Below are 54,322 nucleotides of genomic sequence, written 5' to 3'. Positions count from 1 at the left end.
TTGCGGCAGAAGGTTTCGCAGCGTTCCAGCACTTCCAGGGAGATCTGGTGGCCGGAGTACGCGGTGTACGGGCCTGCCGGGTCGAACTTCACGGCGGTGAAGCCCTTGTTCATGTTCTCGATCGCGCATTCGGCGGCCAGGTCCGGGTCGTCGTAGTCGTACTCGCCCTTGCTGTTGACCGGGTACAGGTAGGTGTAGGAACGCAGGCGTTCGTTGACCTTGCCCCCCAGCAACTCATAGACCGGTTTGTTGGCGGCCTTGCCGATGATGTCCCAGCAGGCCATTTCCAGGCCGCTGACCACGCCCATCATGGTCAGGTCGGGACGCTGGGTGAAGCCGCTGGAGTACGCCTGGCGGAAGAAGCGCTCGATGTGGTGCGGGTCGTGGTTGAGCAGGTAGCGCTCGAACACGTCCTCGATGATCGGCAGCATGGCCTTGGGGCCGAAGGTGGCGGCGTAGATCTCGCCCACGCCTTCGATGCCGCAGTCGGTTTTCAGTTTGACGAACAGCCAATACATGCCGCCGATGTGCGGCGGCGGTACGGCGACAATATGGGTTTCAAGGGCGACGATTTTCATCTCAGGCACCTGTCTGGTTGAATTTTTTACGATTGATCCGGGCGCGCAAGGTCAGGGCCGCGAGGGTCCCGAGCACGCCGATGAAGGCGATGTAGCCGAAGTACAGGTTGTAGCCGACCTGCCCCGGGTATGTGTCGGTGAGGTAGCCATTGATCAGCGGGATAAAGGTGTCCGGCAGGTAACCCACCACCGAGACGATGCCGATGGCCAGGCCGGTGATGCGCAGCGGGATGTCGCAGCTGTCGAGGATCGCCCAGTACAGGCCGCGAATCGCGTAGGTCATCAGGCCGATAAAGATCACCGTGCCGATCAGCAAGCCGAGGCTGCCAATGGCCGGGAACACGATCAGGCCGACCATCGCCAGGGTCACCAGCATCAGCGCGACGATCAGCACCGAGATGTTCGAAAACTTGTCCCCCAGCCAGCCGCCGCCGATCCCGCCGATGGGTCGCATCCACAACTTGATGGTGGTGATGGTGCCGGCCATCACGGCGGTCATGCCGCTGCCTTGCAGGTAATCGGAGAAGCTGTAGGTGGCCCAGAACATGTGGTAACCGCAGAACACGATGGCGGTCACCAGCCACAGCTCGGGGATTTTCACCAGGGTGGTGAGGTCGGCGATCAGGTTGAACTTGCCCTTCTCCACCGCCGCAGTTTCGGCCATGGACTTGGGGTCCTTGAGCAGCACCAGCACACAACCAATGGCGATACACACGAACGAATACAGGTACACCACGTGCTTGAAGCCTTCGGCCGCAGTTTGGCTGCGGGTCTCGGTGGCGTAGGCGAACAGCCCCAGGGCCACGGTCGCCAGCAAGGCTTCCACCAGGCCACGGCCGCCGTCGAGGATGCCGAAGAAACGGCCCTGCTCACTGTGATGGGCGATCATCTTCACCCGCTTGAGCACCGAAGCCCAGAAGGTCAGGCCGGTGGTCAGGCCCCAGCAGCCGAAGATGATCATCAGGCCGGTCATCGACGGCACAGTGGAGTACCAGATACCCAGGGCCCCGGTGGCCACCAACGAAAAGAAGATCAGGAAGCGTGGCGGCAGGCGATCGGCCAACCAGCCGCTCGGCAGGTAGCTGAGCAGGAAGATCGTACCGAGCATCGAGTACAGATAACCCAGCTGGCTGTGGTTGATCTGAAACACCTCGAGCATGGTGGTCTGGTAGACCTGGCGCAGGTAGAGGATCGGGTAGATCGCCCCGGCAGCCAATACCAGCAACATCAATTGGAAGTAGCGACTGGCTTTGTCGCTTTTAGCCGCGGACACGGCATCGAAACCCTGGGCAACGGGTGCAGGCTTGGACATCTTGTAGACCTCGAGCACCCACTGTGCAGGTGCCCCGATAATTGTTTTTATTGAGGTGAAGCCGGTGGTCGGTGAATCAGTACTTCATGACCACCAAACGGGTCTGGGTGAATTCAAGCATCCCGTGCTTGCCGTCATCGCCGCCCAGCCCTGAGCGTTTCCAGCCGGCGTGGAAACCCTGGTAAGGGTCGGCCGGGGTGCGATTGACGTACAACTCGCCGGCCTCGATGGCGTTGGCGACTTTCATGGCCGTGCGGTAGTTCTCGGTATAGAGCACCGACGACAGGCCGAACTGGTGATCGTTGGCCATGGCCAGCGCTTCGTCGATATCGCGGTACTTGAGCACCGGCAGCACCGGGCCGAAGATTTCTTCCTGGATGATTTCCATGTCCTGGCGGCAGGCGCTGAGCAGCGTCGGCGGGTAGAAATGGCCCGGACCTTCGGGGAGTACGCCGCCTGTTTCCAGTACAGCACCGTCGGCGATGGCGCGCTCGACCATGGCGTGAATATTCTGCCGGGAGCTGGCGTTGACCAGTGGGCCCATCAGGCCCGCATCCGTGGCACGGTCACCGAATTTGACGGCGCCGATCTTGGCCTTGAGCAGGGCCAGGAATCGGTCATAGACGCTTTCCTGCACATACACCCGCTCGACGGCCGTGCACAGTTGGCCGCAGTGGGTGGTCTTGGAAGCGATGATGTCGCTGGCGGCTTTTTCCAGGTCGGCGTCGGCCTCGATGATCGCCGGGGTCTTGCCGCCCAGCTCCAGGGACGGCTTGGCGATGTTGGCCTTGCAGTAGTCGAGCACGATGCGCCCGGCGTTGACGCTGCCGGTCAGGGTGATCAGGCCCACGGCCTTGTGGGTGCACAGGGCGGCGGCGGTGGCGTGGTCCATGGTCAGGATGTTGATCACGCCGGCCGGCATGCCCGACTGCTCGACGGCGCGGGCGATTTCAAAGGCGGACAACGGCGTGTTGTTGCTCGGGCGCACCACCACGGTGTTGCCGGCAATCAGCGCCGGGGCGATTTTGCGCAGCAGGGTATAGACCGGGTAGTTGAACGGAATCAGGCAAGCCACGACGCCAATGGGCTCGCGTTGCAGGAACAGGTTTTCGTCCGGGGTGTCGCTGGGGATGATTTCGCCTTCGATGCGGCGTGCCCATTCGGCGTGGTAGCGGGTGATCTGGGCGGCGTAGCGCGCTTCGTTGCTGGCGTCGTCGAGGCTTTTGCCGGATTCGCTGGCCAGCGCCCGGCCTATGCTTTCAGCGCAGGTTTCGAGGGCGGCGGCGAAAGCCCGCAGGTGTTCGGCGCGCTGGATGCTGGTGAGCTTGCCCCAGGTTTTCTGTGCGCTGGCGGCGGCATCGACGGCCGCACTGGCTTCATCAGGGGTGGCGGCGGACACCCGGCCTACCTGGGCCTCGGTCGCGGGGTTGTAGACCGCGATTTGGGCGGTGCTGGCAGGTTCGGCGAAGTGGCCGTTGTAAAAGTTGCGCTCGATTTGCATATGGTTTTTTGCCCAATCGTTGTTGTTTTGCGAGTGACTTGCAGTTTTGTCATTGGGCGGGGGTTGGACAAACGATTTATTGACGGGGGTAACGTGCGAAAAATGCAGGTTAGTGGCTGATCCGTATTAATGACCCGGGTCTGAGTCTGTATTGTTCTACCCATACTTCCTACAGTGCCGCCCACTTGGAACCGTGGGAGGACTAAGCATGCAACCACCATCAACCGCACAGGCCTACAACTACAAGGTCGTGCGTCAATTCGTCATTGCAACCATCGTCTGGGGCGTGGTCGGCATGGCCATGGGCGTGTGGATCGCCTCGCAACTGGTGTGGCCCGAGATGAACCTCGACCTGCCGTGGACCACCTTCGGCCGCCTGCGCCCGCTGCACACCAGCCTGGTGATTTTCGGCTTTGCCGGCAGCGCGCAATTCGCCGCCAGCTACTACGCAGTACAGCGCACCTGCCAGGTACGGCTGTACTCGGACAAGCTCGCTGCCTTTACCTTTTGGGGCTGGCAGTCGGTGATCGTGATCATGCTGGTCAGCCTGCCACTGGGTTACACCACCACCAAGGAATACGCCGAGATCGAGTTCAGCGGCGCGGTGTGGATGACCGTGGTGTGGGTGGCCTATGCGATCGTGTTTTTCACCACTGTGGTGCAGCGCAAGACCCAGCACATCTACGTCGGCAACTGGTTCTTCGGTGCGTTCATCGTGGTGATCGCCATGCTGCACGTGGTCAATCACCTGTCGATCCCGGTGGACTGGTTCAAGTCCTACCCGGTGTATTCCGGGGCCACCGACGCGATGGTGCAGTGGTGGTACGGGCATAACGCCGTGGGGTTCTTCCTGACCACCGGTTTCCTGGGGATGATGTACTACTTCGTGCCGAAGCAGGTCGGGCGGCCGGTGTATTCCTATCGCCTGTCCATCGTGCACTTCTGGGCGCTGATCACCCTGTACATCTGGGCCGGTCCGCACCACCTGCACTACACCGCGCTGCCGGACTGGGCGCAGTCGCTGGGGATGGCGATGTCGCTGATCCTGCTGGCGCCGAGCTGGGGCGGGATGATCAACGGCATGATGACGCTTTCCGGGGCTTGGCATAAATTGCGCACCGACCCGATCCTGCGCTTCCTGGTGCTGTCGCTGGCGTTCTACGGGATGTCGACCTTTGAAGGGCCGATGATGGCGATCAAGACCGTCAACGCCCTCTCCCATTACACCGACTGGACCATCGGCCACGTCCACGCCGGCGCCCTGGGCTGGGTAGCGATGATCACGTTTGGCTCGCTGTACCACATGATCCCGAAAATCTTCGGGCGCGCGCAGATGCACAGTGTGGGGCTGATCAATATGCACTTCTGGCTGGCGACCATTGGCACGGTGCTGTACATCGCGTCGATGTGGGTCAACGGCATCACCCAGGGCCTGATGTGGCGGGCGGTGAACGATGACGGCACCCTCACCTACTCGTTTGTGGAAGCGTTACAGGCCAGCCATCCGGGATTTGTGGTGCGATTCGTCGGCGGGGTGTTCTTCCTCAGCGGCATGTTGCTGATGGCGTACAACACCTGGCGCACCGTGCGTGTGGCGGATTTGAAGGTGGCGCAGCTTGACGCGCAGATCGCCTGATGTGGGAGATAGCGCTGAACCTGGCGGCGGTGATCAGTCTGTATGGCGCGGTGGAGTATTGCCTGCGGGGCCAGTCGAAGGAGAGCCTGGATGAGGCCAGCCTGATGCCGTTCGCCGATGACCCGGAAGTGGCGCGGCGGGTGGAGCGGGCCACGGGCAAGCGGGTCAACGCGGTGGCGCCTGAGGAAACAAAGCAGGACTGGGGCAATATAGAGATCTAATTGTGGGAGCGGGCTTGCTCGCGAGTGCGGTGGTTCAGTCAACATATACAGCGACTGACACACCGCTTTCGCGAGCAAGCCTGCTCCCACACAAGCACCACATTGAGCGACTAGCCGCGTTCGCGGGGAATCAGGCTCTGCAACTGCAACGCCAGGAAGTTGGCATCGAAGCCGAACGTATCCGGGTCTTTCAAACCGTTGGTTTTCTTCCACAGCCAGTCGTTTTTCCCCGGCAGCAATACCAGGGAAATGCTGCCGTAGCGGGCGGCGGTCAAGCCCATCACCGACAGCGAAATCAAACCGCCGGCGCCCATCACATCCGGCACGAACTCCACCGGTTTGCCGGCGATATGGATGGTCAGTTTCTCGGTCTTGAAGGTGGAGGTCTCCACCGGCACGCTGGGGCCGGAAGCCACGTACGCCTCGCGCTGCACTTCCAGCAAACCGACCGTCTTCACAGGCGCAAGCCACTGCTCGATCTGGCCGAACAACTCGCCGATCTTCTGCGCCCAATGGGCCGACTGCACTTCGAACTGCTGTTTCTTGTGGGCTTCGCTGTCGGCGTAATGACGCAGCATCTCGCCCAGTTGTTGTACATCGTCCATTGCCGTGTTCCTTGGGTGACCCATGTTGCGAGCCTTGATCATGGCAGATGCCGCACACCGGCGTATGACTAAAGCGCAGCGCGCGGGTAATGTGGTGCCCTCGCCCGTCCAATTCAGGAGCATCGCATGCGCACCATCGGCCTTATCGGCGGCATGAGCTGGGAGTCCAGCGCCGAGTATTACCGCATCATCAACCAGAACGTGCGCGACCAGCTCGGGCCGCTGCGCTCGGCACAACTGTTGATGTACAGCGTCGACTTCGGCCCGGTGGAGCAGGCCCAGCACGCCGGGCGCTGGGACGACGCGGCGCTGATCCTCGAAGACGCCGCCCGCCGCCTGCAAGCCGGGGGCGCCGAGTGCATCGTGCTGTGTACCAACACCATGCACCTGGTAGCGCCGCAGATTGAAGCGGCGGTGTCGATACCGTTTCTGCATATTGCAGACGCTGCCGGCGCGGCGGCCGTGGAAGCTGGCACCCTGAGCGTTGGCCTGCTGGGTACCGCATTTACCATGGAGCAGGAGTTTCTCAAGTCACGCCTGGCGGCGCAGGGGCTGACCGTGCTGGTGCCGGACGCTGAAGAGCGCCAGGCCGTGCACCGGATCATTTACGAAGAGTTGTGCGTCGGGGTGATCAGCGACGCATCGCGCGAGGTGTACCAGCGGGTGATCGAGTCTTTGGCCGCCCGTGGCGCCCAGGCCATCATCCTCGGCTGTACGGAAATCAGCCTGTTGATCAAGCCGCAGCACAGCGACCTGCCCTTGCTGGACACCACCGAGCTGCATGCGCAGGCTGCGGTGGCGTTTGCGTTGCAGGACGACTAGGCCGGCTTGCGGATGCGCGCCATGGTCAGCGTGTCGACGAATGCGCCGTCACGCACGGCGTAGTCGCGCAGCAGGCCTTCGGTCTCGAAGCCGAACTTGTGGTACAGCCGGTGGGCGGCTTCGTTGTCGGCGTACACCGTGAGTTCCACCCGGTGCAGGTTCATCCAGTTATCCGCCACCTCCAGCGCCGCGCCCAGCAGCCGGGAGCCCACGCCCTTGCCCTGCCAGGCGGTGGCGACGCCCATGCCGAATGAACCGACGTGGCTTTGGCGCACGCGCAAATACTGTTCCAAACCCAGCTGGCCGATCACTTCACCGGCATGCAGCGCCACCAGCTGTAGCCGCCGCTCGTTGTCCTGCACCAGGCGTTTGCGCCAGGCCTCGACTGACTGGAAAGGCATTTGCAGCACCTGACGGCAGACAGCCGGGTCGTTGTAGAGCGCAGCGACGCCTTCAAGGTGGGCCTCGGTGAAGCGCGTGATAACGATCTTGGGTTCAGGTGTGTGCATGGTGTTTCGTCCTTTGAAAAACACGTGGCCGACCAGTGTAGGCGGCAAAGCCTCAGAATGGCGAGCCCTGCACTGCACTCATCGGGAACGCGAAGCCACCAATTTCCAGACCCGCGCGATGTCCGAGGCGCGCTCGCGCAACAGGCGCGGTGCGTCGCTGCAGGCCTGTTCCAGGGTAGTCGGGCCGGACGGCAAGGCGAACGCGGCATCCACACCGTGGGCGTACATTTGCTCGTAGCCATCCCCCAGGGTGCCGGCGATCACGATCACCGGCACGTTGTGCTGCCTGGCGATCCGCGCCACGCCAAACGGGGTCTTGCCGCGCAGGGTCTGGGCATCAAACCTGCCTTCGCCGGTGATCACCAGGTCGGCGCCACGCACGGCTTGCTCAAGCCCAACAAGCTCTGCGACCACTTCAACACCCGCGCGAAACTGCGCGCCAAGGAACGCCTTGGCGGCGAAACCCAAGCCACCGGCGGCGCCGCTGCCGGGTTCGTCGCGTACGTCTTTGGGCAATACCCTGGCGCAGTGATCGGCAAAATGGCCGAGGGCCGCATCCAGTTGCTCGACTTGCTGGGGAGTGGCGCCCTTTTGCGGGCCGAAAATCGCCGAGGCCCCGTGAGGACCGCATAGAGGGTTGTTCACGTCGGCGGCGATTTCGAAGCGCACTTCGTTCAGGCGGGGATCCAGTTGTTCAAGGCTGATGCGCGACAGCTTGCCCAGCGCCAGGCCGCCAAGGGGCAGCGCTGCTCCCTCGGCATCAAACAACTGCACACCCAGGGCTAGCATCGCCCCGGCGCCGCCGTCGTTGGTGGCGCTGCCGCCAATGGCCAGGATGATGCGCTGGGCGCCGGCATCCAGGGCGGCGCGGATCAGTTCGCCAGTGCCGAAGGTGCTGCTGGAACACGCATTTCGCTGACCCGGTGGCACGAGTTGCAGGCCGCTGGCTTCGGCCATTTCGATGATTGCGGTGTGGCTCTCGGCCAACCAGCCCCAATGCGCGTCGACACTGCCGCCCAATGGCCCTTGCACACGGCTGGTGCGCAGCTCGCCCTGGCAGGCGGCGAGTACCGATTCCACCGTGCCCTCACCACCGTCCGCCATTGGGCACTTGATCAGCTCGGCGTCGGGCCACACGCTGGCCAACCCCTCGGCAATGGCATTCGCCACGCCTTCAGCACTCAGGCTGTCCTTGAACGAGTCGGGGGCGATGATGATTTTCATGGGCTTTCTCCGGTTTTTATAACGCCCATGCTGCCAGTTGGCACCGGCAATAACGCCGGTCCATTGCACAAGAGTGGCTGGGGTTTGTTGTTCATTTGGACAAAGCTTGCGGCAATAGCTGCACGCCGAGGTACAACGCGAGCATGCCGTCGAGGGTCAGCGGGTCGACGCCGCTCAGCTCGGCGATGCGTTCCATGCGGTAGCGCAGGCTGTTGCGGTGGATCCCCAGGGCATCGGCGCAGGCCTGGCTTTGGCCGTCGTGGTCGCACCAGCTGCGCAGGGTCGCCAGCAACTGGCCGTTGCTGTCCTTGGCCAGTACCTTGCGCAGCGGGTTGAGCAGTTCGTCGAGGGCGTCGTCGTTGCGGTGGCGCCAGAGCATGACCGGCAGGCGGTAGCGATTGAGGGTCAGCAACCGCGATTCGGGCAGCACATCACGGCCATAGGCGAGCAGGTCGCCGACCCGCCGGTAACAACGGCGCAGGCCGGCCAGCCCGTCCGCTTGCCCGCCGACGGCGACCCGCAGGATGTTCCAGCCCAGGCCGTCGAGCTTTTCCAGCAGGCGCGGGTTATCGACTTGCACCGACGCAGGCCGGCACCACAGCAGGGAAAACTGCGCGGAGCTGACGCACCAGCTGTCGGGGTAGCGCGAGGTCAGCCAGGCGCTCAAGGCCTCGGCCGACTGGCCGCTGCCCAGCTCGAACAGGTACGGCGTGCGCGCCAGCTGCGGCTTGAGGCCCAGTTGCTGGGCTTCATCCACCAGGCGCGGCGAATCGCCGGTCTCGGCCAGCAGCAGTGCCAGCAGATCATCGCAGCGCTGGCGCCGCCATTGCTGCTCGGCTTGCTGGTGACGCTGGCTGACCAGCATTTCGGCGGTCATGCGCACCAGTTCGGCATAGGTGCGCAGCAATTCCGGCTCACCGGTAATGCCCAGCACGCCGATCAGGCGCTGGTCGTGCAGCAGCGGCAGGTTGATCCCGGGTTGCACGCCCTTGAGGTGCTTGGCGGTCTGGCCGTCGATTTCCACCACCCGCCCGTTGGCCAGCACCAACTGCGCGCCTTCGTGGCGGGTGTTGATCCGCTCGGGTTCGCCGCTGCCCAGGATCAGGCCCTGGCTGTCCATGACGTTGACGTTATAGGGCAGGATCGCCATGGTGCGATTGACGATATCCTGCGCCAGGTCATGATCCAGCTCGAACATGGGGCTAAATTCCTGAAAAAAACCGGTTGTTCATAGGCACAGCGCAAACCATGCTTCACTGTGCGCGAGCACAAAGACAGCACCCCTTGAGGTGGCCGAGACTCGTTGGGCGATCAACGTTACCCTCGCATCGCGAAAAATCATAATAAAGAGAGACTGCCATGTCACAGAGCGCCGCTGTTACCCAGGCCACCGATGACGATAAAAACGCCGTATACAAGCGCATCACCCTGCGCCTGATCCCCTTCATTTTCATCTGCTACCTGTTCAACTACCTCGACCGCGTCAACGTCGGCTTTGCCAAGTTGCAGATGCTCGACGACCTGAAATTCAGCGAGACCGTGTACGGCCTCGGTGCCGGGATCTTCTTTATCGGCTACGTGCTGTGCGGCGTGCCGAGCAACCTGGCGCTGACCAAATTCGGTCCACGGCGCTGGATTGCGCTGATGATGATCGTCTGGGGCGCCCTGTCCACCTGCCTGTTGTTCGTTACCACACCGACGCACTTCTACGGCTTGCGCCTGCTGACCGGCGCCGCTGAAGCCGGGTTCTTCCCGGGCGTGGTGCTGTACCTCTCGCAGTGGTTCCCGACCTTCCGCCGTGGGCGGATCATGGCGCTGTTCATGTCGGCGATTCCGGTATCCGGCCTGCTCGGCAGCCCGTTCTCCGGCTGGATCCTCAACCACTTCGCCGCCGGCCAGGGCGGGCTTGCGGGCTGGCAGTGGATGTTCCTGCTGCAAGGCGTGCCGACGGTGATCCTCGGCGCCCTCGCCTACTTCCTGCTCAGCGACAGCTTTGCCAACGCCAAGTGGCTCACGCCCCATGAGCGCGCGGTGCTGGAAGCCGACCAGGCGACCGACCTGGCCAACAAGCCGAAGACCACCAGCGACTCGCTGCTGGAAGTGTTCAAGAACCCGGCGATCTGGGCGTTCGGCCTGATCTACTTCTGCATCCAGAGCGGTGTGTACGCCATCAACTTCTGGCTGCCATCGATCATCAAGAACATGGGCTTCAGCGATAACCTGGTGATTGGCTGGCTGAGTGCGATCCCGTACCTGCTGGCGGCGGTGTTCATGCTGCTGGTGGGCCGCTCTGCCGACTTGCGCAAGGAGCGTCGCTGGCACCTGGTGGTGCCGATGCTGATGGGCGCGATCGGGCTGGTGATTGCGGTGAACTTTGCAACCACGCCGGCCATTGCGATCCTCGGCCTGACCATCGCCACCATGGGTGCCCTCACCGGCCTGCCGATGTTCTGGCCGGTGCCAACCGCGATGCTCAGCGCAGGTGCGGCAGCGGGCGGTCTGGCGTTGATCAACTCCATGGGCCAGATGGCGGGGTTCCTCAGCCCGTATATCGTCGGGTTTGTGAAAGATGCCACCGGGTCTACGGACCTGGCGCTGTACCTGCTGGCGGCGGTGATCGTCGCGGGCAGTGTGTTGGCGTTGCGCATGACGCGCACACTCAAGGCTTGAATCAGCGCTGACCGGTGCCGTGATATCGAGGGCGGCGCCGGTCATCTATCTGCTCATATAAAGGCGTGTTTTTATAGGCAAACAACTGCCTGACAGCCGTATTAACCTCTACGCCCATTCCAGGTAACAAATAGGCTACAACCTTTACCCAGCCTTTACTTTCGTACTCCATCATCCCGTCCGAAACCGCTGTCTGAAGCCTATGCCCGGGGATATTATCAAGACCGGTTCGGTGCATACGTAGAGGACTTATCATGATCAGTCGACTCTCAAAAATGAAAGTAGCCATGTTGCTCATTGCCACCCTCGCCATCGCAGGGCAAGCAGAAGCCCGTGGAGGATATGGCTATGGCTGGGGTCACGGTTATGGGTACGGGCATGGCGGTGGTTGGGGCTGGGGTGGCCCGGCTTTGCTGGGTGCGGTTGTCGGCGGTCTCGTAGTGGGTTCGGTGGTCGCCAACTCCCAGCCTCCGGTCTATGTGCAGCAGCAACCGGTTTACGTGCAGCCGCAGCCGGTGTACATCCAACAGCCGCCGCCGGTCTATTACCAGGCGCCGCCTCCAGGCTATTACTACCCGCCACAACCGGTTCCGGTGCCACGTTATTAAGCACGGCCCTACTACTGATAATGCAGGTCCCGCCTGAAAGCGGGACCTTTTTTATTCAGCTGCCTTTAGAGTAATCCGCCGCCGTCGACATCAATCACGCTACCGGTAATAAACCCGTTCTCCATCGCCAACACATACCCGGCAGCCACTTCTTCGGCCTGCCCCACGCGCCCCACCGGCAACGCCCCGCCCGCCTTGGCAAACATTGCCAGTCGCTGCTCATCGGACAACCCGGCATACGCCTCGGTGTCGATCACCCCCGGGCTGACCACATTGACCCGCCGTGGCGCCAGTTCCTTGGCCAGTTGCTTGCCCAGCGCTTCGGTCGCCGCATTGATGCCGGTCTTGATGAATTGCCCCGCAACCGTTTTGCGCCCCAACTGCCCCGACGTCAGGGTGATGCTGCCGCGCTCGGCGAGAAATGGCAGCGCCGACTGGATCGCCCGCAGCGAACCCCAGAGCTTCACGTTGAAGTTGTCTTGCGCCAGGTTCAGGTCGGTCTCGATCAGGGCCTTGGCCTGCACCGCAGGCCCTGCGGTGTAGACCAGATGGTCAAACGGCCCCACGGTTTCGAACAAGCGCTGTAATGAGGCTGCGTCGGTCACGTCCACCTGCTCGCTGCGCACCCCGTTCTCCACGGTTGAAGACAAGCGCCGCCCGGCCAGCACCACATGGGCACCGCGTGCCACGGCCTGCTTGGCCACCTCGGCACCGATGCCGCTGCTGCCGCCAATGACGATGATGGTTTTGCCGTTGAGGGGAGATGTCATGGGGAAATACCTGGCTGAGAAAATGAGCTTTCATCTTCCCAGCTTGGCAATCGTTGAAAAATCCCGGTAAAACGACAAGATCTTTAAAGGATTTTTACAAATGAGCTCAATCCTCGACCTTGAAGTGTTCGTACGCACTGCTGACACCGGCAGCCTGTCGGCAGCCGCCCGCAGCCTCAGCCTGACCCCGGCCGCAGCGAGCATTGCCCTCAAGCGCCTGGAAACCCGCCTGGGCATCCGGCTGCTGGCGCGTTCCACCCGCAGCATGCGCCTGACCGAAGAAGGCCGGCGCTACCTCGACAGTGTGCGCGTGGCCCTGGAGGCGCTGTCGGAAGGCGAACAGGCGGTCAAGCAGCAAGGCCAGAGCCTCAGCGGATTACTGCAATTGGCCGCGCCCTCGGATTTCGGGCGCAATGTGCTGCTGGGCTGGCTGGATGAGTTCAAGCTCGAACACCCGAACGTGCGCCTTCAGTTGCTGCTCAACGACAGCAATGCCGACCTGTTCCGCGAAACCGTCGACATCGCCCTGCGTTTCGGCGTACCACGGGACTCCAGCCTGGTCGCGTTGCCGGTGGTGCCCGACCACACGCGGGTGGCGTGCGCCAGCCCCGACTACCTCGCGCGCCACGGTACGCCACGCCTCCCCCAGGACCTGGCACAACACAGCACGCTGCGCTATATGCGCCAGGGTCGGGCGAACAACACCTGGTACTTTCGCCAGGGCGAGGTGCTGCAGGAAGTCGAGGTCGGCGGCGACTACCTGAGTGATGACGGCGAGATCGTGCGGCGCTGGGCGTTGGCCGGGCACGGCATCGCCTATAAAGCGCGGCTGGATGTAGCCCGCGATATCAAGGCCGGGCGCCTGGTGCCGTTGCTCACCGATTGGCAAGGCGAACCGACCCCGTTCAATCTGATGTGTCCCCATCGGTTGCAGGTGTCGGAGCGGGTCAAGGTACTGCACCGCTTCCTGCAACTGCGCTGCGCCGAACTATTGCCGCAATAACCGTCGCGGGGCTTGTTCCAGAGCCTTGCTCTCTGGTATTGGATAGGGCCTGTCTCCCCCTTTTGAGGTGTTCACGATGATTTACCGCACACTGGGCCAGTCCGGGTTGAAGGTCAGCGCACTGACCCTGGGCAGCATGATGTTTGGCGAGCAGACCAACACCGAGGACTCGCTGCGCATCATCGACAAGGCCTGGGATCAAGGCATCAACTTTATCGACACCGCCGACGTCTACACCGGCGGGCGCTCCGAGGAAATCGTCGGCGAAGCCATCGCCCGCCAGCGCCAGGATTGGGTGCTGGCCTCGAAGGTCGGCATCGGCCCGGCGGATGGCCTGCCGAACCGCAGCGGCCTGAGTCGCAAGCGGATTTTCAATGCGCTGGAAGCCAGCCTGACGCGCCTCGACACCGATTACCTGGACATCTATTACCTGCACCGCGAAGACCACAACACGCCACTGGAAGTCACGATTTCAGCGATTGGCGACTTGATCCGCGAGGGCAAGATCCGCCACTGGGGCTTGTCCAACTACCGCGGCTGGCGGATCGCCGAAGTGATCCGCGTGGCCGAGCGCCTGGGGGTGGACAAACCGATCATCAGCCAGCCGCTGTACAACATCGTCAACCGTCAGGCCGAGGTGGAGCAGATCACCGCCGCCGCCGCGTATGGCCTGGGCGTGGTGCCTTACAGCCCGCTGGCCCGTGGCGTGCTCAGCGGCAAATATGCGCCGGACGTAACGCCTGAAGCCGGCAGCCGTGCCGGACGCCAGGACAAGCGCATCCTGGAAACCGAATGGCGCGTTGAATCCCTGCGCATCGCCCAGCAGATCCAGCAATACACCCAGGGCCGTGGCGTGGGGATTGTCGAGTTCGCGATTGCCTGGGTCCTGAACAACTCGGCGGTCAGTTCGGCGATTGTCGGGCCGCGCACCGAGGCGCAGTGGGATGCCTACACCGGCGCGCTGGAGGTGAAGATCACGGCGGAGGACGAAGCATTCATCGACTCGCTGGTCACGCCAGGGCATGCGTCGACGCCAGGGTTCAATGATGTGAGCCACTTTGTGTCGGGGCGAGTTGCCCGGCCATAAGTCCCTTTTATGGGGGGACCTGAGAAATCCTCCCATAAACCGCTCCAAAACAGAGCAAACATCTCACCTCAAAAGCACTATATTCCCTCCCTGAAATCCCCCCTTCTTTTGTATCAATCGGCTTTCGTGAGGACAGTGTGTCTAAAGGTGTTGTGTTATCGGTCTTGGCCTCGGTGTTGTTTGCCGTAATGTATTACTTCACGTCGCTGCTTACGCCCTTGAGCGGCCTGGAGATCTTCGGCTGGCGCATGTTGTTGACGGTGCCCTGCATGACCGTGTTCATGATTGTCAGCGGCGAGTGGCGACGGGTGTGGGAACTGGTTCGGCTGGTTGCGGCCAAACCCGCGCTGATCGGCGGGGTCGTGGTGTCTTCGGCGCTGCTGGGGGTGCAGTTGTGGCTGTTCATGTGGGCGCCGCTCAACGGTCGCAGCCTGGATGTATCGCTGGGCTATTTCCTGCTGCCATTGACGATGGTGCTGACCGGTCGGCTGGTGTATGGCGAACGATTGTCACGCCTGCAAAAGATTGCGGTGTTCTTCGCCGGTGCTGGTGTGCTGAACGAGTTGTATCAGGTGGGCGGATTCTCCTGGGCAACCCTGGTAGTGATTATCGGCTACCCGGTTTACTTCGTACTGCGCAAACGCCTGAAGACCGACCACCTCGGCGGGCTGTGGCTCGATATGGCGCTGATGTTGCCGGTGGCACTGTGGTTCGTGCAAAGCGGCGAACAGGGTTTTGCCGTGCTCGACGCCCACAAGGGCTTGTACGCCTTGATCCCGATGCTGGGCTTGATCAGTGCGTCGGCGCTGGTGTGCTACGTCGTCGCCAGCCGCTTGTTGGCCTTCAGCCTGTTCGGGCTGCTCAGCTATGTAGAACCGGTGCTGCTGCTCGGCGTGGCCTTGTTGTTGGGCGAAAGCATCAAGGCGGGGGAATGGCTGACGTATCTTCCGATCTGGCTCGCGGTGATGGTGCTGGTGTTTGAAGGCTTCAAGCATTTGGTGCGTCAGCAGAAGGCCTGACAGCGCTTTTTTTTGCTGCCATTTCGAGCATTACAGCCGTTTGCGACAACCCCCCTCGGATGGCCCCGTAATACGGAATCCTGCCTTGGATTTCGTCGCCTATTTGCGTCAGTGCGGCGTCCATTTGCGCCTTTTCAACGCCAAACAGCTTACCGAGCCGGTTGCCATGGTTGAGTTCAAGCAAGGTGCCGGTGACGGGGTTTTTGACGATTTTTTCGATGGACTGCGCCACATCCTCAGGCACGCCCAGTGCGATCAAGGCCGTCCCAATGCCTGAACCCGGATTCTTCAGTTGGCGGATGAACTCGTCGAACAGCCCCCATAAATCGTTGGCACCCACATTATCCAGGCTGACACTGACGACCGTTTTCAAGTATTGCTCTCGCGAAACAGGCGACAGCGGCTGGTCATTGTTCAGGCCGTTTTTCACAAAGTAGAAGTTGCCCTTGTTACCTCCTCCATGGAAGTTGCCGTAGGCATCGTACTGATAGAGTACGGTTTCTCCGTCCGGACGTGTGCCTGCGAAAGTCACCCGGCCATCACGGGTCTCAACTTTCAGGTAGGTCCCCGTCAGCCCGTTGACCGGTACCGGCGGCACGCTTGGGTGCTTGTCCAGGCGATTGAAGATATCGCCCTTTTCGTAGCCAAAAGGCCCGACCACGGCATTGATATCGCCTGCTGCGAAGCGCGTCATCGTGTCTTTTACCCGCTTTGTCTGATCGGCAGGTGCATTGCGGGAAAAATGCCCGGCAAATACATCCAACTTGTCAGGGTCGGTGGCGACCTCTTTGAGCCAGGCGTTCATTTCTTCAAGGTTATTGAATTCGAAGAACGAATTGCCCTCCACGTCAGGAATGTACAACAGGATATTCGTTCCGGTTTCAGAGGCGGGTACGCGTTTGACCACCAGAATGTCGCTCGACTGGATCCCGTCCACCGCGAACGTGCAGACCTGCGCGCCGACGGTTGATGAGGTACCCGGGGCCAATACGGCATTGGCCAGTTCGACGCCTGCGGCGGTCAGCTCGCCCTGCGCACTGCTCCATTCCACGTTCGAGGAAAACGTCACGCGGGCGACAGTGGCAGGACTTAATGGGGAGGGAACAGTTGGGGCCAAGGGACTGATGGCCGGTTCGTCGTTGACGGCTGCTGCCTGATTCAAACCTGGAGGTGGACTACCGGTGTGCGCAATGACTGTCATACATGAACCTCAACTGGGCATATGACACTGAGTAACGCTGGCAGTGAATTCCGTTCCTGGCCGCTGGCAACCGCCTGTGTCCCGATGTTTCTGCCGGGCAACAAAAAGCCCGGCCAGGTGCAATCCCGGTCGGGCTTTTTTGTGTATCGCCCAGGCGATCAGTCAGCGGTCAACACACCACGACGCACTTGGTCGCGCTCGATGGATTCGAACAGCGCCTTGAAGTTGCCTTCACCAAAGCCGTCGTCACCCTTACGCTGGATGAACTCGAAGAACACCGGGCCCATCAGGGTTTCCGAGAAGATCTGCAGCAGCAGGCGCTTGTCCCCCGCCACTGACGAGCCGTCCAGCAGGATGCCCCGTGCCTGCAGTTGATCCACCGGCTCGCCGTGGTTCGGCAGGCGGCCTTCGAGCATCTCGTAGTAGGTGTCTGGCGGCGCGGTCATGAAGCGCATGCCGATCTTCTTCAAAGCATCCCAGGTCTTGACCAGGTCATCGGTGAGGAAGGCAACGTGCTGGATGCCCTCGCCGTTGAACTGCATCAGGAACTCTTCGATCTGCCCGGCACCCTTGGACGATTCTTCGTTCAGCGGGATGCGGATCATGCCGTCCGGGGCGCTCATGGCCTTGGAGGTCAGGCCGGTGTATTCGCCCTTGATGTCGAAATAGCGCGCCTCACGGAAATTGAACAGCTTCTCGTAGAAGTTCGCCCAGTAGGCCATGCGGCCGCGGTACACGTTGTGGGTCAAGTGGTCGATGACCTTGAGGCCCGCGCCCACCGGGTTGCGCTCGACACCTTCGAGGTACACGAAGTCGATGTCATAGATCGAGCTGCCTTCACCAAAGCGGTCGATCAGGTACAGCGGCGCGCCGCCAATGCCCTTGATCGCCGGCAGGTTCAGCTCCATCGGGCCGGTTTCGATATGGATAGGCTGGGCGCCCAGTTCCAGGGCCCGGTTGTAGGCCTGTTGCGAGTCCTTGACGCGAAACGCCATGCCGCACACCGACGGGCCGTGCTCGGCCGCAAAGTAGGAGGCGATGCTGTTGGGTTCGTTGTTGAGGATCAGGTTGATCTCGCCCTGCCGGTACAGGTGTACGTTCTTGGAACGGTGGGTCGCGACCTTGGTGAAGCCCATGATCTCGAAGATCGGCTCCAGGGTGCCCGGGGTTGACGATGCGAATTCGATGAACTCAAAGCCCATCAGGCCCATTGGGTTTTCGTACAGGTCTGCCATTTTCGGTGCCTCATCATCATTCTTGTAATTAACAAATGTTTATTTGCGAGCAAGGATGAGGTCAGCGGGTGGCGCACAGGAGATACCCCGCACGCTGCGGGCGAGGAAGTCACCAAAGATGAGGGGGGACCCGAGTAGCTTCATGGTTACATCAGTCTCTGACGGGCGAGGCTTGCGTTAGCGCAAGTCCTTATTCTTGTATGCGTAAATCGATTCTACACAGCGTAAACAGATTTGTCCGTACTCTTATCAAATCCCCATTGCCCTGGCCCGCGCAAGGGGTTTGTTGCACAGATAAATGCCCAGCAGGATGACCGCCCCACCCAGCAGCATCGGCACGGTCAGTTGCTCGCCAAGCAGCAATGCGCCGCAGATCACTGCCGTCAGCGGATTGAGGGCGATAAATACACCCGCACGGGTGGCGCCAATGCGGCGCAGGCCATCGTAGTAGCCGATGTAGGCCAGTGCCGAGCCCAGCACGCCCAGGTACAGCAAACTCATCAGTTGGGGCAGATCAATCCGGCCCAATGCGGCCATCGTTAGCCGACCCGTCACCAGCGTGGTGATCGTCAGCATCAGCGTGCCCAGCAGGATCGACCAGGTCACGGTTTGCAACGGCCCCAGGCGCTGGTTGAGACTCCGGGAAAACAGCGAGTACACGCCCCACCCCACCACGCAGCCGAAAATCAGCAGGTCACCGACCCACGCATCTGCCGTGCCCTGCAGCAACTGCGGGTTGCGACTGACGATCACCAGCCCTGCGCCACCCAGGCACAGCGCGATCCCCACCAGCTTGAAACAGCCCAGGCGTTCCTTGAACAGCAGCCACGAGGCCAGGCCAATCACTGCCGGGTTCAGCGCCACGATCAACGACGCCCGGGACGCATTGATGTAATGCAGGCCGTAGAAAAAACACAGGTTGTAGAAAAAGATCCCGAAAAAGCCCAGCACCATCAATTGCACCCATTGCGCGGTGGTCGGACGCACCAGGCGAATACGCGCGACGCCCAGGAAGGCCAGCAGCGCCAGGCTGGCCAGTGCAAAGCGCACGGTCGCCGCCAACAGTGGGTCCAGGCCTGCCGCCAGATAGCGCCCGGCAACGAAGGTGCCGCCCCAGATCATGGTCACGGCCGCCAGCTTCAGATACGTCAGACGGTCAGGGCTCGGGTTCATCAGATTTCTACTCACAAGACACGGGATTGGCTTATTGTTTGGCTAATCCCCGATCATCGTAAAATGAGTAAATACTCATGACCCTTACCCAACTGGAAATCTTTTCCCTGGTGGCCGAACTGCAAGGTTTCACCAGCGCCGCCAATCGCCTGGGCATCAGCCAATCGGCGGTGTCCCATGCGATCAAATCCCTGGAGCAGGAACTGGGTGTGGAGTTGATCCGACGTCATCAGTCCCAGGTCGAACTCAGCGATATCGGCCAACAACTGCTGTTGCGCGCCCGGGCCATGCTCGGGTTGGCCAACACGCTGCAACAGGAAGCCGCCGATGCCCGCGGGATGAAGCGCGGCACGCTGCGCATCGGCTCGTTCGGGCCGACCTCATCGATTCGCTTGTTGCCCGCGATCCTGCAGCATTTTCGCGAGCAGCATCCGGGCATCGAGGTGCATGTCGACGAAGGCCCCGATCGCCAGGTGACGCAGTGGCTGGAAGAGCGGCGCGTCGACGTTGGGTTTGTGGTGCTGCCTGAAGAGCGCTTCGATACGTTCCCGTTGATTGAGGACCAACTGGTCGCGCTGCTGCCCTTGGGGCATCACTTGGGCGCGCAGCCAAGTGTCAGCCTGAAAGCGCTGTGTGGTGAACCTTTTATCCTGACCCAGGCCGGTTCGGCCGAACTGGTCTCAAGGCTGTTCGTCGGTGCAGGGTTGCAGCCGGATGTGCGTTACCGCTGCTCACAGCTGCTCAGCACCCTGGACACCGTGCGCCGGGGCGACGGCGTGACCATTGTCGCCGAGTTGTCGCTGCCTGAATCCACGCAGGCGGATTACCTGATCAAACCGCTCAAGCCTGCCGTCAAACGCCAGGTGGGGCTGGCGGTACTGGACCGTCGGCAGTCCTCACCGGCAACCCTGGCATTTATTCAACTGGCCACACGGTTGAAGCTTTATTGAACATGCACAGACGCCTGCCGCCATCTATCATGGCCATTACCGATACGCTTTGTTGGAAGGCCACCGAGGTTGTCCCGACCGCATTTGAGCGTCCTATTGCCCTCTCCCGCTACAGGCTGCGCAAATGCCACTGACCGTCAAAGGCCCCCGAAAGGCCTCCACTCGCCACCTGATCACCCTGCTCAGTGGCGCGCTGCCCATTTTGCTGGGTGTGCTTATCCTGTATTGGCAAGCCGGGCGCACCCTCGAGCACAGCACCGCGCAAACCGCCCAGGAGGCCGTGCGCCAGTTTGACCTGATGCTCGACAACACCGCCCTCGCCGCCCAGGACCTGCTGCCACTGGCCGGCCATGAATGTGATAACCCGACTCAACTGAAGCTGCGGGAACAGGTCACCCGCCGGCCGTTCGTGCGCGCCACCACCTTGTCCTGGCAGCGCAACATCTATTGCAGCTCGTTGTTTGGTGGCAACTACCAGTCCCCGGTCAACCCTGAGGACTACGTCGGCGGCCGTCTCTGGCTGATGAAAGGCAACCCGGTGACACCCGACACCGCATTGCTGGTGTATCGCCTCACCGAGGGAGACCGGGGGGCCTTCGCCTCCATTGATGGCTACCACTTGACCAACGCGTTGCGCCTGATCAGCCGATATACCGACCTGGTGTTGCAGGTGGGGCCTAACTGGCTGGCGGCGGATGGCAAGGTGCACAGCACAGCGCTGCCGACATTTTCCGTCGCGCATCATCATCTCGACTCCACACGGTATACCTACAGCGTGGAAGCCGGGATGCCGGAGGGTGAAACCTGGCGCTACATGCAGGCGCGGTATCCTGCACTGTTCGTTCTGGTGGTGTTTTTCGGCGTGCTGGCAGGCATCCTCGCCCACTGGCTGCAAAAGCGCTCATCGGCACCGACCCTGGAACTGCAACGGGCCCTGGGCGCCAATGAATTTGTGCCCTATTACCAGCCAGTGGTGCGTGGCGACAACATCCGGCAGTGGGCCGGCTGTGAAGTGCTGATGCGCTGGAATCATCCCAGGGAAGGCCTGGTGCGCCCGGACCTGTTCATTCCCCTGGCCGAACATTCGGGCCTGATCGTACCGATGACCCGCGCCCTGATGCGCCAGACCGCCGCACAGTTGGCGCCCCACACCGCGCAGTTTGCCGACAATTTTCACGTGGGCATCAACATTACCGCTCGCCATTGTCACGACCTGGGGCTGGTGGAGGACTGCCGGGAGTTCCTCGCTGCCTTCCCGCCGGGCAAGGTGATCCTGGTCCTGGAGTTGACCGAGCGCGAGTTGATCGAACCCACGGATATCACCCGCCAGCTGTTCCTGGCGCTGCATGAAATGGGGGTAATGATCGCGATCGACGACTTTGGCACCGGCCACTCCAGCCTGGGTTATTTGCGCAACTTCAATGTCGATTACTTGAAGATAGATCAAAGCTTCGTGGCAATGATCGGTGTTGATGCACTCTCGCGGCATATACTCGACAGCATCATTGAACTGTCTGCCAAGCTGGACCTGGGCATCGTTGCCGAAGGCGTCGAAACACAAGAACAATGTGACTATCTGGCGGCCCAAGGCGTTGATTTCTTGCAAGGCTACCTGTTTGGCAAGCCTGTACCTTGCGACGAGTTCATTAGATTCCTGAACAGCCATTGAATAGCCAGCCACTTCAACGGAAATATTGTTATTTATACAAAAGACATGATTTACTCATGACTGATTAACTACTACAATTTTTCCTGCCTGTGCTGAATTGGCAGGAAGGCCACTTTCATTGAGTCGCCTTAAGGCTCTTGGCTTATCGCTTTGTTTGCAGTAGATATCAGCCAAATACACTATTGGAGTATAGATTTTGTCCAGACTCGCCGAATTTCGCGCAGCAGAAAAAGCCCTTCAAGAGCAGCTTGCCCAGCTGGAATCCCTGAAGAACGATGCTGGTTTGAAGAAAGAAATCGAATTCGAAGAAAAGCTGCAAGGGCTGATGAAGACCTACGGCAAAAGCCTGCGCGACATCATCTCCATCCTGGATCCTAACCCGGGCAAGTCCGGCGCTTCCGTCGCTGCCGCACCCAAACAGCGCCGTGCCCGCGTCGTCAAGGTTTACCACAACCCGCACACGGGTGAACTGATCGAAACCAAGGGCGGCAACCATCGCGGCCTGAAGGCGTGGAAAGAACAGTACGGCGCAGCCACAGTAGACTCCTGGCTTCGCGGCTAATGCTTTGCGGCTAGTACAAACGCACTAAGAAAAGCCCTGCACATGCAGGGCTTTTTTGTTTACGGGCATCGATAGTGAAACAAATCAGGACGCTGGCACTTTCAAAAACGAACTTTAAAAAACATTTCACTTTGTTCAAATCGACTTATTTGTCGCGATGCCTACAACGCTCAAAGTTTAAGGCTGTCACGCACCGAACTGACTTCATCCTTGCTTGATTCGTAAGCGTCGGCCTGGCCTGCGTATGAAAAAACATAGGCCTTATCGGTATCGACAGCCCCCACCAACGTTTGCGACAGCACATGCCGACCGTTCTCGGTGATTACACAGGTAGTTTCCAATGCCTCAAGCCGGCTCAATGTTGTGGGGTGCATCTTGGTGCACACACTTTGATAACCACCCTGGGCAAAGTCCTTCTGGATGGATTTGCGCATTTCGAGCAGCACACCTTGCAGGTTGACCGTATGCCCCGCTTCGATTGGCGTGCCCGTCAACTCCATGACCATCAAGGTCGCGCCATTCTCATCATTCTTTATGGCCCGCTGGCGGGACACCGCCGACGGTTGCGCCGGGGCCTGGTCGTCGGGCGCCACTTCCTCTACCTGCCAGCCGCTGGGCCAATGAATTTCCGGGTCAGCCGCCCATGCAGCGGTGCTGCCCAGCAACAGGCCCAGGGTACTCAACAACGGTGCGCGAAATCCGGTCATTACGAAAAACACTCAAGGTTCAAGCGACAAAGTTTGGGCCCCTGCACCCGCTGGCCGCAAGGGTTGCGTGACCTTTTTCATTTGGCGCAACCGGCAGGGCTGCGTATCATGGACCGGCTGCACGGATGCCAGCCGCAAGCCAAGGGATGCTCCAACCGGAGCCACGTTTGCCCCATTTTTCTCTGGAGGGCCCATGAGCCTGCACGAACTGAACACTTTCCCGGGCGTCACCGCCCAGCCTGACGCCGCCACCACGAACTTCGTATTCAACCACACCATGCTGCGAGTCAAGGACATCACCAAGTCGCTGGATTTCTACACCCGCGTACTGGGTTTTTCCCTGGTTGAAAAACGTGACTTCCCGGAAGCCGAATTCAGCCTGTACTTCCTGGCCCTGGTCGACAAGGCCCAGATCCCGGCCGACGCTGCCGCCCGCACCCAGTGGATGAAGTCGATCCCGGGCATCCTGGAACTGACCCACAACCACGGCACCGAAAACGACGCGGACTTTGCCTACCACAACGGCAACACCGACCCGCGTGGCTTTGGCCATATCTGCATCTCGGTGCCGGACATCGTTGCTGCCTGCGCGCGCTTTGAAGAACTGGGCTGCGACTTCCAGAAGCGCCTGAGTGACGGCCGCATGAAAAGCCTGGCCTTCGTGAAAGACCCGGATGCGTACTGGGTTGAAATCATTCAGCCAACGCCGCTGTAAGGTTCCGCCGGCAATAAAAAACCCCATGATCACTCATGGGGTTTTTCATTTCCGGGCCGGAATTTACGCCGGGGCGGAAGTGCGGATCAGGTGATCGAAAGCACTCAGGGAAGCCTTGGCGCCCTCGCCTACTGCAATCACGATCTGCTTGTACGGCACAGTCGTTACGTCGCCGGCGGCAAAAACGCCTGGCAGCGAAGTCTCACCACGTGCATCGACGATGATCTCGCCACGTGGAGTCAACTCCACAGTGCCTTTGAGCCAGTCGGTGTTGGGCAGCAAACCGATCTGTACAAAGATGCCTTCCAGGTCGATAGTCTTGAATTCGCCACTGTCGCGATCCTTGTAGGCCAGGCCGGTAACTTTCTGGCCATCACCCTTGACCTCACTGGTCAGCGCGCTGGTAATCACGTCAACGTTCGGCAGGCTGTACAGCTTGCGCTGCAACACGGCGTCGGCGCGCAACTTGCTGTCAAACTCAAGCAAGGTCACGTGGCTGACGATACCGGCCAGGTCGATGGCTGCTTCAACGCCGGAGTTACCGCCGCCGATCACCGCCACGCGCTTGCCCTTGAACAGCGGGCCGTCGCAGTGCGGGCAGAAGCACACGCCTTTGGCCTTGTATTCCTGCTCGCCCGGTACACCCATTTCACGCCAGCGGGCACCGGTGGCCAGGATCACGGTCTTGGACTTGAGGGTCGCACCGCTTTCGAAACGGATTTCGTGCAGCTCACCGTTGTTTTTCGCCGGGATCAGCGCAGTAGCACGCTGCAGGTTCATGATGTCCACGTCGTACTGACGCACGTGGGCCTCCAGGGCGCTGGCGAGTTTCGGCCCTTCGGTTTCCTGTACCGAGATAAAGTTCTCGATCGACATGGTGTCCAGCACCTGCCCGCCGAAGCGCTCGGCTGCAACACCGGTACGGATGCCTTTACGTGCAGCGTAGATAGCCGCTGCCGAACCCGCTGGGCCACCGCCGACGACAAGTACGTCGAACGCATCTTTGGCGCTGATTTTCTCGGCGGCTTTTTCGATACCGCTGGTGTCGAGCTTGGCGAGGATTTCTTCCAGGCCCATGCGGCCCTGGCCGAAGTTCACACCATTCAAGTAAACGCTGGGCACGGCCATGATCTGACGATCATCGACTTCTGCCTGGAACAGCGCACCGTCGATGGAGACGTGGCGGATGTTCGGGTTCAATACTGCCATCAGGTTCAGCGCCTGGACCACGTCCGGGCAGTTCTGGCACGACAGCGAGAAGTAAGTCTCGAAGCTGAACTCGCCTTTAAGGGCGCGAATCTGTTCAATCACTTCGACACTGGCCTTCGAGGGGTGGCCGCCGACTTGCAGCAGCGCCAACACCAGCGAAGTGAATTCATGGCCCATTGGGATGCCGGCAAAACGCAGGCTGATATCGGCACCCGGGCGGTTGATGGAGAACGATGGCTTGCGCGCATCATTGCCATCGCTTTTCAGGGTAATCAGCGTCGAAAGGCTGGCTACATCCTGCAAGAGGGCAAGCATTTCCTGGGATTTCGCACCGTCATCGAGGGAGGCGACGATCTCGATCGGCTGGGTGACCCGTTCCAGGTATGACTTCAACTGAGCTTTAAGATTGGCGTCCAACATACGGGCGATTTCCTATTAATTCGGTTTATTGCAGACAAAAAAACGCCCGAGCGAATCTCGCCCGGGCGTTTCTAGGGCGGATGCAGCTTACTTAGGTGCGGTAACCCGCCCTTGGCATTTCACAGACTTAGATCTTGCCGACCAGGTCCAGGGACGGAGCCAGGGTGGCCTCGCCTTCTTTCCACTTGGCTGGGCAGACTTCGCCCGGGTGAGCAGCAACGTACTGGGCCGCCTTGATTTTGCGCAGCAGCTCGGAAGCGTCACGGCCAACGCCGCCATCGTTCAGTTCAACGATTTTGATCTGGCCTTCAGGGTTGATCACGAAGGTGCCACGGTCTGCCAGGCCAGCTTCTTCGATCAGCACGTCGAAGTTGCGGGAGATGGTCAGGGTCGGGTCGCCGATCATGGTGTACTGGATTTTGCCGATGGCTGGCGAGGTGTTGTGCCAGGCAGCGTGGGCAAAGTGGGTGTCGGTGGAAACGCTGTAGATTTCGACGCCCAGTTTCTGGAATTCGGCGTAGTTGTCAGCCAGGTCTTCCAGTTCGGTTGGGCAAACGAAGGTGAAGTCGGCTGGGTAGAAGAACACGACAGACCATTTGCCTTTCAGGTCAGCATCAGTCACGTCTACGAAGTTGCCGTTTTTGTAGGCGGTAGCTTTGAACGGTTTTACTTGGCTGTTGATGATAGGCATCGTTGACTCTCCGTCAGGTTTGTAGAAGGGCTTAGTAAGTTGATGAGGTGAATCCTACCCACTCTCCCGGCCGATGGCTCATTGGCAAACCTGATGCTGACGATTGGTTTTCACTATCAAGAGACTGTATTAATAGAAGAAACCTTGAATCACTCGAGGGATGCCCGGGTCATGCCGAGAAAGGGCGTCGCTTCAACATAGCGCATGGCCGATTTCATGTCTTTCCAGCCGACGTAAGTCATCAACGACTTCAAGTCCCAGCCACTGCGATGAGCCCAGGTAGCGAAGCCCCGGCGCAGGGAGTGGCTGGTGTACTGATCGGCCGCAATCCCGGCGCGCTCCAGCGCCTGGCGCAATAGCGGGATCACGCTGTTGGCGTGCAAGCCCTCCTCGCCCAGGTTGCCCCAACGATCAATGCCGCGAAACACCGGGCCGCGCACCAGCGCTGAAGCGCTGAGCCATTCGCTATAGGCCTGCACCGGGCACAGCCGCAACAGCGCCGGCGTCTGGTAGGTGCGGCCGATATTTTCCCGATCACTTTTGCTGCGCGGTAGATACAGGGTGATGCCCGAACCGGGCACCGCCTGCACGTGCTCGATATTCAACCGGCATAACTCATCGCTGCGAAAGCCACGCCAGAAACCCAGCAGGATCAACGCCGCGTCACGCTTGGCCCGCAGCCATCGAGGATGGTCTTCTGCGCGCCGGGCGTCGTGGCCTTCCTGTTCGAGGAACTGGATGACCTGCTCCAGGTGCTGCAGTTGCAATGGCTCCGCCTGTTTTTCCTGAGCCGGGTGCAGGGCGCGAATGCCTTTCAGGACTTTGCGCACCACTGGCGCCTTGGTCGGATCAGGAAACCCCTGGCTGGTGTGCCACTGGGCCAGCGCCGATAAACGCAGCTTCAACGTGTTGACCGACAGCACGCCCGCATGCGCCACCAGATAGCGCGCCACGCTGTCGCTGGTCGCCGGCAGGAATCCACCCCAATTCACCTCGAAATGCTCGATTGCCGCTCGATAGCTGCGGCGGGTGTTATCGCGGGTGGCCGCATTCAGATAACGGTCCAGCTCACTCATGCCTGTACTGCCATTGGCTGTTGTCCATTTCAAAACCTGTATCACACGGGATAATACGCCAATATCCCATCTGATAAATCATAAATTTTGGCTTTAAAACAATCGTGATATAGTACGTATATACATACTACGTACCACAGTACCAAATCGACGGAGACTCCATGGCTCGCGGCGGCATCAATAAAGCAGTAGTTCAAACGGCACGCCTGGCGATCCTTGCCCGTGGCGAAAACCCGAGCATCGATGCAGTACGCATCGAGATGGGCAATACCGGCTCGAAAACCACGATTCACCGCTATCTGAAGGAGCTGGACGAAAGCGAAACCCGCCAGACCATCACCGAAGCGCCCATTGACGACGAATTGGGTGAACTGGTGGCGCGACTGGCCCAGCGCTTGAAGGAGAAGGCCCAGGAGCCTATCGACCTGGCCCTGGCGCAGTTCCAGCAACAGAAAACCGCCCTCCTCGCCCAGGTTGAGGAGCTGGAAGCGGCCCACTCCCAGCTCAAGCAGCAGTTCGATATCCAGTCCGCCGCCCTGGCCGATGAAAGCGCGGCCTTGCAAAGCACTCGCTCCAGCCTGCAAACCGAGCAAACCCGCAACGCCGGGCTAAGCCAGGCGTGCAGCGATTACGAGTTGCGGATCAACGACAAGGACGAGCAGATTCGCTCACTGGAAGAAAAGCACCTGCATGCCCGGGACGCCCTGGAGCATTACCGCAATGCGATCAAGGACCAGCGTGAACAGGAACAGCGTCGCCATGAAGGCCAGTTGCAGCAGGTCCAGGCAGAGCTGCGCCAGGCCCAGCAGAGCGCGATGGTGCGCCAGGATGAAATCACTCAGTTGCACCGCGATAACGAGCGCCTGCTGATCGAGCATCGAGTGACCGTGAAGGAATTGAGCGCACTGCAGGAACAGGCTCGCCAGGACCGCGAACAGCAGCGTCAATTGAGCGAGCAAGTGAGTGTGATCGACAGCGAGCGTACCCTGTTGCAGGAGCGCTTGCGGGTTGCCCAACTGGAGAATCAGGCGCGCCAGGAAGCGCTGGCCGAGCATCAGAAGGCCAACAAAACCCTGGAACTGGACCTGGTCAAGGCCCAGGCCAGTATTGATGCGCTGCGCCTGGCAGCCGTCGTTGCGACGGTGCCGGAAGCAACTACCGAGGGCTGATTACTGCGCCACTGGCGTGCGCATGGTGACGAACTCTTCCGCCGCTGTTGGGTGCACGCCGATGGTTTCATCGAAATGCTGCTTGGTCGCGCCCGCCTTAAGCGCGATCGCAAGGCCCTGCACGATCTCGCCAGCGTCGGGGCCGACCATGTGGCAACCCAGGACCTTGTCGGTCTCGGCGTCGACTACCAGCTTCATCAGGGTCTTTTCCTGCCAGTCGGTCAGGGTCAGTTTCATCGGCCGGAAGCGGCTTTCGAACACCTGCACCTTGTGCCCGTCTTCACGGGCCTGCTCTTCGCTGAGGCCCACGGTGCCGATATTCGGCAGGCTGAACACCGCCGTCGGGATCATCGCGTAGTCCACCGGACGATATTGCTCAGGCTTGAACAAGCGACGTGCCACGGCCATGCCTTCAGCCAGGGCCACTGGCGTCAGTTGCACGCGGCCGATCACATCACCAATCGCCAGGATCGACGGTTCGGCGGTCTGGTACAGCTCATCCACTTCGACAAAGCCGCGCTTGTCCAACTTGACGCCAGTGTTTTCCAGCCACAGGTTATCGAGCATCGGGCGTCGGCCAGTGGCGTAGAACACGCAATCGGCTTCCAGCACGCGGCCATCTTTCAAGGTGGCCTTGAGGCTGCCATCGGCCTGCTTGTCGATACGCTCGATGTCGGCGTTGAATTGCAGGTCCAGGCCGCGCTTGGTCAGCTCCTCCTTCAAGTGCGTGCGCACCGAGCCGTCAAAACCGCGCAGGAACAGGTCGCCGCGATACAGCAGCGAAGTCTGTGCGCCCAGGCCATGGAAAATCCCGGCGAACTCGACGGCGATATAGCCACCGCCGACTACCAGCACACGCTTGGGCAGCTCCTTGAGGAAGAACGCCTCATTGGAGCCAATGGCGTGCTCGCGCCCCGGGATGTCCGGGATCTGCGGCCAGCCACCGGTGGCTACCAGAATGTGTTTGGCGGTAAAACGCTCGCCGTTGATTTCTACCTGGTGCGGGTCCACCAGCCGCGCATGCCCTTCGTGCAGGGTCACGCCGCTGTTGACCAGCAGGTTGCGGTAGATGCCATTGAGACGGTTGATTTCACGATCCTTGTTGGCGATCAGGGTCGCCCAATCGAAGTTCGCTTCACCCAGGGACCAGCCAAAACCGCTGGCCTGCTCGAAGTCTTCGGCGAAATGCGCGCCGTACACCAACAGTTTCTTCGGTACGCAGCCCACATTCACGCAGGTACCGCCCAGGTAGCGGCTTTCAGCCACCGCCACTTTGGCGCCAAAACCCGCAGCGAATCGTGCAGCGCGCACACCGCCGGAACCGGCACCAATTACATAAAGGTCAAAATCGTAGGCCATTTCACTCTCCTCGGCAGGACAACAGCATACCTGCTGCCGCGCCAGAGGTCAGCGCCTTACCAGCAATACGTCGCGCTGGCCTGCAACGAACGGGTTGCACCCCAGTAGCAAAGGAAACCGTTGCTGCAGTAGGCCAGGTATTCCTTGTTGAACAGGTTGCTGGCGTTGAGGGCCAGGCGCCAGTTCTGCACGTCATAGTGCGCCGCGGCATCAAACAGCGTGCGCGATGACACCTCCAGCGTGTTGTCGGCGCTGCCGTAGCTCGGCCCGAAGTAGCGCGCACCCGCCGCGAAACCGACGCCCTGCAGCGGGCCGTCGTGGAAGGTGTAGTCCGCCCACAGCGAGGCACTCTTGCCCGGGATGCCGGTCGGGTGTTCGCCCTGGTCGCCGTCATTGGATTTGAGGATGCGCTGGTCCATCCAGGTGTAAAAACCGATCAGGCTGAGGTTCGAGGTGACCTCGGCATGGGCTTCCAGCTCGATGCCGCGGGAGCGGATTTCGCCTTTCTGGGTGGCAAAATTGGGGTCGACATCGTCGGTGGTCAGGACGTTTTGCTGACGCAGGTCGAACACTGCCGCGCTGTACAGGCTGCGGGAGCCCACAGGCTGGTATTTAACGCCGGCTTCGTACTGCTTGCCGGTGGTCGGCACAAATGTCGCGCCCAGCCGGTCAGTGCCCAGTTGCGGCTGGAACGATTCGCTGTAGCTGACATACGGCGCAACGCCGTTATCAAACACGTAGCTCAGGCCCGAACGCCAGGTGAGTTTCTCGTCGTGCTGGCGCGTGTTGCTCAGGTTGGCGCCGGTCAACGCGCTGTCCTGATTGTCGTAGGTACGCGCCCAGTCTTGCCGCACACCGATCAGCCAGCGCCAATGGTCGAAGCTGAGCTGGTCCTGCAGGTACACGCCAAACTGGCTCTGGGTGGTGTATTGGTTGATGGACACCGGCACCCTCGGCAAGGCGCTGAAGTCGGGGTTGTAGATATTGATCGCACTCGGGAAATACTGACCGCCCCGGTTGATGGTCTGCAACAGCCGCTGGAAGTCCGCCCCCATCAGCACAGTGTGCTTGACCGGGCCGGTGCTGAAGTCGGACTGCAACTGGTTATCAAGGGCGAACTGGCCAAGGTGCTCATGATTGACGTTGGCCCACAGCGGCGCGGTGGCAAGGTTGGCGTCCAGCGGCCCGGTGAGGGAAGTCTGGTAGTAGTCGACGTCATCATGCATATAGCGCAGGTGCTGGCGAAAGCTCCAGGTGTCGTTGAACCGGTGGCTGAACGCGTAGCCCAGGGAAAACTGATTGCGCTTGAAGCGATCGCGGTCCGGGTCGCCCAGGTAATCATCGGGGCGCAAGCGCCCATTCGGGTTGTGCAGCGCGGTGCCATACGCGGGTACCGGGTTGAACAGCCCACCTTCCGGGTCGTATTGATAGTTGGCCAGCAGGGTCAGGCTGGTGTCGTCGTCGATGTTCCAGGTGATGGCCGGCGCGATGGCGATGCGCTGGTCCTTGATGTGATCGGTCTGGGTATCGGCCATGCGGCCCAGCCCGGTCAGCCGATAGGTCACATCGCCCTGCTCGTCCAGGCGCCCGCCAAAATCGAAGCCGGCCTGATAGCGGTTGTCATTGCCCACGCTCATTTGCAACACGTGCAGTGGCTCATCCGTCGGCCGCTTGCTCTGCATGTCCACCAGGCCGCCCGGCCCGCTCTGGCCGTACAGCACGGAAGCTGGCCCGCGCAGCACGTCGATGCGCTCCAGAAACCAAGGGTCGACCCGAGGCGTAGCGAACCAGGTCGTGCGATTGAGCTTGAGCCCGTCGAGGTAGGAGTCGGCATCGAAGCCGCGAATGCTCAACTGGTCAAACCGCAGGTCGTTATCCTGGGAGTAAACCCCTGGTGTGTAGCGCAATGCCTGGTCGACGGTTTGCGCCGCCTGGTCATCCATCTGCTGGCGGCTGACCACCGAGATCGATTGCGGCGTCTCCACGATCGGCGCGCCGGTTTTGGTGCCCACGGTGGTGTTGCGCGCCACATAGCCTGGCACCACGCCGTCTGCCGGCTCGGCCTCGGCGGCTGTCACCGCGGTGTCCTTCAACACGATGGGCGCGTCATCGGCCCACACAACAGGAGCAAGCGCCAACACCACCAGCGCCAGCCTGGAAAGGTAAAACGGAGGAGAAGACAACGCACCGGACATGACGATTCCTTGAAAAGTATTTTTGTTAATCGTTCTTATTTAATATTGAATCGCGTTAAAGATCCGGTCATTCTTCTACGCGCACGGGTCAATTAATGACCGTTCCAACCTACATCTCAGGAATCATTCTTGATTGGACAACATCTGGCGTAAACGCTTTGGGGCGCCCGCTCGCAGCACCAGCGAGGAATTACGGGTTCGGGCCCATGACTATGTCGATGGCGCACGAGAGATTTGGCACAGCCATGAATATGGCCAACTGGTGCACGCCACCCAAGGCGTGATCCGGGTGTTGACCCGCATGGGCGCCTGGACCGTCCCGCCGGCATACGGCTTTTGGATTGCGCCGGGTGTCGACCATGAATTGCACATGGTCGGTGAGGTTGCGATGCGCGCACTGTACGTGGAAAGCGATCAATTACCCACGGCGTGGCAATCCTGCCGATTGATCAGGGTAGAGCCGCTGCTGCGGGAGCTGATTCTGGGCATGCTCGCACCCGACGCCCACACTGCCCTGCTCACGCCATTGCTGCTGCACCAGTTGATATCCGCGACTCAAACCGAAGGCTGCAGCCTGCCATTGCCCCGGGACAAACGCCTGCTCAGTGTGTGTGAAATGCTTCTGGAAGACCCGGCGAACCCGGCCACCCTGGAAGACTGGAGTGAATCCATCGGCGCCAGCGTGCGCACCCTGCGCCGGCGGTTTCGGGATGAAACCGGGCTGAGCTTCAACCAATGGCGCCAGCAGCTACGGATTGCCGAAGCCGTTTGCCAGTTAGCCCAGGGCCGACCATTGGGGGCTATTGCACGGGACATGGGCTATGCCAACGGCAATGTGTTTGGTGCAATGTTCAAGCGGGTACTGGGCGAAGCCCCCAGCCGCTATTTGGGCAAGGCATAAAAAAACCTGCGGTCTTTCGACTCGCAGGCTTTTTCAACGGGCTGGCAACGATGAATCAGTAAGCCTTGCCAGTCTTGTAGAAGTGCTCGTAGCAGAAGTTGGTCGCTTCGATGTAGCCTTCAGCGCCACCGCAGTCAAAACGACGACCCTTGAACTTGTAGGCAATCACGCAACCGTCTTTTGCCTGCTTCAGCAGGGCGTCGGTGATCTGGATCTCGCCACCCTTGCCTGGCTCGGTTTCTTCGATCAGCTTGAAGATGTCAGGGGTCAGGATGTAGCGGCCGATGATCGCCAGGTTCGACGGAGCATCTTCCGGCGCTGGCTTTTCAACCATGTCGCGTACGCGGATCAGGCCATCACCGATATCGTCGCCGGCAATCACGCCGTACTTGTTGGTTTCCTGAGGATCGACCTCTTGAACCGCGACGATGGTGCAACGGTACTTCTGGTACAGCTTGACCATCTGGGTCAGGACGCCGTCGCCTTCCAGGTTTACACACAGGTCATCGGCCAGTACCACGGCGAACGGTTCGTCACCGATCAGCGGACGACCGGTCAGGATCGCGTGACCCAGGCCTTTCATTTGGGTCTGGCGGGTGTAGGAGAACGAGCACTCATCGAGCAGCTTACGGATGCCGACCAGGTATTTTTCCTTGTCGGTGCCCTTGATCTGGTTTTCCAGCTCGTAGCTGATGTCGAAGTGGTCTTCCAGGGCGCGTTTGCCACGGCCGGTCACGATCGAGATTTCGTTCAGGCCGGCATCCAGTGCTTCTTCCACGCCATACTGGATCAGTGGCTTGTTCACCACCGGCAGCATTTCTTTGGGCATGGCCTTGGTCGCTGGCAGGAAGCGAGTGCCGTAACCGGCTGCTGGGAACAAGCATTTCTTGATCATATGAGTCCTTACAAAGGGCTGTGCGTACGAAATTCGGCGCAGTCTAATCAGGCCGCAGTCACCTTACAATGGGTCCTGCTGGCGTTGCGATGTCAACATAGAGAAAAAATGTCGGCGTAAGTTCCGCCGGCATTCAATCAAGTACCTTCGCCGCTGTTAGAAATCGTCGGCTTGTGCCCGTCATTCAAAGGGCTCCAACCTTTTTAGCACGCTTTATGGCGATCGGCACTGACCTGCAACAACTTGCGCCGTCCCACGCCGTTTGGCGCTATCATTACGCCCTTGAACCAGACAACGAGATTGATAGATGTCAGAACCAAAAGGCGTGAACGGCTACCTGATCACCAAGCGAGCGGACGGCTGGCACTTGATCAACTTCCATGGCGACAGCGTTGCCGGCGCATTCGCGACCGAAGCTCAAGCCTGTGCCGTGGCCGAAGTGTTTGTGGATGAGGCCGGCCACGCGTCGAGCAAGCGTCCGAAAACCAAGTAACACCGCGGTAACGCCAATCAAGCCTCGTTTGACGGGGCTTTTTTGTGTTTGTCTGTACGTTGATGGCGGTTCGCTATAATCTCGCCTGTAACGCCCCACGACAGTGTCAGCGCTCCCCTCCAACACCCTGATGACGACTCCTACATGAACAAGATCCTGGCACTGATTGCGGTACTGGCGCTTACCGGTGGCTGCACCACCACTTCCGACACGGTCCTGAAGAACGGCGAACAAGGACTGGCCATCGACTGCTCCGGCGAAGCCAACTCCTGGGCCAGCTGTTATGAAAAGGCTGATGCGTCCTGCGCGGGCACCGGCTACCGGATTGTCGGCACCGAAGGCACACCGGCCCTGAAAGAAAGCGACAAGACCCTGGGCAAGGATGTCGGCAACTACAAGACCCGCAGCGTGACGGTGGTCTGCAAATAACTACATGTGAATTTCGGCGAACTTGATGCCCAGGCCGCGAATGGTCTCGATCAAGTCGTCCAGGCGGGAGAAGGATTCGACTTCATCCTGGTCATCCACCAGGAAGTAACTGCGACCGCCACTCTTCTTGAAGAACACGATCCACTCGCCCGTATCCGCGGGATTTTGAATCACATGGGTCGCAGAAATATGCCCCCCTGCATGCTGTTCCCTGACTTGCTCACGTTTCATGACTGAGTTTCCGAAAAGACAATGCCGCTGATTCAGCGGCATTTTTTATGGGTTATCGACAGTTTAACGGATGCCTTGCCCGATCAGTACGCCATCGACCGTCTGCCCGTAAAGATTGACGCCGTCATTGGCATGGAACTTCACCCGGGTTTTCTCCACGGAGCCGTCCACGAGGCGCGGGTCCTGAGGACGCTCGTGACGGTTGACGTAGGCTGCAACGTCCCAGGCTTGCTGGTCGGTCAGGCTGCCGCCCTGGCCCAGGGGCATGTTGTGCTTGATGAAGGACGCTGCCGTATTGATTCGATGCATCCCGGCGCCCCAGTTGTAGGAGTCTTTACCCCAGAGCGGCGGCATCACGTAGTTGTCGCCCACTTTCTGGCCCTGGCCTTCGGCGCCATGGCACACCGCGCACTGGCCCTTGTAGACCTCTGCGCCCTGGGCCAGGTCGTAACCCTTGGCGGGTGCCGGCACGTCCGGGTAGCCACGGCCCGGCAGTTCAACGCCCAAGGGAGCCTTGCTCGCCAGCCAGTAGGCATATACCGACAGCGCGGTAATCTCCGGGCTGTCTGCAGCCGGTGGCGTGCCGCCATTCATGCTGAACTGGAAACAGCCCTGCAAACGCTCGGCGAAGGTGTTGACCTTGTCGTTCTTTTTTCGATACGCCGGGTACATCGGGTAGGCACCCCACAGCGGCGCCGAATTGGCCAGGCGACCCTGGTCCAGGTGGCAATTGCTGCAATTGAGGCCATTACCGACAAATTGCGGCGCCAGGCGCTTGGTGTCGACAAACAGCGCGTAGCCCTGTTTCACCAGCTTGCCGTAGGCGTTGTCCGGCAGCTCGCTTTCTTTGGGCGGCTGGAACTGCACGGCAGCCCCATGAGCGCCGGCTGGCTGCAACTGTGACTGGTCTTCCATGGCAATAGGGGCGGCATGGACGGGTACGCCGATCAGGCTTCCCAGCAGCGGAGCAAACAAGAAGCGCTTCATGGCTTGGCCTCCTGGCCGCTCAACGAGGCAAAATAGGTGGCCACGGCCTGCACTTCTTCAGCGCTGAGGGATTTGGCGATATGGCCCATCAGATCATTCGGATCGTTATGGCGCGTGCCGCTGCGCCAGGCGTTCAACTGCGCCGCGAGGTAGGCCGCAGATTGTCCGGCCAGGGGTGGAAACCCGTCGCCGACGCCCACGCCGGCCGGGCCATGACAGCTGACACAGGCCGGAATCTGGCGCTCCCACGCACCTTGCAGGGCAATCTTTTGCGCAGCGTCAGTAGGCATCTCGCTGCGGTGCACCGGCACAGGTGCGGGCGCAGGCATTGCCGCCAGCTGCCGGGTTACAGCGCTGACTTCCTCTTCCGTCAGGGCGTTGGCCAGTGGCTGCATCACCGGGCTGTTCCGGGCGCCACTTTTAAAATCCTGCAGCTGCTTACGCAAATACCCCGCCGATAAACCGGCCAAACGCGGAAAACCCGCGGCTGCCAGCCCCAGGCCATCAGCCCCGTGGCAGGCCACGCACGGCGCAGCTCCCGGCTGCGAGCCGCCCTGCATATAAACGTTTTTCCCCTCCAGCGCGTGGGCATTGCCCAACATCAGCAACAACGCGCTACCCATCAGAACTCGTTCCATAGACATCATCACGACTCCATTTTTATAGTTATATGCTTAGGCGAATTAGGCATAAGCCTACAAATGGTAGGGCAATGGCCCGGTCGCGACAACACTCATCCGCGAGCAAAAGGACGGTGTACTGAACATCGCGCACAAAAAAGCCCGACGCTGCGGCAGCAGGGTCGGGCTTCTTGATCGGATTCGAGGTGGGCGGCTACAGACTCAGCCGGAAATGCACGCTTCCCCCGCAGCCTTCACGTCACCTGGACGAATAGGCACATTGGACATGCTCTCGTAGAGCTTGATACTGCTCCCGCTGGAGCGCTCTTCAATTTCAAAAATGGCCGACGGGTCGGCAGAAAACTTCTGCGGTACGATAACTTGAACACCATCCTTGTGAGGCTCGATCTGCGAAGGCCTGCGGGTTTTAGACAATTTCTGGACAACGCACGCCGCGTATTCCTGTGGTTTTTTCCCGGAGATCACTGCCAGAGTTGGTGGGGTCTGCTTGATATCCGCCACCGAAGCACATCCACCCAACGCCAGGGCCAGAACCAACACACTCCACTTCATATAAAAACCTCCGATAAAGACCCTACGACAGCGAAGAAGGTATTTTTCTCCCGCCCACGTAGGATTTATCCCTGATAACTCGGTAAATAACTGTTTTAAATTGTCGAAGTCGTCGACGACGGTCCGATAATAAACGTGCTGGGGCTGATAAACTCCATCTTAACCTACGTATCGTTCTGATTTTTCAGAAAAAGCCCTTCTGGAGACACCTTATGAAATTCATCCACCAGCGTGAGCACCTCAATGAAGGAGATATTGTCGTCATTGAATGCTCGCAAACCTGCAACATCCGCCTGATGAGCGATGCCAACTTTCGCAGCTTCAAGAACGGCGGCCGCCATACTTACCACGGCGGCGCGTTCGACAAGTTCCCGGCAAAAATCACTGCGCCCAGCACCGGGTTCTGGAACATCACTCTGGACGTCGTGACCCGCCGCGCCATCAGCGTGACCAAAAAGCCGACCTTGTCCCACAAGATCCGCATTGTGCGCCGCACCAATTCGAAACTGAGCTGACAGGAATGCCCGTGACTACCACCAAATATGTGATCAAGTACAAACTCAACGGTGAGCGCCGCTTCGAGTTCGCCCAACTGCAAGCAGGCAGCGTGGAGGAAGCCAAGGAAGCCCTGGCGAAAATCCACGATGCCAGCGATGAGATTACTGACATCAATGTGAGCAAGGCGCTGTAATTCGAGCGCAAGCATCGGAGTGTTCTGACGCTGACGACTTTCTAGACTGGCAGCCCTAATGCGCTGCCACAGGAACTTGTCGATGCCTTCCACTCCACTGCATGAACGCCTGGCCAAGCTGGACTGGGCCGCCATCGAGCAAGCCCTTGATGAACAGGGTAACGCGCTGATTCCGGCCCTGCTGGATCAGCAGGAATGCGCTGAACTGAGCGGCCACTACCCCCGACCCGAACTGTTTCGCTCCCATGTGATGATGGCCAGGCACGGCTTTGGCCGGGGCGAATACAAATATTTCCGCTACCCGCTGCCAGCGCCGATCTGCGCGCTGCGTGAACAGCTGTATGGGTTCCTGGCGCCCCAGGCCAATCGCTGGAACGAACAGATGAACCTGCCGATCACCTATCCGGCGCACCATGCCGACTTCATTGCCCGCTGCCACGCTGCCGGGCAGCAACGCCCTACCCCGTTATTGCTGCAATACGGCCCAGGCGACTACAACTGCCTGCATCAGGATCTGTACGGGGAACATGTGTTTCCCCTACAAGTAGCCATCCTGTTGTCGCAGCCGGGAGAGGACTTTCGTGGCGGGGAGTTGGTGCTGACGGAGCAGCGGCCAAGAATGCAATCCCGGGCTCAGGTCGTCCCTCTCAACCAGGGTGACGCGGTAATCTTCGCGGTCAATCAGCGACCCATGCCGAGTGTGAGGGGGTTTCATCGGGTGACCTTGCGCCATGGGGTCAGTGTTCTGCACAGTGGTACCCGGCATACCTTGGGAGTGATTTTTCACGATGCGCAGTAAGACCCTTCCCGGATCAACCGCCGATTTGTTCGCCGATGAGGCGCTGCAACAGCCCCCGGGGCGCGAGCAAATCGGTGAACAATCCTACGTCCTCAGAGGCTATGCCCTGCCCTGGGTCGAGCGTTTGCTACCGGAACTGCGACGGGTATTGGCTCAATCGCCCTTCCGGCAAATGGTCACGCCCGGTGGTTTTACCATGTCGGCGGCGTTAAGCAGTTGCGGTGAATTGGGCTGGACGACCGACTCCACCGGTTATCGCTACTCCCCAATTGACCCGAATAACCAACAACCCTGGCCAGCCCTGCCGGCCGCATTGCGCGAACTGGCCGTGATGGCGGCAGCAGATGCAGGTTTCGACGATTTCGAGCCGGATGCCTGCCTGATCAACCGCTATGTGCCAGGCGCGAAAATGTCCCTGCACCAGGACAAGAACGAGCGTCGCTATGCGGCCCCGGTGGTCTCCGTGTCATTGGGTTTACCGGCGATCTTCCTGTTCGGCGGCCATGAGCGCAGCGACAAGACGCAAAAAGTCTCGCTGTTCCATGGCGACGTAGTGGTATGGGGCGGCGTGGACCGCCTGCGCTTTCACGGCGTGATGCCGATCAAGCCCGGCACGCATCCGGTCATGGGGCCGCAGCGCATCAACCTGACGTTTCGCACGGCCGGATGAATTTGACCGCAAGCATCGGAGTGATGGGAATGCCCCACGGGACTAACCTGGCATTCTTCAACCAGGAGCCACCACCATGACCGCGCGCCACGCCACCGAACAAGACCCCCGCTGGGCCGCGATTGTCGCCCGTGACGCCAAGGCCGACTTGACCTTCGTCTATGGTGTGAAAACCACCGGTGTGTACTGTCGCCCCAGCAGTTCCGCACGGCGCCCGCGCCCGGAGAACGTCGAGTTCTTCGACACCCCGCAACAGGCTGAAGCGGCGGGCTACCGGCCCAACAAGCGCGCGTCGGGAGACCAGACCCAGGTGGCCGCACGCCATGCGCAACTGGTGGCAGCGGCCTGCCGGCACATCGAACAGGCCGAGACCCTGCCGCCCCTTGAGGATCTGGCCGCCCTCGCCGGCTTGAGCCCGTTCCATTTTCATCGGGTGTTCAAGGCGGTGACCGGCCTGACGCCCAAGCGCTACGGCAGTGCTCATCGCTCGCGAAAGGTACGGGACGGCCTCAAGGACCAGCACTCGGTGACCGATGCGCTGTACGACGCCGGCTTCAATTCCAACAGCCGCTTTTATGAGGCTGCCGACCAATTGCTCGGCATGAAGCCCCGCGACTACAAAGCCGGCGGCACCAACACGGATATTCGCTTTGCCGTTGGCCAATGCTCGTTGGGCGCCATTCTGGTGGCCCAGAGCAATCGCGGTGTGTGCGCGATCCTGCTGGGGGATGATCCGGACAAACTGGTGCGCGACCTGCAGGACCAGTTTCCCCGCGCCAATCTGCTGGGTGCCGATCACGACTTCGAACAATTGATCGCCCAGGTGGTGGGCTTTATCGAAGCGCCGGCCCTGGGCCTGGACCTGCCCCTGGACTTGCGCGGCACCGCGTTTCAGGAACGCGTGTGGCAAGCCTTGCGGGAAATCCCGGTGGGGTGCACCGCCAGCTACGCCGAGATCGCCCAGCGCATCGGCGCGCCGACCGCCTATCGCGCCGTGGCCCAGGCGTGTGGTGCCAACAGCCTGGCGGTGGCGATTCCCTGCCATCGCGTGGTGCGCGCCGACGGCAATCTGTCGGGCTACCGCTGGGGGGTCGAGCGCAAGCGGCAGTTGCTGGAGCGCGAAAGCCCGGCAGAATCCTGAGGACGTCTACACCAGTTTGCGCTTGCGAAACTCGGCCACCTTATGCCGATTGCCACACAGCGCCATGCTGCACCAGCGGCGCCTGTGGCCCTTGGTGCGGTCGTAGAACCACAGCACGCACTCGGGATGTTCGCAGGTGCGGATCAGGCCGAAATCCCCTTCCACCAGTAACGTCGCGGCGGCTTCGGCAATCGGCGCCAGGAACTGCTCGGCAGTCTGCACCTTGCGCTGGCGCTCCAGCCGCAACTCGCCAGGCGCCGGCCAAGCCAGTTGCGGGTGACTGACCGCCTTGCGCAGGAACGCATTCAGCGCGCCGGGATCGCCCTGCTGGCCGGCCTTGCGCTGTTCCAGTAACACGCGGACCACTTCCCGCAATCCCCGCGCCGCGCCCAGCAGTGCCCCCTCCTCAAATACCGGTACTGCGCCCTCCTCGGCCCAGCCAAGCCGCACCAGCCAGCGCTCGACATCGGCATCGCCTTGCCAGAATTCAAAGGGCACACCGTCGACATTCGCCCGGGTATTGAGCATGTCCAGCACGGGATGATCAGCCAGAACGTAGGGTTCCAACGGGGATGGGGTGATGGCGGGCATGGCAAATCCTCTTCAAGTCCGCGCCATCGTAACCGCTGATTACGCTTTTGAATAGTTACTAAATTCGTCGATCAGTAACCTATTAAATTAATTTGACAGGTTACATTTTCAAGCGCAGCCTGCAAATCCAGTAACCCACCAAATCAATTTAACCAGTTACAAAGAGGACTCCGATCATGTCGATTTCAGCCCCGGTTGTTCGCTATCAGCACGTTGATGCCGATGGTGTGCGCATTTTCTACCGTGAAGCCGGCGACCCGTCCGCGCCGGTGTTGTTGCTGTTGCATGGCTTTCCCAGTTCGTCCCATATGTACCGTGACCTGATCCCGCTGCTTGCCACCCGCTACCGGATCATCGCCCCGGACTTGCCAGGCTTCGGCTTCACTGAAGTCCCCGCCGAACGCAATTACCACTACAGCTTCGATAACCTGGCGATCACCGTTGGCCACTTCGTCGAGGCCCTGAACCTCAGTCGCTATGCCCTCTATGTGTTCGACTATGGCGCACCGGTGGGCCTGCGCCTCGCCGTGGCCCACCCGGAACGGGTCAGCGCGCTGATATCGCAAAACGGCAATGCTTACCTGGAAGGTTTGGGTGACGCCTGGGATCCGATCCGGGCCTACTGGGCCGAGCCGAGCCAGGCCAATCGCGAGGTGATCCGCAACGCGGTCATCAGCCTGGAAGGCACGCGTTATCAGTACCTGCATGGCGTGTCGCAACCGGAGCTGGTGGCGCCGGAGTCCTACATGCTCGACGTGCTCCTGATGCAGCGTCCCGGCAATGACGAGATCCAGTTGGACCTGTTCCTCGACTACCGCAACAACCTGACGCTGTACCCGGCGTTCCAGGCGTTTTTCAAGGCCACGCAAGTGCCGGCGCTGGTGATCTGGGGCCAGAACGATCCCTTCTTCATCCCGCCGGGCGCCCATGCCTACAAAGGCGACAACCCCAATGCCGTGGTGGAATTACTCGACACCGGCCACTTCGCCCTGGAAACCCACGCCGCGCACATTGCCCAGCGGATTCATGCAGTACTGGGTGACGCCATCAACTGATAACCGCCCATGAAACACTGGATTCGTCCAGTGAATAATACAGACTGGCCTGGTGCTGCCTGGCCCTGCTAAAACGACGGAACAGCATTCCACCGTTGGAGAAGCGTCCCATGAGCACCTGGCCAGACACCCGAATTCTTGACCTGCTGGGCATCGAGTTACCGATCATTCAGGCGCCCATGGCCAATGCCACGAGCACGGCCATGGTGATTGCGGCCAATCAGGCCGGCGCCCTCGGTTCGATGCCGGCGGCGGCGCTCAGCATCGAGCAACTGCGCGAAGCACTCACCACGATTCGCCAGGCCAGTTCGCGGCCGCTGAACGTAAATTTCTTCTGCCATCAGCCACCGACGCCGGATGCTCACCGCGACCTTCAGTGGAAGAACCTGCTGGAAACCTACTACCGTGAGCTGGGCGCCGATTTTGACGCGCCGACGCCCGTCTCCAACCGCGCACCGTTCAACAACGCCGCCTGTGAAGTGGTGGAAGAATTCCGCCCGGAAGTGGTGAGCTTTCACTTCGGCCTGCCGGAAAAATCCCTGCTGGACCGGGTCAAGGCCACCGGGGCGAAAGTGCTGTCGTCGGCTACCACCGTCGAAGAAGCCATCTGGCTGGAACAGCACGGATGCGATGCAATCATCGCCATGGGCAACGAAGCCGGTGGCCATCGCGGGATGTTCCTCAGCGACGACCTGAACAGCCAGATCGGCACCATGGCGCTGGTGCCACAGGTTGTCGATGCCGTGCGCGTGCCGGTGATTGCGGCCGGCGGCATCGGGGATGCCAGGGGCATTGTCGCGGCCTTCGCCCTTGGCGCGTCAGCGGTGCAGATTGGCACCGCGTACCTGTTTACCCCCGAGGCCACCGTCTCGAAGTCACACCACCACGCCTTGCGCACTGCCCAGGCCAGTGAAACCGCGCTGACCAACCTGTTCACCGGGCGCCCGGCGCGGGGCATCATCAACCGCGTAATGCGTGAGTTGGGCGCGATCAACCCCACGGCGCCGGCGTTCCCGCTGTCCGGCGGTGCGTTGATGCCGCTCAAGGCCAAGGACGAAGCCGGCTTCAGCAACTTGTGGTCGGGCCAGGCGCTGCGCCTCGGCAAAGACATCTCCAGCTATGACCTGACGCTCGAACTGGCCGCGCAAACCCTGGAAAAACTCGGCCGACGCTGAACCTGAACTCCCGGGACAACTTTGCGCTGTACCGGCAGTGGCCAACCGCTATATATTCCCATACATAGCGGTAGTCCCCCTCTGCCTAACAAGCCGCAAACCCCAAGGAGCTTCTTGATGATGATTCGCGCCTCACGCCTGGCCCCCACGGCCCTCGCCACCCTGATCGCCGCGTTTGGCTTCTCCTCGGCGAATGCCGATGAAGTACAGGTGGCCGTGGCTGCCAACTTCACCGCACCGATCCAGGCGATTGCCGCCGACTTTGAAAAAGACACCGGCCATAAACTGGTCGCTGCTTACGGCGCTACCGGCCAGTTCTACACCCAGATCAAGAACGGCGCGCCGTTTGAAGTGTTCCTCAGCGCCGACGACACCACCCCGCAGAAGCTCGAAGCCGAGGGCGACACCGTCAAGGGCTCGCGCTTCACCTACGCGGTCGGCACCCTGGCGCTATGGTCGGCCAAGGAAGGCTACGTCGATGCCAAGGGCGAAGTGCTGAAGAAAAACCAGTTCCAGCACCTGTCCATCGCCAACCCGAAAGCCGCGCCTTATGGCCTGGCCGCCACCCAGGTGCTGACGAAGGAAGGCCTGACCGAGAAGGTCAAGGACAAGCTCGTTGAGGGCCAGAACATTACCCAGGCCTATCAGTTCGTCTCCACCGGCAACGCCGAACTGGGTTTTGTAGCGCTGTCGCAGATCTACAAGGACGGCAAAGTCACCAGCGGTTCGGCCTGGATCGTGCCGTCGTCGATGCATGACCCGATCAAGCAGGACGCGGTAATCCTCAACAAGGGCAAGGACAGCGCCGCCGCCAAGGCCCTGGTTGAATACCTCAAGGGTCCGAAAGCCGCCGCGGTGATCAAGTCCTACGGTTACGAGCTGTAAATGCCGCTGTCGAGTGCCGATTTTTCCGCGATCTGGTTGACCCTGAAACTGGCATCGCTGACCACGGTCATCCTGCTGATCATCGGCACTCCGATAGCCCTCTGGCTGTCGCGCACCCGCTCGTGGTGGCGCGGCCCCATTGGCGCGGTGGTGGCCCTGCCGTTGGTGTTGCCACCCACGGTGATCGGCTTCTACCTGCTGTTGACCATGGGCCCCAACGGCTACTTCGGCCAGTTCACCCAATGGCTGGGCCTGGGCACCCTGACCTTCAGCTTCGCCGGGCTGGTGATTGGCTCGGTGATCTATTCGATGCCGTTCGTGGTGCAGCCGTTGCAAAACGCCTTCTCCGCTATTGGCACTCGCCCGCTGGAAGTGGCCGCGACCTTGCGGGCCAATCCCTGGGACACCTTTTTCACGGTGATCCTGCCCCTGGCGCGCCCGGGGTTTATCACCGCGTCGATTCTCGGTTTTGCCCACACCGTCGGCGAGTTCGGCGTGGTACTGATGATCGGCGGCAATATTCCCAATAAGACCCGGGTCGTCTCGGTGCAGATCTACGACCACGTCGAAGCCATGGAATATGCCCAGGCCCACTGGCTGGCCGGGTCCATGGTGGTGTTTTCTTTCCTGGTGTTGCTGGCGCTCTACTCCAGCCGTAAAACCAAGGCGGGCTGGAGCTGATGTCGATGATCGAGGTACGCCTGCAACTGAAGTATTCCGGGTTTGCCCTGGACGTCGACCTGCACCTGCCCGGTCGCGGGGTGACGGCGCTGTACGGCCATTCCGGCTCCGGCAAGACCACCTGCCTGCGTTGCATCGCCGGGCTGGAGCGGGCTGAAGAGGGTTTCGTGCAGATCAACGACGAGGTCTGGCAAGACAGCCGCAAAGGACTGTTCGTGCCACCCCACAAACGCGCCCTGGGCTACGTGTTTCAAGAAGCCAGCCTGTTCCCGCATTTGTCGGTGCTGGCCAACCTGGAGTTCGGCCTCAAGCGCATCCCGCGCCAGCAACGCCGGGTGGAGATGAGCCACGCCACCGAACTATTGGGCATCGGCCACCTGCTGGACCGCCATCCGCAGCACCTTTCCGGCGGTGAGCGCCAGCGCATCGGCATCGCCCGCGCCCTGCTCACCAGCCCGAGCCTGTTGCTGATGGATGAACCGTTGGCCGCGCTGGACAGCAAACGCAAAAGCGAGATCCTGCCGTATCTCGAACGCCTGCATGACGAACTGGAGATTCCGGTGCTGTACGTCAGCCATGCCCAGGACGAAGTGGCGCGCCTGGCTGATCACATCGTGTTGCTCAGTGACGGCAAGGCCCTGGCCAGCGGCCCCATCGGCGAAACCCTTGCCCGGCTTGACCTGCCCATGGCCCTGGGCGACGACGCCGGCGTGGTGATCAACGGAACGGTCTGCGCCTACGACGCGCATTACCAGTTGCTCACCCTGCAATTGCCCGCGAGCCAATTGCAGATGCGCGTGGCCCATGCACCATTGGCGCTGGGCAAACCGTTGCGTTTCAAGATCCAGGCGCGGGACGTCAGCTTGAGCCTGCAGGCCGAGGAACACAGCAGCATCCTCAATCGCCTGCCGGTGACGGTGACCCAGGAAATCCCGGCGGACAACGCAGCCCACGTGCTGGTAAGCCTGGACGCCGCCGGCACGCCGCTGCTGGCGCGCATCACCCGTTACTCGCGGGACCAGTTGCAGCTGCATCCCGGCCAGCCGCTGTGGGCGCAAATCAAGGCGGTGGCGGTACTGGCCTGACTGCCCGACAGCTGCTACGGGGGAGCAAACTTGTTGGCACGACCGCAAAACCCTGCGGTCAATCAGAAATACCTGCCAAGGAATTTGCGCCATGCCCGATCCTGCGTTGCTTGCCGACCTGCCCCGCGACCTGCATTACGTCGACGATACCCAGCCCGGGATCTCCCGGAAAAAGCTGCGGGGCAAATTCCAATACTTCAAGGCCGACGGCACACGCATAACCGATGCCGACGAAATCAAACGCATCAACGCACTGGCAGTGCCGCCGGCCTATACCGATGTGTGGATCTGCGCCGACCCGCGCGGCCATCTGCAGGCCACCGGGCGGGATGCCCGGGGGCGCAAGCAGTACCGCTACCACCCGCGCTGGCGCGAGGTGCGCGACACCGACAAATACTCCCGGCTGCAACAGTTCGGCAGCGCGCTGCCCAAGTTGCGCAAACAGTTGGAAGCACAGATCGAGGCGCCAGGGTTCAATCGGGAAAAGGTCCTGGCCACGGTGGTGCTGCTGCTCGACGCCACCCTGATCCGCGTCGGCAATACCCAATATGCCCGCGACAACCGCTCCTACGGCCTGACCACCCTGCGCACCCGCCATGTGGATATCAAGGGCAGTGAGATCCTGTTCCAGTTTCGCGGCAAGAGCGGCATCGAGCACCAGATCAGCGTCAAGGACCGGCGCCTGGCCACGGTGATCAAGCGTTGCCTGGAGTTGCCGGGGCAGAACCTGTTCCAGTACCTGGACGAGAACGGCGAGCGCCATACCGTCAGTTCCACCGATGTGAATGCCTACCTGCACACCCTGACCGGCGCGGATTTTACCGCCAAGGACTACCGCACCTGGGCCGGCAGCGCCCTGGCGCTGGCAGTGCTGCGCGAGCTTGAGTGGCAGCCGGAATCCGACGCCAAGAAACATGTGGTGGAGATGGTCAAGAACGTTGCCAAGCAACTGGGCAATACCCCGGCGGTGTGTCGCAAGTGCTACATCCACCCGGCGGTGCTGGAGCATTTCAGCCTGGGCGAACTGGCGAAACTGCCCAAGCCCCGAGTGCGCAAAGGCTTGAAAGCCGAGGAAGTCGGGCTGGCGATGTTTCTGGAGCAACTGGCCGAACGCCTGTAAGTGCGCCAAGTCATTGCAGCGGAGCACGAAGCGCCCTACGGTAGTGGCCGGATAATCTCACCGAGGAACCCGGCCCCATGCTGCCTTCATCCCTGAAGCCCTACACCAACGCCGCCTTGCTGCATCGCCACAAATGGCGCGGGCGTGTCGGGTTGCTGCTGGTGGCCAGCCTTTCCGTGCTGGCGGGCATGACCGATGCAATTGGTTTCATGGCCAGCGGGGATTTTGTGTCGTTCATGAGCGGCAACACCACGCGCCTCGCCGTGGCGATCAGCGAAGGCGACCTGGGCCTTACCGGGCGCCTGACGTTGCTGGTGGCGACGTTTATCGCCGGGAATGCGCTGGGCGTGATGGTCAGCCGCGTCAGCCGGCGCCACGCCCTGCCCTTGTTGCTGTGCATCGCCACCCTGCTGTGCGGGGCTGCGGCCTGGCCGTTTGCCGATCAATTGCCGGCGTTGCTGGCAGCGATCATCGCCATGGGCATGCTGAATGCCGCCGTCGAAGAAGTGAACGGGTTGCCCGTGGGGCTTACCTATGTCACCGGGGCGCTGTCACGCTTTGGTCGCGGACTGGGCCGCTGGATGCTCGGTGAACGCCGCAACGGCTGGCGCGTGCAACTGATCCCGTGGGCCGGGATGTTTGTGGGTGCGGTGATCGGTGCGTTGCTGGAGCACCACATGGGGATTCGTGCGCTGCTGGTCAGCGGGGTGCTGTCGGCGCTGTTGGGGCTGGTGTCGCTGAAGATTCCGCGGCGCTGGCACCTGGGGTACATGCCCCGCTAGAAAACAGTTGCCCTCCCGACGCTCCGGCCTCGACATCCCTGTACCGGTAAAGAGCAGTCACGCCGGGTGAGCGGGAAAATACTAAAACAATGCCTGCGGGACTGTCCGCAGGGCATTTCTGAACTTTTCTAACGGAATGGATTACAGGCAGGTCGCCAGTGCCGCCAGGCGGCGCTTGGCCGGATAGTCATCCTGGGCCGCGTAATAGTTGACGGAGGCGCCGGCGCCGGCACTGCGCACGTCGACAAAATAGTCACCTGCCGTGGTGTAGATGGTGAAGCCACCAGCCTGTGCAGGCTCCATGAAACCACCGGCATCCACCCCGAACACCGCTTCATCCTGCCAGCCGAACTGGATGCACTGGGCAACCACCAGCGGAGCCTTGTCCGAGGCCAGGGTTTTGTAGGGCGTGCCGGTACGCGCCTCTTTCATCTTCGAACCCGCGCAACCGGCCAGCGATGCCAGGACCAAAGCGCCAATTACCACCATCCGCATACCGAAGCTTCCTTGGAAAAAACGCGACTGTACCATTAGCAGGCGACACCGAAGGATTATTGCGTCACCCTGCCGCCTACTTACGAACCCGCTTTTACCCGGAAACCCCATGACACCCAATGCCGAGCGCTACAACCCCTCCACCGACTACGCCGACAAGCTGATCAGCCGCATCGGCCAGACGCCTTCGTGGATCGCCAAACGCATCGGCGTGACCGACAAGCGCATCCGCTACATCCTTGACGGCGAGCGCACCGTGAAGGGCGAAAGCACCCCGATCCAGATGACCTACACCGAGCAGTTTGCCCTGGAATGCCTGGCGGCCGAGGCGAAAGCCAACAAGAAAGCCGCCGCCCCGGTTATCGAATAGCTGACAGATTCATGAACTTTGTTTCACTGTGAAGGAAGACCTCGCCGCCTATAGTCGGCAGGCTCATTTTTAAGAAGTCTCCCTTCCAGCCTGCCCTCCCGCAGGCTTTTTTTTGCCTTGGTTTTGCTCCCCCCGTAGCAGGAATTTGTTGGTCAGAGCAGCCAGCGGAACAGATAGAACAGCGCCATGCTCAGCAACACGGTGATCAGCACGCTACGGGTCCAGAACATCAACGCCACGGCGCTGATTCCGGCCAGCAGGTAGGGGTTGCCTACACTCAGGTTGAGCTTGTGATCAGCCAGGAAAATGATCGGGCCGCAGATGGCGGTGAGCATCCCCGGTACGGCAAACCCGAGAAACTCCCGCGCCCCGCGATTGAGGCGCACCGGCAGGCGCGGCTCGAGAAACAGGTAGCGGTTGAGAAACACGATCAGGCCCATGCCAAAAATCATCACGAAGATCATTGCTGCCCTACTCCCAGCCGCTTGCAGGCAAACCCTGCGCTCATCCCCAACACACCGGACACCACCACCGCCGATTCCCAGTGCAGGTAGCTCAGCCAAACCGAGCACAGCAACGACACGGCTACGCAGACGATGGTCGGCACGTCGCGCACTACCGGGGTGATCAGGGCGATAAAGGTCGCTGCGATCGAGAATTCCAGGCCCAGTTGATCCAGCCCGGGAATGCTTTTGCCGAGCACGATGCCGGCGAAGGTAAAAACGTTCCAGATGATATAGAACGTCAGGCCGACGCCTAGGGCGTACCAGCGATTGAAGGTCTGGCGGTCGTACTGGCTGACCAGGGCGAAGAATTCGTCGGTCAGCAAAAAGCCCAGGCTCATGCGCCACCGTGGCTTGAGCGGCGACAGCGTGGGACGCATGTGCATGCCGTAGAGCAAATGCTGGGAGGTCAGCAGCAAGGTGGTCAGCAGGATCGAAATCAGGCTGGCGCCGCTCTTGACCATGCCGATGGCCACCAATTGTGCGGCACCGGCAAACACGATGGTCGACAGCCCCTGGGCTTCCAGTGGCGTGAATTGGGCATCAATTGCAGTCGAACCGGCCAGCAATCCCCACGGCGCACACGCCAGGGACAATGGAATGATCGCAATCGCGCCACGGGAAAAGGCATTCAGAGGCAGAGCGTTAGGCATACACAACAAGCTCATCGACAGTCAGTCGACAAGCATGCCAGCGGTATCAGGGATTGTCTTGAACGATCGTGCTCAAGCCAGTTTGACCGACACCCGCTCCACCGCGTCCCGGGCTTCGCGCAGTTCGTGGGCGTCCTGGTTGAGCCGGTGGATGGTATTGAGCAGGCGCTGGCGCAGCACTTCATCGCTGAGCTTTTCGACGGCGCGCATCAGGTCAAACGCCGCGGTTTCGTTATTGTCCGCGACGGAATCCAGGGTCTTGCGCAGGTTGCGAGTGGCACGGGTCACACGTTTTCTTCCTTCATCACCAATGGGCAGGCACTTTAGGACATTTGTGTTTCAGTTTAATTTCAACCACTTGTCATCGATTGTCGGGCACTTGACGCAGGTCAATCGAAACAAGGTTTGACTAATACATATGGAAATCCGTATATTCGTATTTCCATATGTATCAAGGCACTGACCATGTCAGATCTTTTCTCCCCGCCCAACGTCTTCAAATGCCTGGCCGACGCCACCCGCGCCAGGCTGACGTTGTTGATCCTGCGTGAAGGCGAACTTTGCGTGTGCGAATTGATCCATGCTCTGGACGACAGCCAGCCGAAAATCTCCCGCCACCTGGCGCAACTGCGCAGTTGCGGGTTGCTGCTGGACCGTCGCCAGGGCCAGTGGATTTATTACCGCCTCAACCCGGCCTTGCCGGAGTGGGTGACGGCAGTGCTCGACACCACCCTGCAAGCCAACCAAGCCTGGTTAAAAACAGACGCCCAGCGTCTGGAAACCATGGGTGACCGACCACAACGGGCCAGCGCCTGCTGCTGATCCTGCGGAGAGCTTTTCATGCTTGTAGCCGTTGCTATCTTTCTGCTCACCATCATTTTGGTCATCTGGCAGCCCAAGGGCCTGGGCGTCGGCTGGAGCGCCACGATGGGTGCGATCCTGGCCCTGGCCTGTGGGGTTATCAGCCTGGCCGACATCCCGGTGGTGTGGCACATCATCTGGAACGCAACCGGGACCTTTGTCGCGCTGATCGTCATCAGCCTGCTGCTGGATGAAGCGGGCTTCTTCGCCTGGGCTGCCTTGCATGTGGCGCGCTGGGGCCGTGGGCGCGGTCGGCGACTGTTCGCGTACATGGTGCTGCTGGGCGCGCTGGTATCGGCTTTGTTCGCCAACGACGGCGCGGCGCTGATCCTCACGCCCATCGTGATATCGATGCTGTTGGCGTTGCGCTTTTCCCCGGCAGCCACCCTGGCGTTCGTCATGGGCGCCGGGTTTATCGCCGACACCGCGAGCCTGCCGCTGGTGGTCTCCAACCTGGTGAACATCGTCTCGGCCGACTATTTCAAGATCGGCTTCAACGAATACGCCGCAGTGATGGTGCCGGTGAACCTGGTGAGCGTCGCCGCGACCCTCGCCGTATTGCTGTGGTTTTTCCGCCGGGACATTCCGCAAACCTACGACCCGGCCGACCTCGACGACCCTGCCAGCGCGATCCACGACCGCGCCACCTTCCGCGCCGGCTGGTGGGTGCTGGGCATCCTGCTGGTGGGCTGCTTTGCCCTGGAACCGCTGGGCATTCCCATCAGTGCAATTTCTGCCGCCTGCGCCATATTACTGCTGGTGATCGCCGCCAAGGGCCACAAAATCTCCACCCGCAAGGTGCTGAAGGAAGCGCCCTGGCAGATCGTGATTTTCTCCCTGGGCATGTACCTGGTGGTCTACGGCCTGCGTAACGCCGGGCTGACCGACTACCTCGCGACCTGGCTCGACACCTTCGCAAGCTATGGCGTATGGGGCGCGGCCTTGGGCACCGGTGTACTCACCGCGCTGCTGTCTTCGGCGATGAACAACCTGCCAACCGTGCTGATCGGCGCGCTCTCCATCGAGGCCAGCCACGCCGTGGGCGTGGTCAAGGACGCGATGATCTACGCCAACGTGATCGGCAGCGACCTCGGCCCCAAAATCACCCCTATCGGCAGCCTGGCGACCTTGCTCTGGCTGCACATCCTGGCACGCAAAGGCATCACCATCACCTGGGGTTACTACTTCAAGGTCGGGATCGTGCTGACCCTGCCGGTACTGTTGATCACCCTCGCCGCCCTGGCCTTGCGCCTGAGTTTCTGACGGAGTTCGCTTGATGAAAGTCCTGTTCATGTGCACCGCCAACAGCTGCCGCAGCATTCTTTCGGAAGCCTTGTTCAACCATCTGGCGCCGGACGGTTTCCAGGCCATCAGCTCCGGGAGTTTCCCCAAGGGCCAGGTGCTGCCACGCAGCCTGACCACGCTGAAGGCCGCCGGCATCAGCACGGAAGGCTTGTACAGCAAGGGCAACGACGCCTTTGAAGGCAGCCCGCCGGACATCGTCGTTACCGTGTGCGACAAAGCTGCTGGAGAAGCTTGCCCAGTGTATTTCGGCCCGGCCATGAAGGCACATTGGGGGTTGGAGGACCCGTCGGATGTTCAAGGCGATGAAGCCCAGGTCGACGCCGCGTTCCGCGCCACCCTGGAAATCATTGAACGACGCTGCCGGGCTTTTTTCGAGATTCCGTTCGCCAGCCTCAGCCCCATCGAAATCAAGGCCAAGCTTGATCGCATCGCCACGCTGTAACCGAAGAGCCGGGCGAGTAGTCGATCTGAAGCCCTTTTCCGGCGTATGCTCGCGGGCAACGGTCACAGCGAGCCCCCTCAATGAGTTCCATGCAGCACGCCTGGCTGGGCAACTACGAAGTCAGCAGCACCGCCTGCACCGGCCTGACATTTGCCCGCCACAGCCATGATGAATGCGTGATCGGCGTCAACCTGCTCGGCGAGGAACAGGTGTGGCTGGATCGTCGCACCTTCGAGGCCGGCCCCGGCAGCATCACCCTGTACAACCCGGGGCAGATTCAAGGCGGCGGCGCGGCCGAAGGGCAGCCGTGGCGGTTTGTCAGCTTGTATGCGACTGCCGAGCAATTGGCGGCTGATCTGGGTCTGGCGCACCTGGAGTTCGACCGTTCGCTGTGCTTCCAGCCGGCGTTGGCGATGAAACTCGCCGGGGCGATTGAAGGCGCGTTGAGTGTCGATCCGCTGGCCCGTGAGCTGAGTGAGGAAGCCCTGGTGGTGCTGCTCGGCGAAGTCGTCGGTTGCAGCGGCGTCCGCTTGCCTGGCAGCACTGCGGTGGGACGCGGGTTGGTGATCAAGGCCCAGGAATTGCTGGCTGAAAACCTGCACCAGGCGGTGGCACTCGAGACCCTTGGTGACGAGTTGGGCCTGTCGAAATTCCATCTGCTGCGGGCTTTTCAGAAAGAAACCGGGCTGAGTCCACGCCAGTGGGCGATGCAACTGCGTACCCGGCGCGCCAAGGGGCTGTTGCGCTCAGGCGTTGCGGCGTCGCAGGTTGCCCATGCCTTGGGGTTTGCTGACCAGAGCCATCTGAATCGGCATTTCCGGGCGGCCTACGGGATCACACCGGGGCGCTATCAACGCGTGCTCAAGGGCTGAAAAGCGCAATCTGGTTCAAGACGACTTACACACCCTTCCCTAAAATGCCGGCCATCACTTGAAGGAAGGCAGGCATGTTGACGATCTTTTTTTCGGCGCTGGTGTTCGGTTTTGTGTTTTGCCTGTCGCCGGGGGCGGTGCTGGCGGAGACGCTGCGCCGTGGGCTGCTGCATGGGTTTACCCCTGCGCTGTTGGTGCAGATCGGTTCGCTGGTGGGCGATGCCGTGTGGGCGGTGATCGGGCTTACGGGCATGGCGTTGTTGATCCAGCATGAGTCGGTGCGGGTGCCGCTGACGGCCGTTTGTGGGCTGTATCTGGCCTGGCTCGGGATTCGCAGCCTGATGGATGCCTGGCGCTTGCCAGAGGCCGGGAGTGCGCCGGCCAGGTCCGGGCAGAATGCGCTGGTGGTGGGGGCGGCGATTTCCCTGGCCAATCCGAAGAACATTGTCTATTGGGGGGCGCTGGGGAGTGCGTTATCGGGGATAGTCGGGGCGGCGCCTAGCCATGGGCAGACGTTGATGTTTTTTGCGGGGTTTATGCTGGCTTCGGTGTTGTCGTGTTTTTTGATTGCGGGGTTGGTCAATTTGCTGCGGCGGAATGCTTCGCCCATGTGGCAGAGGGTTAGCTATGGGGCCTGTGGGGTGGTGCTGCTGTATCTGGCGATGTTGGCGTTGCGGGGGATTTGAGGGGGCATATCCGTTATTTGGGTAACGGCGGCCTATGGTTCCGCTCTTACAGCGGCTCACTTTGGAAAAGCCGGAATGCCGGCCCAGCCCAAAGTAGGCAAAGGGCTCCGCAATACCTGCGTTCGGCCTCGGGCTTATTGGGGCAGTCAGATCAAGATCAAAAGCAAGAGCACGGCGGCCTGAAAGCCGACCTGAGTGTTAAAAGCAAAAGSMAAGACCAGAGCGAAAACAGATCTGCTTTTCTGTGGGAGCGGGCTTGCTCGCGAAAAACCTGAGRGCGCCGCGTTCATCCAGAATGCCCRCGTCATCGTTAACGACCTTCGCGAGCAAGCCCGCTCCCACATTTGGACCGTGCCCGCTTTAGCTTTTGATTTTGTTCTTCAACACTCAAGCCGGCCGGTAGGCCGCTGTGCTCTTGCTGTTGATCTTGATTTT

The 54,322-nt window shown here is 60.7% G+C and carries 62 protein-coding genes (1 of these 62 cut by a window edge); 34 read left to right on the top strand and 28 right to left on the bottom strand.

Annotation, left to right across the window (positions count from 1 at the left end; translation table 11 throughout):
* The 3 genes from A462_RS25035 to aldA form a co-directional block, all read right to left on the bottom strand.
* A protein-coding gene (locus tag A462_RS25035) for a mandelate racemase/muconate lactonizing enzyme family protein (protein WP_008432553.1) crosses the window boundary here: on the bottom strand, positions 1 to 578 show its 5' portion. Its footprint begins 640 nt before the window's first position; the window shows 578 of its 1,218 coding nt (coding positions 1-578); it begins with the start codon at positions 576 to 578; its stop codon lies off the left edge, out of view.
* Between the two features lies 1 nt (position 579).
* Positions 580 to 1,890 carry an MFS transporter gene (locus A462_RS25040; protein WP_008432552.1) on the bottom strand — a complete coding sequence of 437 codons (1,311 nt, stop codon included), beginning with the start codon at positions 1,888 to 1,890 and terminating at the stop codon, positions 580 to 582.
* A gap of 76 nt (positions 1,891 to 1,966) precedes the next feature.
* Complete coding sequence (gene aldA, locus A462_RS25045; RefSeq protein ID WP_008432551.1) at positions 1,967 to 3,391, bottom strand: aldehyde dehydrogenase; 1,425 nt, start codon at positions 3,389 to 3,391, stop codon at positions 1,967 to 1,969.
* 208 nt (positions 3,392 to 3,599) lie between these two features.
* Here aldA and ccoN point away from each other — a divergent pair, with 208 nt between their 5' ends.
* Both ccoN and A462_RS25055 read left to right on the top strand, forming a co-directional pair.
* On the top strand, positions 3,600 to 5,027 hold the full coding sequence (gene ccoN / locus A462_RS25050; RefSeq protein WP_008432550.1) for a cytochrome-c oxidase, cbb3-type subunit I: 1,428 nt from the start codon (positions 3,600 to 3,602) through the stop codon (positions 5,025 to 5,027).
* Positions 5,027 to 5,248 (top strand): cbb3-type cytochrome c oxidase subunit 3, encoded by a 222-nt coding sequence (locus tag A462_RS25055; protein WP_008432549.1) that lies wholly within the window; start codon positions 5,027 to 5,029, stop codon positions 5,246 to 5,248. Before ccoN ends, A462_RS25055 begins: the two co-directional genes overlap by 1 nt.
* Before the next feature lie 110 nt (positions 5,249 to 5,358).
* Here A462_RS25055 and A462_RS25060 read toward each other — a convergent pair whose 3' ends face one another.
* Complete coding sequence (locus A462_RS25060; RefSeq protein WP_003212554.1) at positions 5,359 to 5,853, bottom strand: hypothetical protein; 495 nt, start codon at positions 5,851 to 5,853, stop codon at positions 5,359 to 5,361.
* Between the two features lie 126 nt (positions 5,854 to 5,979).
* On the opposite strand from A462_RS25060, the gene A462_RS25065 reads away from it, so the two are divergent.
* Complete coding sequence (locus A462_RS25065) at positions 5,980 to 6,675, top strand: aspartate/glutamate racemase family protein (protein ID WP_008432548.1); 696 nt, start codon at positions 5,980 to 5,982, stop codon at positions 6,673 to 6,675.
* Here A462_RS25065 and A462_RS25070 read toward each other — a convergent pair.
* From A462_RS25070 to A462_RS25080, 3 genes are all read right to left on the bottom strand, one after another.
* Positions 6,672 to 7,184 (bottom strand): GNAT family N-acetyltransferase, encoded by a 513-nt coding sequence (locus A462_RS25070; RefSeq protein ID WP_003212556.1) that lies wholly within the window; start codon positions 7,182 to 7,184, stop codon positions 6,672 to 6,674. The two genes, A462_RS25065 and A462_RS25070, sit on opposite strands and share 4 nt — an antisense overlap.
* A gap of 78 nt (positions 7,185 to 7,262) precedes the next feature.
* Complete coding sequence (locus A462_RS25075; RefSeq protein ID WP_008432547.1) at positions 7,263 to 8,408, bottom strand: glycerate kinase; 1,146 nt, start codon at positions 8,406 to 8,408, stop codon at positions 7,263 to 7,265.
* A gap of 91 nt (positions 8,409 to 8,499) precedes the next feature.
* Positions 8,500 to 9,606, bottom strand: coding sequence for a sugar diacid recognition domain-containing protein (locus A462_RS25080; RefSeq protein ID WP_003212558.1), 1,107 nt, complete (start codon positions 9,604 to 9,606; stop codon positions 8,500 to 8,502).
* A gap of 161 nt (positions 9,607 to 9,767) precedes the next feature.
* Between A462_RS25080 and A462_RS25085 the strand changes: the two genes are divergently transcribed.
* On the top strand, positions 9,768 to 11,078 hold the full coding sequence (locus A462_RS25085; RefSeq protein ID WP_003212559.1) for an MFS transporter: 1,311 nt from the start codon (positions 9,768 to 9,770) through the stop codon (positions 11,076 to 11,078).
* A gap of 1 nt (position 11,079) precedes the next feature.
* On the opposite strand, the gene A462_RS25090 is transcribed toward A462_RS25085, so the two are convergent.
* Entirely contained in the window at positions 11,080 to 11,367 is a 288-nt protein-coding gene (locus tag A462_RS25090) for a hypothetical protein (protein WP_008432544.1), read from the bottom strand.
* Between A462_RS25090 and A462_RS25095 the strand changes: the two genes are divergently transcribed.
* Positions 11,333 to 11,686, top strand: coding sequence for a hypothetical protein (locus A462_RS25095; protein ID WP_023658819.1), 354 nt, complete (start codon positions 11,333 to 11,335; stop codon positions 11,684 to 11,686). The two genes, A462_RS25090 and A462_RS25095, sit on opposite strands and share 35 nt — an antisense overlap.
* Before the next feature lie 65 nt (positions 11,687 to 11,751).
* Here the strand turns inward: A462_RS25095 and A462_RS25100 are convergent, their stop codons facing one another.
* Complete coding sequence (locus tag A462_RS25100; RefSeq protein ID WP_008432542.1) at positions 11,752 to 12,456, bottom strand: SDR family oxidoreductase; 705 nt, start codon at positions 12,454 to 12,456, stop codon at positions 11,752 to 11,754.
* 100 nt (positions 12,457 to 12,556) lie between these two features.
* On the opposite strand from A462_RS25100, the gene A462_RS25105 reads away from it, so the two are divergent.
* The 3 genes from A462_RS25105 (at position 12,557) to rarD (ending at position 15,565) form a co-directional block, all read left to right on the top strand.
* Complete coding sequence (locus A462_RS25105) at positions 12,557 to 13,459, top strand: LysR family transcriptional regulator (protein WP_008432540.1); 903 nt, start codon at positions 12,557 to 12,559, stop codon at positions 13,457 to 13,459.
* A 76-nt stretch (positions 13,460 to 13,535) separates the two neighbouring features.
* The gene (locus A462_RS25110) at positions 13,536 to 14,546 is read left to right on the top strand and encodes an aldo/keto reductase (protein WP_008432538.1); all 1,011 of its coding nucleotides are present in this window, start codon (positions 13,536 to 13,538) and stop codon (positions 14,544 to 14,546) included.
* Between the two features lie 137 nt (positions 14,547 to 14,683).
* Positions 14,684 to 15,565 carry an EamA family transporter RarD gene (gene rarD, locus A462_RS25115; RefSeq protein ID WP_008432536.1) on the top strand — a complete coding sequence of 294 codons (882 nt, stop codon included), beginning with the start codon at positions 14,684 to 14,686 and terminating at the stop codon, positions 15,563 to 15,565.
* On the opposite strand, the gene A462_RS25120 is transcribed toward rarD, so the two are convergent.
* The 3 genes from A462_RS25120 to A462_RS25130 form a co-directional block, all read right to left on the bottom strand.
* Positions 15,534 to 16,766 carry a dermonecrotic toxin domain-containing protein gene (locus tag A462_RS25120; RefSeq protein ID WP_238544217.1) on the bottom strand — a complete coding sequence of 411 codons (1,233 nt, stop codon included), beginning with the start codon at positions 16,764 to 16,766 and terminating at the stop codon, positions 15,534 to 15,536. The two genes, rarD and A462_RS25120, sit on opposite strands and share 32 nt — an antisense overlap.
* Positions 16,767 to 16,924: 158 nt before the next feature.
* Positions 16,925 to 18,001 carry a 4-hydroxyphenylpyruvate dioxygenase gene (hppD, locus tag A462_RS25125; protein WP_008432532.1) on the bottom strand — a complete coding sequence of 359 codons (1,077 nt, stop codon included), beginning with the start codon at positions 17,999 to 18,001 and terminating at the stop codon, positions 16,925 to 16,927.
* A gap of 249 nt (positions 18,002 to 18,250) precedes the next feature.
* The gene (locus tag A462_RS25130; protein ID WP_008432530.1) at positions 18,251 to 19,174 is read right to left on the bottom strand and encodes a DMT family transporter; all 924 of its coding nucleotides are present in this window, start codon (positions 19,172 to 19,174) and stop codon (positions 18,251 to 18,253) included.
* Between the two features lie 77 nt (positions 19,175 to 19,251).
* On the opposite strand from A462_RS25130, the gene A462_RS25135 reads away from it, so the two are divergent.
* From A462_RS25135 to A462_RS25145, 3 genes are all read left to right on the top strand, one after another.
* On the top strand, positions 19,252 to 20,124 hold the full coding sequence (locus tag A462_RS25135; RefSeq protein ID WP_003212568.1) for a LysR family transcriptional regulator: 873 nt from the start codon (positions 19,252 to 19,254) through the stop codon (positions 20,122 to 20,124).
* A 124-nt stretch (positions 20,125 to 20,248) separates the two neighbouring features.
* The gene (locus A462_RS25140; RefSeq protein ID WP_008432528.1) at positions 20,249 to 21,793 is read left to right on the top strand and encodes an EAL domain-containing protein; all 1,545 of its coding nucleotides are present in this window, start codon (positions 20,249 to 20,251) and stop codon (positions 21,791 to 21,793) included.
* 196 nt (positions 21,794 to 21,989) lie between these two features.
* On the top strand, positions 21,990 to 22,355 hold the full coding sequence (locus A462_RS25145) for a histone-like nucleoid-structuring protein, MvaT/MvaU family (protein ID WP_003212570.1): 366 nt from the start codon (positions 21,990 to 21,992) through the stop codon (positions 22,353 to 22,355).
* A 170-nt stretch (positions 22,356 to 22,525) separates the two neighbouring features.
* Here the strand turns inward: A462_RS25145 and A462_RS25150 are convergent, their stop codons facing one another.
* A complete protein-coding gene (locus A462_RS25150) occupies positions 22,526 to 23,062 on the bottom strand; it encodes a DUF4946 domain-containing protein (protein ID WP_008432526.1) in 537 nt (178 codons plus the stop codon).
* Positions 23,063 to 23,255: 193 nt separating this feature from the next.
* Here A462_RS25150 and gloA point away from each other — a divergent pair, with 193 nt between their 5' ends.
* Positions 23,256 to 23,777, top strand: coding sequence for a lactoylglutathione lyase (gloA, locus tag A462_RS25155; protein WP_008432524.1), 522 nt, complete (start codon positions 23,256 to 23,258; stop codon positions 23,775 to 23,777).
* Between the two features lie 63 nt (positions 23,778 to 23,840).
* On the opposite strand, the gene ahpF is transcribed toward gloA, so the two are convergent.
* From ahpF to A462_RS25170, 3 genes are all read right to left on the bottom strand, one after another.
* Positions 23,841 to 25,406 (bottom strand): alkyl hydroperoxide reductase subunit F, encoded by a 1,566-nt coding sequence (ahpF, locus tag A462_RS25160; RefSeq protein ID WP_008432522.1) that lies wholly within the window; start codon positions 25,404 to 25,406, stop codon positions 23,841 to 23,843.
* A 127-nt stretch (positions 25,407 to 25,533) separates the two neighbouring features.
* A complete protein-coding gene (gene ahpC, locus A462_RS25165; protein ID WP_003173835.1) occupies positions 25,534 to 26,097 on the bottom strand; it encodes an alkyl hydroperoxide reductase subunit C in 564 nt (187 codons plus the stop codon).
* Positions 26,098 to 26,246: 149 nt separating this feature from the next.
* The gene (locus A462_RS25170) at positions 26,247 to 27,173 is read right to left on the bottom strand and encodes a site-specific integrase (RefSeq protein WP_008432517.1); all 927 of its coding nucleotides are present in this window, start codon (positions 27,171 to 27,173) and stop codon (positions 26,247 to 26,249) included.
* 161 nt (positions 27,174 to 27,334) lie between these two features.
* On the opposite strand from A462_RS25170, the gene A462_RS25175 reads away from it, so the two are divergent.
* Positions 27,335 to 28,342, top strand: a complete 1,008-nt coding sequence (locus A462_RS25175) for a DNA-binding protein (protein ID WP_003212575.1) — start codon at positions 27,335 to 27,337, stop codon at positions 28,340 to 28,342.
* Here the strand turns inward: A462_RS25175 and gorA are convergent, their stop codons facing one another.
* The gene (gene gorA / locus A462_RS25180; RefSeq protein ID WP_008432515.1) at positions 28,343 to 29,701 is read right to left on the bottom strand and encodes a glutathione-disulfide reductase; all 1,359 of its coding nucleotides are present in this window, start codon (positions 29,699 to 29,701) and stop codon (positions 28,343 to 28,345) included.
* 56 nt (positions 29,702 to 29,757) lie between these two features.
* Positions 29,758 to 31,896, bottom strand: coding sequence for a TonB-dependent siderophore receptor (locus tag A462_RS25185; protein ID WP_008432513.1), 2,139 nt, complete (start codon positions 31,894 to 31,896; stop codon positions 29,758 to 29,760).
* Positions 31,897 to 32,029: 133 nt separating this feature from the next.
* On the opposite strand from A462_RS25185, the gene A462_RS25190 reads away from it, so the two are divergent.
* The gene (locus tag A462_RS25190) at positions 32,030 to 32,797 is read left to right on the top strand and encodes an AraC family transcriptional regulator (RefSeq protein ID WP_008432512.1); all 768 of its coding nucleotides are present in this window, start codon (positions 32,030 to 32,032) and stop codon (positions 32,795 to 32,797) included.
* Between the two features lie 55 nt (positions 32,798 to 32,852).
* Here the strand turns inward: A462_RS25190 and galU are convergent, their stop codons facing one another.
* Entirely contained in the window at positions 32,853 to 33,692 is an 840-nt protein-coding gene (galU, locus tag A462_RS25195) for a UTP--glucose-1-phosphate uridylyltransferase GalU (protein ID WP_003212579.1), read from the bottom strand.
* A gap of 307 nt (positions 33,693 to 33,999) precedes the next feature.
* Here galU and A462_RS25200 point away from each other — a divergent pair, with 307 nt between their 5' ends.
* Together A462_RS25200 and A462_RS25205 are read left to right on the top strand one after the other, a co-directional pair.
* Positions 34,000 to 34,185: a hypothetical protein gene (locus A462_RS25200; protein ID WP_003212580.1), complete on the top strand. Its 186-nt coding sequence runs from the start codon at positions 34,000 to 34,002 to the stop codon at positions 34,183 to 34,185.
* Between the two features lie 144 nt (positions 34,186 to 34,329).
* The gene (locus A462_RS25205; protein WP_003212581.1) at positions 34,330 to 34,614 is read left to right on the top strand and encodes a hypothetical protein; all 285 of its coding nucleotides are present in this window, start codon (positions 34,330 to 34,332) and stop codon (positions 34,612 to 34,614) included.
* Here the strand turns inward: A462_RS25205 and A462_RS25210 are convergent, their stop codons facing one another.
* The 4 genes from A462_RS25210 to A462_RS25225 form a co-directional block, all read right to left on the bottom strand.
* Complete coding sequence (locus tag A462_RS25210) at positions 34,615 to 34,845, bottom strand: hypothetical protein (RefSeq protein WP_003212582.1); 231 nt, start codon at positions 34,843 to 34,845, stop codon at positions 34,615 to 34,617. It abuts the gene before it with no gap.
* Positions 34,846 to 34,908: 63 nt separating this feature from the next.
* Complete coding sequence (locus tag A462_RS25215; RefSeq protein ID WP_003212583.1) at positions 34,909 to 35,832, bottom strand: c-type cytochrome; 924 nt, start codon at positions 35,830 to 35,832, stop codon at positions 34,909 to 34,911.
* Positions 35,829 to 36,455, bottom strand: a complete 627-nt coding sequence (locus A462_RS25220) for a c-type cytochrome (RefSeq protein ID WP_008432508.1) — start codon at positions 36,453 to 36,455, stop codon at positions 35,829 to 35,831. Before A462_RS25220 ends, A462_RS25215 begins: the two co-directional genes overlap by 4 nt.
* Positions 36,456 to 36,674: 219 nt before the next feature.
* Entirely contained in the window at positions 36,675 to 37,025 is a 351-nt protein-coding gene (locus tag A462_RS25225) for a hypothetical protein (protein ID WP_003212585.1), read from the bottom strand.
* 212 nt (positions 37,026 to 37,237) lie between these two features.
* Between A462_RS25225 and A462_RS25230 the strand changes: the two genes are divergently transcribed.
* The 5 genes from A462_RS25230 (at position 37,238) to ada (ending at position 40,326) form a co-directional block, all read left to right on the top strand.
* Complete coding sequence (locus A462_RS25230; RefSeq protein WP_003212586.1) at positions 37,238 to 37,540, top strand: DUF1883 domain-containing protein; 303 nt, start codon at positions 37,238 to 37,240, stop codon at positions 37,538 to 37,540.
* A gap of 11 nt (positions 37,541 to 37,551) precedes the next feature.
* Positions 37,552 to 37,716, top strand: coding sequence for a hypothetical protein (locus A462_RS34580; protein WP_166742130.1), 165 nt, complete (start codon positions 37,552 to 37,554; stop codon positions 37,714 to 37,716).
* Between the two features lie 82 nt (positions 37,717 to 37,798).
* On the top strand, positions 37,799 to 38,515 hold the full coding sequence (locus A462_RS25235) for a 2OG-Fe(II) oxygenase (RefSeq protein ID WP_008432503.1): 717 nt from the start codon (positions 37,799 to 37,801) through the stop codon (positions 38,513 to 38,515).
* Positions 38,505 to 39,185, top strand: a complete 681-nt coding sequence (gene alkB / locus A462_RS25240; RefSeq protein WP_008432502.1) for a DNA oxidative demethylase AlkB — start codon at positions 38,505 to 38,507, stop codon at positions 39,183 to 39,185. Before A462_RS25235 ends, alkB begins: the two co-directional genes overlap by 11 nt.
* A gap of 76 nt (positions 39,186 to 39,261) precedes the next feature.
* Complete coding sequence (ada, locus tag A462_RS25245) at positions 39,262 to 40,326, top strand: bifunctional DNA-binding transcriptional regulator/O6-methylguanine-DNA methyltransferase Ada (RefSeq protein ID WP_008432501.1); 1,065 nt, start codon at positions 39,262 to 39,264, stop codon at positions 40,324 to 40,326.
* A 6-nt stretch (positions 40,327 to 40,332) separates the two neighbouring features.
* Here ada and A462_RS25250 read toward each other — a convergent pair whose 3' ends face one another.
* Entirely contained in the window at positions 40,333 to 40,917 is a 585-nt protein-coding gene (locus tag A462_RS25250; RefSeq protein WP_008432500.1) for a CGNR zinc finger domain-containing protein, read from the bottom strand.
* 176 nt (positions 40,918 to 41,093) lie between these two features.
* On the opposite strand from A462_RS25250, the gene A462_RS25255 reads away from it, so the two are divergent.
* From A462_RS25255 to A462_RS25285, 7 genes are all read left to right on the top strand, one after another.
* Entirely contained in the window at positions 41,094 to 41,972 is an 879-nt protein-coding gene (locus A462_RS25255) for an alpha/beta fold hydrolase (protein WP_008432499.1), read from the top strand.
* Between the two features lie 110 nt (positions 41,973 to 42,082).
* A complete protein-coding gene (locus A462_RS25260) occupies positions 42,083 to 43,147 on the top strand; it encodes an NAD(P)H-dependent flavin oxidoreductase (RefSeq protein ID WP_008432497.1) in 1,065 nt (354 codons plus the stop codon).
* A gap of 117 nt (positions 43,148 to 43,264) precedes the next feature.
* Positions 43,265 to 44,032: a molybdate ABC transporter substrate-binding protein gene (gene modA, locus A462_RS25265; RefSeq protein ID WP_008432495.1), complete on the top strand. Its 768-nt coding sequence runs from the start codon at positions 43,265 to 43,267 to the stop codon at positions 44,030 to 44,032.
* On the top strand, positions 44,033 to 44,713 hold the full coding sequence (gene modB, locus A462_RS25270) for a molybdate ABC transporter permease subunit (protein WP_003212595.1): 681 nt from the start codon (positions 44,033 to 44,035) through the stop codon (positions 44,711 to 44,713).
* Positions 44,713 to 45,798 (top strand): molybdenum ABC transporter ATP-binding protein, encoded by a 1,086-nt coding sequence (modC, locus tag A462_RS25275; RefSeq protein WP_008432492.1) that lies wholly within the window; start codon positions 44,713 to 44,715, stop codon positions 45,796 to 45,798. Before modB ends, modC begins: the two co-directional genes overlap by 1 nt.
* 91 nt (positions 45,799 to 45,889) lie before the next feature.
* Complete coding sequence (locus A462_RS25280) at positions 45,890 to 46,918, top strand: DNA topoisomerase IB (RefSeq protein ID WP_008432490.1); 1,029 nt, start codon at positions 45,890 to 45,892, stop codon at positions 46,916 to 46,918.
* Between the two features lie 77 nt (positions 46,919 to 46,995).
* Entirely contained in the window at positions 46,996 to 47,700 is a 705-nt protein-coding gene (locus A462_RS25285) for a YoaK family protein (protein WP_003212598.1), read from the top strand.
* Positions 47,701 to 47,841: 141 nt separating this feature from the next.
* Here A462_RS25285 and A462_RS25290 read toward each other — a convergent pair whose 3' ends face one another.
* Positions 47,842 to 48,195: a hypothetical protein gene (locus tag A462_RS25290; RefSeq protein WP_003212599.1), complete on the bottom strand. Its 354-nt coding sequence runs from the start codon at positions 48,193 to 48,195 to the stop codon at positions 47,842 to 47,844.
* A 109-nt stretch (positions 48,196 to 48,304) separates the two neighbouring features.
* Between A462_RS25290 and A462_RS25295 the strand changes: the two genes are divergently transcribed.
* Positions 48,305 to 48,565: a hypothetical protein gene (locus A462_RS25295; RefSeq protein ID WP_003212600.1), complete on the top strand. Its 261-nt coding sequence runs from the start codon at positions 48,305 to 48,307 to the stop codon at positions 48,563 to 48,565.
* A 152-nt stretch (positions 48,566 to 48,717) separates the two neighbouring features.
* On the opposite strand, the gene A462_RS25300 is transcribed toward A462_RS25295, so the two are convergent.
* From A462_RS25300 to A462_RS25310, 3 genes are all read right to left on the bottom strand, one after another.
* A complete protein-coding gene (locus A462_RS25300) occupies positions 48,718 to 49,029 on the bottom strand; it encodes an AzlD domain-containing protein (RefSeq protein WP_008432487.1) in 312 nt (103 codons plus the stop codon).
* Entirely contained in the window at positions 49,026 to 49,721 is a 696-nt protein-coding gene (locus A462_RS25305) for an AzlC family ABC transporter permease (protein ID WP_003212602.1), read from the bottom strand. The genes A462_RS25300 and A462_RS25305 overlap by 4 nt, the downstream gene beginning before the upstream one ends.
* Positions 49,722 to 49,793: 72 nt before the next feature.
* The gene (locus A462_RS25310; protein ID WP_003212603.1) at positions 49,794 to 50,009 is read right to left on the bottom strand and encodes a hypothetical protein; all 216 of its coding nucleotides are present in this window, start codon (positions 50,007 to 50,009) and stop codon (positions 49,794 to 49,796) included.
* 177 nt (positions 50,010 to 50,186) lie between these two features.
* Between A462_RS25310 and A462_RS25315 the strand changes: the two genes are divergently transcribed.
* From A462_RS25315 to A462_RS25335, 5 genes are all read left to right on the top strand, one after another.
* Positions 50,187 to 50,543, top strand: coding sequence for a metalloregulator ArsR/SmtB family transcription factor (locus tag A462_RS25315; protein WP_003212604.1), 357 nt, complete (start codon positions 50,187 to 50,189; stop codon positions 50,541 to 50,543).
* Between the two features lie 18 nt (positions 50,544 to 50,561).
* Entirely contained in the window at positions 50,562 to 51,845 is a 1,284-nt protein-coding gene (locus tag A462_RS25320; protein WP_008432483.1) for an arsenic transporter, read from the top strand.
* A 13-nt stretch (positions 51,846 to 51,858) separates the two neighbouring features.
* Positions 51,859 to 52,329 (top strand): arsenate reductase ArsC, encoded by a 471-nt coding sequence (locus A462_RS25325; protein WP_008432481.1) that lies wholly within the window; start codon positions 51,859 to 51,861, stop codon positions 52,327 to 52,329.
* Between the two features lie 80 nt (positions 52,330 to 52,409).
* Positions 52,410 to 53,201: an AraC family transcriptional regulator gene (locus A462_RS25330; protein WP_023658815.1), complete on the top strand. Its 792-nt coding sequence runs from the start codon at positions 52,410 to 52,412 to the stop codon at positions 53,199 to 53,201.
* A 74-nt stretch (positions 53,202 to 53,275) separates the two neighbouring features.
* On the top strand, positions 53,276 to 53,887 hold the full coding sequence (locus tag A462_RS25335) for a LysE family transporter (RefSeq protein ID WP_008432477.1): 612 nt from the start codon (positions 53,276 to 53,278) through the stop codon (positions 53,885 to 53,887).
* The last annotated feature ends 435 nt before the right edge of the window (positions 53,888 to 54,322 follow it).

This window comes from Pseudomonas sp. Ag1 (assembly GCF_000278565.1).
In the GTDB taxonomy this organism is placed as follows: Bacteria; Pseudomonadota; Gammaproteobacteria; order Pseudomonadales; family Pseudomonadaceae; genus Aquipseudomonas.
Note: the sequence above shows the minus strand (reverse complement) of the source record. Positions and strands in the feature narration are given on the sequence as shown.

Excerpts from the sequence above, each read along its gene's own strand:
- A462_RS25220 (WP_008432508.1), bottom strand. The coding sequence starts at position 36,455 with ATGGGTAGCGCGTTGTTGCTGATGTTGGGCAATGCCCACGCGCTGGAG.
- A462_RS25080 (WP_003212558.1), bottom strand. The coding sequence starts at position 9,606 with ATGTTCGAGCTGGATCATGACCTGGCGCAGGATATCGTCAATCGCACC.
- A462_RS25305 (WP_003212602.1), bottom strand. The coding sequence starts at position 49,721 with ATGCCTAACGCTCTGCCTCTGAATGCCTTTTCCCGTGGCGCGATTGCG.
- modC (WP_008432492.1), top strand. The coding sequence starts at position 44,713 with ATGTCGATGATCGAGGTACGCCTGCAACTGAAGTATTCCGGGTTTGCC.
- A462_RS25225 (WP_003212585.1), bottom strand. The coding sequence starts at position 37,025 with ATGAAGTGGAGTGTGTTGGTTCTGGCCCTGGCGTTGGGTGGATGTGCT.
- A462_RS25285 (WP_003212598.1), top strand. The coding sequence starts at position 46,996 with ATGCTGCCTTCATCCCTGAAGCCCTACACCAACGCCGCCTTGCTGCAT.
- hppD (WP_008432532.1), bottom strand. The coding sequence starts at position 18,001 with ATGGCAGACCTGTACGAAAACCCAATGGGCCTGATGGGCTTTGAGTTC.
- A462_RS25090 (WP_008432544.1), bottom strand. The coding sequence starts at position 11,367 with ATGGCTACTTTCATTTTTGAGAGTCGACTGATCATGATAAGTCCTCTA.
- A462_RS25210 (WP_003212582.1), bottom strand. The coding sequence starts at position 34,845 with ATGAAACGTGAGCAAGTCAGGGAACAGCATGCAGGGGGGCATATTTCT.
- A462_RS25100 (WP_008432542.1), bottom strand. The coding sequence starts at position 12,456 with ATGACATCTCCCCTCAACGGCAAAACCATCATCGTCATTGGCGGCAGC.
- A462_RS25280 (WP_008432490.1), top strand. The coding sequence starts at position 45,890 with ATGCCCGATCCTGCGTTGCTTGCCGACCTGCCCCGCGACCTGCATTAC.
- A462_RS25260 (WP_008432497.1), top strand. The coding sequence starts at position 42,083 with ATGAGCACCTGGCCAGACACCCGAATTCTTGACCTGCTGGGCATCGAG.
- A462_RS25235 (WP_008432503.1), top strand. The coding sequence starts at position 37,799 with ATGCCTTCCACTCCACTGCATGAACGCCTGGCCAAGCTGGACTGGGCC.
- A462_RS25105 (WP_008432540.1), top strand. The coding sequence starts at position 12,557 with ATGAGCTCAATCCTCGACCTTGAAGTGTTCGTACGCACTGCTGACACC.
- A462_RS25140 (WP_008432528.1), top strand. The coding sequence starts at position 20,249 with ATGCCACTGACCGTCAAAGGCCCCCGAAAGGCCTCCACTCGCCACCTG.
- A462_RS25320 (WP_008432483.1), top strand. The coding sequence starts at position 50,562 with ATGCTTGTAGCCGTTGCTATCTTTCTGCTCACCATCATTTTGGTCATC.
- ccoN (WP_008432550.1), top strand. The coding sequence starts at position 3,600 with ATGCAACCACCATCAACCGCACAGGCCTACAACTACAAGGTCGTGCGT.
- ahpF (WP_008432522.1), bottom strand. The coding sequence starts at position 25,406 with ATGTTGGACGCCAATCTTAAAGCTCAGTTGAAGTCATACCTGGAACGG.
- A462_RS25170 (WP_008432517.1), bottom strand. The coding sequence starts at position 27,173 with ATGAGTGAGCTGGACCGTTATCTGAATGCGGCCACCCGCGATAACACC.
- aldA (WP_008432551.1), bottom strand. The coding sequence starts at position 3,391 with ATGCAAATCGAGCGCAACTTTTACAACGGCCACTTCGCCGAACCTGCC.
- A462_RS25215 (WP_003212583.1), bottom strand. The coding sequence starts at position 35,832 with ATGAAGCGCTTCTTGTTTGCTCCGCTGCTGGGAAGCCTGATCGGCGTA.
- A462_RS25205 (WP_003212581.1), top strand. The coding sequence starts at position 34,330 with ATGAACAAGATCCTGGCACTGATTGCGGTACTGGCGCTTACCGGTGGC.
- ahpC (WP_003173835.1), bottom strand. The coding sequence starts at position 26,097 with ATGCCTATCATCAACAGCCAAGTAAAACCGTTCAAAGCTACCGCCTAC.
- A462_RS25325 (WP_008432481.1), top strand. The coding sequence starts at position 51,859 with ATGAAAGTCCTGTTCATGTGCACCGCCAACAGCTGCCGCAGCATTCTT.
- alkB (WP_008432502.1), top strand. The coding sequence starts at position 38,505 with ATGCGCAGTAAGACCCTTCCCGGATCAACCGCCGATTTGTTCGCCGAT.
- A462_RS25255 (WP_008432499.1), top strand. The coding sequence starts at position 41,094 with ATGTCGATTTCAGCCCCGGTTGTTCGCTATCAGCACGTTGATGCCGAT.
- ada (WP_008432501.1), top strand. The coding sequence starts at position 39,262 with ATGACCGCGCGCCACGCCACCGAACAAGACCCCCGCTGGGCCGCGATT.
- A462_RS25185 (WP_008432513.1), bottom strand. The coding sequence starts at position 31,896 with ATGTCCGGTGCGTTGTCTTCTCCTCCGTTTTACCTTTCCAGGCTGGCG.
- A462_RS25175 (WP_003212575.1), top strand. The coding sequence starts at position 27,335 with ATGGCTCGCGGCGGCATCAATAAAGCAGTAGTTCAAACGGCACGCCTG.
- A462_RS25085 (WP_003212559.1), top strand. The coding sequence starts at position 9,768 with ATGTCACAGAGCGCCGCTGTTACCCAGGCCACCGATGACGATAAAAAC.
- A462_RS25250 (WP_008432500.1), bottom strand. The coding sequence starts at position 40,917 with ATGCCCGCCATCACCCCATCCCCGTTGGAACCCTACGTTCTGGCTGAT.
- modA (WP_008432495.1), top strand. The coding sequence starts at position 43,265 with ATGATGATTCGCGCCTCACGCCTGGCCCCCACGGCCCTCGCCACCCTG.
- A462_RS25300 (WP_008432487.1), bottom strand. The coding sequence starts at position 49,029 with ATGATCTTCGTGATGATTTTTGGCATGGGCCTGATCGTGTTTCTCAAC.
- gloA (WP_008432524.1), top strand. The coding sequence starts at position 23,256 with ATGAGCCTGCACGAACTGAACACTTTCCCGGGCGTCACCGCCCAGCCT.
- A462_RS25330 (WP_023658815.1), top strand. The coding sequence starts at position 52,410 with ATGAGTTCCATGCAGCACGCCTGGCTGGGCAACTACGAAGTCAGCAGC.
- A462_RS25295 (WP_003212600.1), top strand. The coding sequence starts at position 48,305 with ATGACACCCAATGCCGAGCGCTACAACCCCTCCACCGACTACGCCGAC.
- A462_RS25065 (WP_008432548.1), top strand. The coding sequence starts at position 5,980 with ATGCGCACCATCGGCCTTATCGGCGGCATGAGCTGGGAGTCCAGCGCC.
- gorA (WP_008432515.1), bottom strand. The coding sequence starts at position 29,701 with ATGGCCTACGATTTTGACCTTTATGTAATTGGTGCCGGTTCCGGCGGT.
- A462_RS25040 (WP_008432552.1), bottom strand. The coding sequence starts at position 1,890 with ATGTCCAAGCCTGCACCCGTTGCCCAGGGTTTCGATGCCGTGTCCGCG.
- modB (WP_003212595.1), top strand. The coding sequence starts at position 44,033 with ATGCCGCTGTCGAGTGCCGATTTTTCCGCGATCTGGTTGACCCTGAAA.
- A462_RS25095 (WP_023658819.1), top strand. The coding sequence starts at position 11,333 with ATGATCAGTCGACTCTCAAAAATGAAAGTAGCCATGTTGCTCATTGCC.
- A462_RS25135 (WP_003212568.1), top strand. The coding sequence starts at position 19,252 with ATGACCCTTACCCAACTGGAAATCTTTTCCCTGGTGGCCGAACTGCAA.
- A462_RS25130 (WP_008432530.1), bottom strand. The coding sequence starts at position 19,174 with ATGAACCCGAGCCCTGACCGTCTGACGTATCTGAAGCTGGCGGCCGTG.
- A462_RS25315 (WP_003212604.1), top strand. The coding sequence starts at position 50,187 with ATGTCAGATCTTTTCTCCCCGCCCAACGTCTTCAAATGCCTGGCCGAC.
- A462_RS25290 (WP_003212599.1), bottom strand. The coding sequence starts at position 48,195 with ATGCGGATGGTGGTAATTGGCGCTTTGGTCCTGGCATCGCTGGCCGGT.
- galU (WP_003212579.1), bottom strand. The coding sequence starts at position 33,692 with ATGATCAAGAAATGCTTGTTCCCAGCAGCCGGTTACGGCACTCGCTTC.
- A462_RS25075 (WP_008432547.1), bottom strand. The coding sequence starts at position 8,408 with ATGAAAATCATCATCGCCCCCGACTCGTTCAAGGACAGCCTGAGTGCT.
- A462_RS25060 (WP_003212554.1), bottom strand. The coding sequence starts at position 5,853 with ATGGACGATGTACAACAACTGGGCGAGATGCTGCGTCATTACGCCGAC.
- A462_RS25150 (WP_008432526.1), bottom strand. The coding sequence starts at position 23,062 with ATGACCGGATTTCGCGCACCGTTGTTGAGTACCCTGGGCCTGTTGCTG.
- A462_RS25200 (WP_003212580.1), top strand. The coding sequence starts at position 34,000 with ATGTCAGAACCAAAAGGCGTGAACGGCTACCTGATCACCAAGCGAGCG.
- A462_RS25335 (WP_008432477.1), top strand. The coding sequence starts at position 53,276 with ATGTTGACGATCTTTTTTTCGGCGCTGGTGTTCGGTTTTGTGTTTTGC.
- A462_RS25230 (WP_003212586.1), top strand. The coding sequence starts at position 37,238 with ATGAAATTCATCCACCAGCGTGAGCACCTCAATGAAGGAGATATTGTC.
- A462_RS25070 (WP_003212556.1), bottom strand. The coding sequence starts at position 7,184 with ATGCACACACCTGAACCCAAGATCGTTATCACGCGCTTCACCGAGGCC.
- A462_RS25055 (WP_008432549.1), top strand. The coding sequence starts at position 5,027 with ATGTGGGAGATAGCGCTGAACCTGGCGGCGGTGATCAGTCTGTATGGC.
- A462_RS25110 (WP_008432538.1), top strand. The coding sequence starts at position 13,536 with ATGATTTACCGCACACTGGGCCAGTCCGGGTTGAAGGTCAGCGCACTG.
- A462_RS25120 (WP_238544217.1), bottom strand. The coding sequence starts at position 16,766 with ATGACAGTCATTGCGCACACCGGTAGTCCACCTCCAGGTTTGAATCAG.